This window comes from Bacteroides cellulolyticus, assembly GCF_025567135.1.
In the GTDB taxonomy this organism is placed as follows: Bacteria; Bacteroidota; Bacteroidia; order Bacteroidales; family Bacteroidaceae; genus Phocaeicola; species Phocaeicola cellulolyticus.
In genome coordinates, this window is the sequence record NZ_JAOQJJ010000017.1 from 1 (window position 1) to 57671 (window position 57671).

Sequence of the window (57671 nt, forward strand, 5' to 3'; positions counted from 1 at the left end):
TTTTCTCTTATATACAAAGTTAACTATAATGGTATAGCTTTTTTAGTGCTATCTTATGTTATCCGTCACTTCCGATTTTAAACATAGGAACTATTTATAAACAAATAAAATTCGGAATGATTGTATTATGCTTTCAATTGAAATCTGGAACATCTATTATCTCTTCACCCCATTCGCTTACTTTGTAATCAAGACTCAAATTGTTTTCAGAAATCGTAACATATATATCCAATATTGTGTTCCTCTGAATACCAGTTATCAGTTTTCCCTCACTATTCAGTATCGGTTTTTCAGGGAAATTACCTAAAGTACTTTCAAACCCTAATGTATAAGGTTCTTTTGTTACGGTAGAGAATGACGGATATACATATATTGTCAAAGTTCTTGTTTGTGTCTTTCCGGGCAGAGAAATAGGGAATCCGGTACTTCCAAATTCCGTTCCATACTCAATGCGTGAATATTTAGCATCTGAGGGTACATCCGGAATGCTTTCACCTGTTTTTTTGAACATATATATACAATCACTCATAAACGGACCGAAAGAAACATTTGTCAGTTGTATTTCTTTATCGTACGAATGCTTTACATACATATTAATCTTTGCGACATTACGCACCAGATTAATATTAACAGTCTGTGGTTCTTCCGAGGTTTGAGGTACAACTTCCACAACTCCTCCCCAAGTCATTGGGAGGCCTTTTTTTGTTTTCTCATTAGAATTTTCGGTGTCAAATTCCGATCCTCTTTTTGGAAAATATTTACGTTCAGTATCATTCACCCTAAGTTTCTTTACACCGTTCACATCATCAACCGTCCAACCACCTTCGTCATAATTCATTCCAACACTTGCCTCATTTGCAATTACCCAAAACTGCACAGAACCTACAGGTACTTTTTCTATAATCAGATTAGATAACTGATCTTTATTATAAAGTACATTGTGCAAAGGTTTATTGTCCTTATCCACTATCAACACTCTAAGGGTATAAATTTCGTTTTCCAGTTCTGTACCATCAACATCAGCTCGTGTAGCAGTTTCAAGCATAGGAATATTAAGGCGCAAATCTGTAGTGGTTACATTTTCAAAACCATCCGTATTTTTACATCCTCCTATAAGCGACAAAAAAAACATTGCCGATAAAAGAGAGCAAATTTTATTGAATTTCTTAATCATAACACCGATATTTTACAAGTTTATTACCACTCTACATTAGCATTATCAACTTTATCCCAAGGCAATACACGAACATCTAACTTCAATTCCTCTGTAAGCCTTGGAATAGTTATAGTGTATTTATAATTACCTCCTTTATCCCATGATGTCACTGTTGCTGTATTTAAACTTATTTCCTTAGGACCGGAATCATAAGATTGTTCATTGTATAAATAGCTGTATTCTATCTTTATCATACTGTCAAAGTCTGTTCTGCTTAATGGAAGGAGCAGCATGTCACCAAATACGTTCACTTCAGTTCCATCAGGATTTAATGGGATATCAGATTTGGAGAAAGTGGCAGGAACACCCTCTGTTGATTTCGATGTTATACTCCACGTATCACTACTAAAATTTCCCAAATAACCTGCATTTATCAAAGAAATACTTTTTATTATTATATCTGAGCCTTCAGATTTTACAATAATATTCACTTTTGACAATTCATGGGAAAATTTTAAATCTATCTTCTGAGGAATATTCATATTTTGTCTTGCAGCAATCATTAAATCTACAGCATTTTCTCCTATAACCGAACAATTGAAATTATTAATAGTAATATTGCCCAAATTATCAATATTAACATCATCGTATACTGGGTGTACAGCATAAAAATCATAAAACTCACCTTTATTCCAATAACGAATACCTCCTTCATAATTCCAACCGGAATCTTTTGTAACTTTTTCTCCATCAAAAACAGAAAAATATTCTGTAGCATCATTACTGACTCTACGCCAACCCCATACTCTAAAGTCTGACAAATCTGTTCCGTCATTGACCACTGCACGTGTTACCGTCTGTGGAACACTAAAACTTATAGGTACTTTTTCTAATTTATCACTTTCATCAAAAACTGTTGAAGTACAAGATACCAGCAATAAAGGGATACATGAAAACACAAACGATATTTTTTTTATTGGGTTCAGCATATCTATTATTTTTAGGTTTTAGTAAAAAAGAGATTAGTCTGCACTCTGCCACATGATATTTGGGCTATCACAATAACAAAGAGAAGATAAAAAACAGCTATTCTCTATTAGTTCCCATGCAGGCGGCCAAGCCTACATGGGTATATTTTCATTATTACTTCTCTGATGGAGTCAATTCTGGTACAGTAACATCATTCCATTCTTCTACTGTTGGTTCAAATTCAATCTTAATAAGATCTTCAGGTTTATCTACTATATCTTCTATATCAACTTTTGCAGTGTAGTTATAGCAGAAACCTGGTTTCCATACATTACCATCAACATGGTTATATGTAAGAATTGCTTCAAAGTTCTTTTCATAATTAGTTTGTCCACTTGGCTTTTCACCAGCTATAGTGGCTTTAAAAGTAACTTTCAATCCGTCATTAGACTGTGGCAAAACAAGTTTTACATCTGAGGTAGGTACGTCTTTTGATATTACACCTTCATTAGCCATAGTATACGAATAACCTTTACTTGAACTATACGAAGCAACATTCCAACTTGCACCAGCAGCAGTATATGTTCCGTCACCTTGATTGATTGCATCAATATTTAATTCACTGATAGTTAATTTATAAACTGCAGCAGCATCTGTACTGATAGTGAATTTTACCTGACTCAACATATGTTTGAATGTAAGTTGAACTTTATCGTGAGAATAATTTCCAGTACTTCCTGTCAAATTGCCAGACTCATCTCCAGAAACAGCTGCAACCAAGTCTTTTGAATCATTTGGAGTATAACCTTCAAATTTTAAAGTTGAAGTACTTGCATCAAATTTTGCATTATCGATTTTTCCATTAGAACCATCTGCATAAGCACCGAAACGGTAAGTATGTCCTGGCTGCCAATAATACAATGTTGAAGCCGGCTCATTTTTAAAAGCTTCTTTAGGAGAAGTCCAATCTGGACTTTCTGTGTGATAGCCTATCACATAGAAATCTGTATTTAAATCTGCTACAGTAGTCACCGCTCTTGTATTCTTATTTACAAAAGCATTGAAATTAATAGCTCTGCTATCGTTCACTTCAAGAACCTCGCTCTGAGTACAGCTTGCAAGTGCCAAAGCTGCCACTCCACAAATAACTAAACTTTTCTTCATAATCGTAATAAAATTAAATGTTAGACTAATATTTTAATTATCAAATTCTTTAGTTTATTGGCAACGGAACTTCTATTTCATCACCCCAGTCTTCTACATCAGGATCGAATCCTCCGGAACCTTCCTGTCCGTCTTCATCAGAAATCTCAATATTATCGAACAGCAATACTCCTCCACGAGGTTGAAGACGCATTCCTCTGCTGACATCACGATCAAAAGTCAGTCTCTTGCCGTTCTTAAGAAGGACCTCAAGTGTCAGCACAAAATTCAGACTTTCTGAATCAACAGTATATTCGTTGGTCTTGTATTCAAAATTAGGTACGCCGAAACATGTTACACTGGCTGTACAACCCTGATCATCTACTTTGCAGTCAAAAAGCAAAGTTGCTGCCGAAGAATCTGTATGACCATCTTGCAGATAGACTTTTTCTGCCATTCCGGCAAGAGCTCCCTTTGCCTGTGATACATATTGCAGACCGGAAGTTATACGGTAACGCACAAGGTAAGTATATGTACGCGGGAACATGGTTACAGGCAGTCCGTCAGGCGTAAGTGATTTTTCTGCTGTATAATCAGGAACAAACGAAGCATACAGATTATCAGGAGTAGTTATGGTACGTTCGTCTTCGTGTAGCTCAGGAGCTGAATATCCGGCACGGGTACGCGTACGAGTGCTGGCTGTAGCCATGGCAGAATTGTCAGTACTGTCGAAAATTATATACTCGGTATCGTTGTTGTAAAACAAGATAGAATGTTGTCCCTCGCTCATGGATATTATACCACCATCGCTATCCAAATTGCTGATAGTATGGTTCTCGTCATCATTATATACTATAGAACGTATGCCATCGGCTACATCAGGACGGAATTCATCATAAGAACGCGGCCATCCTTGCTCCTCCCAGATAGTTTCCCAATCCAATTGTATTTCACCTCCAAGATATGGATTTTCCCATTCCTGCATCCAGTCCGGCTGAACTTCAGTCCTAACCTTCAGAGCATGCTCGTCGTGATTATAACAAAGATCCTTTCGGCATCCTACCAGTATCAGTGCCGACATTAATAACAATGAAGTCTTATTTATAAGTTTCATTTCATACCTCCTTTCTTGAAGTATCTGTTAAGGTCGAACACCAGAGCGAACTTCAAACGCAAAGGGCCGAAGAAATTTGTTTTAGTAGTCTGCTGATAAGCAAAGTGGCCATCCAGAGGCAAATACTCCTCGTATTTTGCACTCATAAAGCCAAGTCCTGCACCTGCTTCAAACCCAAGCAATTTATTGATAGGGAAAGAATATGAATAGCTTAGTCCTGCCATCCAAAGTTCACCCTGATAACCGGTTTTCTTATACTCCAAGTCGTACCAACCGGCTCCGCCAAACAGGCCTATGCTATGATAATGTCCTTGTTTGCGGGCATCAATGCGATAGCGTACCTCAGGAATGAGAGTAGCAATCTGATAGAATCATGGTTTATTATTGTTATGCCACCATGCTATAGTGGTTTCCACTCCTGCCGACCAACGGTCGTTGATAACATATTCTATCTCCAAAGACGGAGCGAGCATGGCATCGTAAACAAGATTTGATTTCAAAATCAGTGGAAGGAAGAAGTTTTTATCATTGCCATATTCTGTCTGTACCGGCTGAGATGGTATAACAGCCTTCGAAGGGGTCAAATCAGACAAGAATGCAGAAGAAGACACAGAGCTTTGCGACTGTAAAGGCTCAAACTCAGGTGACTTGCGCTCCGGGCCATAGCCTGGAAGATATTCCACTCCTACCACGGCTACGATATCTTTCTGTCCGCGATAAGCCTCTACATGGTTGCGAGTCTTATAATAATCCTCCTTCATCCAATAGTTGGTAATAAAATATGACTTAACCTGATTGCTACGATTTTTTGCAGCAGATCTATTGGCATCGTATGTAGGAAAGGAGGTACTATAACCATGTATCACTACCACTGCCTTACCTGCCTCGATGTCGTCTTTATGGCTGTTGATCAAATCAAGCGCACGAAAAAGTGATTCTTTGAAGCCAAGCTTATTTGAATCGTAAAACATTAGATCTTTAGGAATAAATCTGAAAATTATAACGGAGTCTGATGATGCAGAAAAATCATCCACTTTCTCAGCACAAACACTCCTTGAGAAGAATGTTAATGCTAATACCCCAAAAAGCAAATATCGAAAAACAGGTTTCACAGCAATGTTTATTTTTATTAATACCTTTATATAAAACGAATCAATTTATAAAAACGATGCCTAATTTAGGCATTGTATATTATTCTATTTTTTATACAAAGATACTAAGGATAAGAATTGCTAACCTAAACAGTAAATTCCCAATTAATCATCTTATATTTTTAATTTGTCATTTGATTAAATGGCACTCACAAATATCACATTCACAATTCTCTTTTGTTTATTTGAAATAAAAAATATACAATTTGGGAAAGTTATTTCAACTGTTCTCTGAAGACTTTGGGACTTATATCATACTTTTCCTTGAACAGTCGGTAGAAAGTAGTGGAACTTGGCAACGCACTTGCCTCTCCAATTTCCTGTATAGACATCTCCGGATGATTTTTCAGTAAAAATATAGAATACTCCAAACGCATATCATTAAGATAAGAATTCAGATTTCCCCCTCCTGTGTATTCCTTAATAATAGATGCAAACCTGCTTCTATCTACTCCCATCAAGCGTGCAAAATCATCTCTTTGCATCTGATAGTTCAAATAAAGTTTTTCATTGCGCACTTTTTCATCAAATTGCAGGAATAACCTGTTATCCTGCGGAATACTGTCAATATTCTCCATCTGATACTGTTCGGTTTCTTCCTTCGCCTCACGCAATTCCAAAAGAAGAGATGTTATCTTCTTGTTTCTGGAATTAAGACGCTTATGGTCATACGAAACCCAAGCGAACAAGACAAGCAGCAAAACAGTGACAATAACAAAGAAGATAAGAAGATTATGACGCTTTGACAGATCGTTTTCCACTTTCTCCAAATCCTGCTTATAGCGCAATATCTCTGCCGTATCATATCTGTCAAGAACAAACTGACGGTCAATAGTCAGACGATGTCTTTCCTTTATTTCGGAAAGTTTCTCAAGAGCTGTATAAGCCCATTTATAATTGCCTGTACCTTCATAGGCAACAGCACTTTGCCTCAAAGCTCTCTGGTAAATCACAGAAACGACATCATCCATATCAACATCTAGGAAGAAAAATTTATTATTATCTATAACCTCCTGATAATTACCCAGTTCCAAAAGATAGTCATTTATATTCAACAGACCAAGCTTGTTTTTGGAGAAATCGGTTTTCAGAAACTTATGATAATATTCATTTGCCAAAACATATCTCCCCTGCTTATGCGAAAGATATGCCAACCTGCTGTATAAATAAGCTTCCTGCCTGTCAACAAGCGTCAGACTCTCGCCTTTACTACGTAAATCCCGAAGCAACACTTCTCTTTTTCTGGCTTCCTTCCAAGCTTCATCATACTTATTATCATACACATAAACATCACAAAGCACTCCACGTATCTGGGATATTCTAAGCAGAGTACCTATTTCCGGTCTCTTACCTAAAATTTCAATTGCCCGGTTGAGATACTCATAACTCTTGTCAAGACTGTTTATCTTCCTATACAGCAGACCTTCCATGAAAAGCATATTGCCTGTCAGTACTTCATTTCCATTCTCTTCGGCATAAAGGAGTACATTTGTCACAATATTGCACGCCTCTTCTATTCTATAAGAGTAAATGGCATTTTCTGCCAGCAAGATAATAGCTCGGTTATATAACGTTTCATCCTCTTTCACTCTTTCATCCTTAAGAGTTGATAAGGCATATTCATATGCAATGCTATATCTTGAGATTGAGTAATAAGCATAACTGCGGAGAAAATCTATTTTATAAGTCGGCTGAAAACCGCTCTTTTCCAAACTGTCCAGTCTATTCAACAAACATTCAGGGGTCTCATATATCTCACGCAATTTAAATGATCCTGATATATCACCCAAGGCCCAAGAGGGTGAAACATTGAACACCAATAGTAACAATATGACAAACCACATGTTATATATCTAGAGTTTATTGGTTCTACAAAATAATTCAGACACTAAAACATAATATCTTTCTTCGATAAAAATATAAAAAGCTTATTTACCCCCCCCCATTAACTATTATTAACTTTTCAAGCTTAAGTTTAACACCAATATATTTCTAGTTGTAAAAAAGCTATTTTCTTGGGGAAATATTTCGTGACGATTGAACATATAAAAATAAAAAAAGGGGACAACGCCTTGTCCCCGTACCTTGTTAACCTTAAATCTAATACTATGAAAAAAATCACGTTGCAAATGTACAACATACACGCATTATTTGCAAATATTTCTCTGACAAAAGTTATTCATTTAAAAATATTTCACATTAAAAGATATACTTACCATATTATTACAATCCGGAAGCAAAGTATATATAGCAAAGTCAGCACAAAATGTCAATCGAGTAGGAGGAAAACGAAGTAGTTTTCTTCCTACTTTCGTTTTCTGACCTCTCACACCACCACGCATGCGGTTCCGCACGTGGCGGTTCTTTACTATGGATGCCTTTCGAATACTTCGAAAGACACTTCCACGACATCATCTTCAACCATCCATTTGTAGGTCTGCGCTCCTTTATACACTTCGGATTCCGTCCTATCTCTTTAAAGGCAGCCCAATACTTCTGTCTTGGTTTTATGCATTCATTCTAACAAACGGTAGTTTTCAGTTCTGTCGTTTAAATAAAGTTCGGTCCTTCCCTATAGGCATACATGCCTTGGGTACTACGACCTCTGCTGACTTCTCACGGCAAGCTTTACTCCATCATGGTACTTCGAATGATTCATCTTCACCATATGTCCGTGAGACCTCCTCGGATAAGGGTATTAACTTTCCATCTTATGTCTGCTCCATTTACACCAACCGTTCCGAATAGCTACAGGGCTTTGGTTTGTTTGGCAACCTTACCCACGGTCATATGCCTTATATGAAGTTTCTGTTCGTCAGACCAGATGTTTGCCGCCGGCTTCTTTCAGATTCCAACTCGCGATGGACACCCTTGCTTTTGGCTGTATGATTCCCGCTATTAGGGCTCATTAGGGACTTGCACCCGTTAGCTAATACTCATGCCGAGCATACCAAAAAAATCCGGCTTCAAACCAATGAAACCGGATTTTGATATTTGTCTATATGACTGATATTAGTCTTTCAGTTTTGCCTTGATGAAGTCGCGGTTCAAGCGGGCAATGTTGCTGATAGAAACACATTTTGGACATTCAGCCTCACAAGCACGAGTGTTTGTACAGTTACCGAAACCAAGTTCGTCCATCTTAGACAACATTGCCTTAGCACGACGCAAAGCTTCCGGCTTACCCTGAGGAAGAAGGTTCAACTGACTGACTTTAGCAGAAACGAAAAGCATAGCAGAACCGTTCTTACATGCGGCTACACAAGCACCACAACCGATACAAGTAGCAGAGTCCATAGCTTCGTCTGCTATTGTTTTAGGGATAAGGATTGCGTTAGCATCCTGAGGAGCGCCAGTATTTACGCTTACGAAACCACCAGCCTGCATAATCTTATCGTATGCAGAACGGTCAACCATCAAGTCCTTGATTACAGGGAAACCTGCAGAACGCCATGGTTCAACTGTGATAGTATCGCCGTCTTTGAAACGACGCATGTAAATCTGGCAAGTAGTAGCACCTGTTGCAGGTCCGTGTGGATGTCCGTTGATGTACAATGAACACATACCGCAGATACCTTCACGACAGTCGTGGTCGAATACTATAGGTTCTTTACCTTCTTCAATCAACATTTCATTCAAGATATCGAGCATTTCGAGGAATGAAGTATCACCCGGAATGTCTTTCATCTGGAATGTATCGAAATGACCTTTGTCCTTAGGTCCGTTCTGACGCCATACTTTCAGCGTAAATGATATATTTTTATCCATTTTACTTCTTTTCTTTAAATTGTTTTACTTCGTCTCAGATTAGCTCAATTAGCTCTTGTAGTTACGAGTCTGTACTTTGATTGCTTCGTAAACCAATGGTTCCTTATAAAGTACAGGAGCCTTGTCGTCGCTTCCCTGGTATTCCCAGCAAGCTACATAGAAGAAGTTTTCGTCATCACGCTTAGCTTCACCTTCTTCAGTCTGGTGTTCTTCACGGAAATGACCACCACAAGATTCTTCACGGTTCAAAGCATCGTAAGCGATAAGCTGACCCATAGTGATGAAGTCGTCAAGACGGAATGCCTTGTCAAGTTCGATGTTCATACCTTCTTTAGCTCCAGGGATAAACAGTTCTGTTTCGAATTCCTTACGGATTTCTTTCAGACGAGCCAAACCTGTCTTCAAGCCTTCTGCAGTACGTCCCATACCTACATATTCCCACATTACGCGGCCCAATTCCTTGTGGATTGAGTCAACTGACTTCTTACCCTTGATGTTCATCAGGTGGTCAATCTTAGCCTGAACAGCCTTTTCAGCTTCAGCGAATTCAGGAAGATCTGTAGAGAAGCGAGGAACTGTAATCTGGTCTGACAAGTAGTTCTGGATAGTGTAAGGCAATACGAAGTAACCGTCAGCAAGACCCTGCATCAATGCAGATGCACCAAGACGGTTAGCACCGTGGTCAGAGAAGTTACATTCACCGATTGCGAACAGACCCTTGATAGTTGTCTGAAGTTCATAGTCAACCCAAATACCACCCATTGTATAGTGGATAGCAGGATAAATCATCATTGGGTTGTAGTATTTGCGTCCGTTGATTTCTTTTGCAAGTTCACCCGGATTAACGTCTGTGATTTCTTCATACATATCGAAGAGGTTACCGTAACGCTGACGAACAACATCAAGACCAAGACGTTCGATACTTTCAGAGAAGTCAAGGAATACGGCAAGACCTGTGTTGTTTACACCGTAACCGTGGTCGCAACGTTCCTTAGCTGCACGTGAAGCAACGTCACGTGGAACAAGGTTACCGAATGCAGGATAACGGCGTTCCAAATAGTAGTCGCGTTCTTCTTCAGGGATATCACTACCCTTCTTAGTTCCTGCCTGAAGTGCTTTAGCGTCTTCAATATTCTTAGGAACCCAGATACGACCGTCGTTACGGAGTGATTCTGACATCAATGTAAGCTTAGACTGCTTGTCACCGTGAACAGGAATACATGTTGGGTGAATCTGAACGTAAGCTGGGTTAGCGAACATAGCTCCCTTACGGTAGCAAGACATGGCAGCTGTTACGTTACATGCCATAGCGTTAGTAGAAAGGAAGTAAGTGTTACCGTATCCACCTGTAGCGATAACTACTGCGTGGGCAGCGAAACGTTCAAGTTTACCTGTTACGAGGTTCTTTGCGATGATACCGCGTGCACGACCTTCGACCAAAACCACGTCGAGCATTTCGTAACGAGTGAACAATTTAACTGTTCCGGCACCTACCTGGCGGCTCAATGCAGAGTATGCGCCAAGAAGCAACTGCTGTCCGGTCTGACCTTTAGCGTAGAAAGTACGTGACACCTGAGCACCACCGAAAGAACGGTTTGCAAGTGTACCACCGTATTCGCGAGCGAAAGGAACACCCTGTGCAACGCACTGGTCGATAATATTGTTAGAAACTTCGGCAAGACGGTAAACGTTAGCTTCACGAGCACGATAGTCACCACCTTTCACTGTATCGTAGAATAGACGATATACAGAGTCACCGTCGTTCTGATAATTTTTAGCAGCATTGATACCACCCTGTGCAGCGATAGAGTGTGCACGACGTGGAGAGTCCTGGATACAGAAGTTGAATACACGGAATCCCATTTCACCAAGTGAAGCGGCAGCAGAAGCACCTGCCAAACCTGTACCTACAACGATGATATCCAAGCGGCGTTTGTTAGCCGGGTTCACCAATTTCTGGTGAGCTTTATAGTTAGTCCATTTCTCAGCTATTGGGCCTTCAGGAATCTTAGAATCTAAAACTTTAGTCATAATGTTTTTCAATTTTAGTTTGTGAGTTTAAGAGTTTATGAGTTTGTAATATGAGTTTATTAGTTTGTGAGTTTGTGAAATCAGCAAACTTAAAAACTAAAGAACTCAAAAACTCAAAAACTTATTACAAGTTTTTTACGAAGAATACGATTGCTACAAGAGCAAATCCCAACACGATGATTGTTGAATAGATGTTAGAGATGCATTTCCAACGGTTGATCCAAGTCTTGTTGTTCCAACCCAAAGACTGCATAGAGCTCCAGAATCCGTGAGTAAGATGGAACCAAAGAGCAGCCAACCAAACCAGGTACAATACAAAGAATACAGGGTTTGAGAATGTCTGCATAATGTAACCATAGCCGTCAGTTGCATGAAGACCGCCCATCATAGGGTCGCCGATGATTTCAGCGAACTGCATTTTGTACCAGAAATTGGCAAAGTGAAGAGCCAATCCCAAAATCACGATAATACCAAGAACAAGCATGTTCTGTGAAGCCCATTCTACGTTCTTTGGCTTAACTGTTACTGCGTAACGTTCGTTACCACGTGCAGCACGGTTCTGGATAGTCAACCAGAAAGCATAGATGATGTGAATTACAAACAAGGCAGCCAAAGCCAAAGTTGCAACCAATGCGTACCAGTTAGCACCCAGGAACTCGCAAACCATGTTGTATGCCTCACCTGAGAACAATGCAACAAGGTTCATCGCCATGTGAAATGTCAGAAACAGGACAAGGGCGATACCGGTAACGCTCATCACCACTTTCCTACCAATAGATGAATTACTTAACCACATAAATGATTGATTTTAAATTATTTAATAATTAAAACTAAAATAGTCTTTATTAATGGTTCTTAGACTTGGCAAAGTTAGGCTATTTCCATCATTATTACAAACAATTAAGGAAATAATTCTTTAATTTGAGGGGACAAGATTTCAGGTATTAGTTGACAAGGCTTCAGTTACAAGTTGACGAGGTTCTCCATCCGGATGGTAGCCTTGTCAACTCGTCAACTTGTCAACTCGTAACTAATCTTCTACCAACTCAAGTCCTTTCTGCACCGTTTCGTTCATCGAGTTTATAACCTGGAAATACTCGTTCATATCCCATAGGTCGCGGGCAATAAGGGCTTTAAGCTGAGTTTTTATAAGAGGAAGTGCAGTCTTGTATTCGTCCTCCTTATATTCCACACCCAGAGTCTTGCCAAGGGCTATCAGATCGGCTAGCATCTTGTCAGTAACTTCAAAACGCTTGTTGAAACGGTCGAATGTCTTGTATTTTTCTTTCCATTCGCTGCGGTTTGCGTCTATCAGTTTCAGGTTTTGCTGCACGATGGCTCCCTTGTCGCGCAATGCCAGATAATAGTCGGTATAATAAGTAGTGTCGATAGGTACAAAGTAGTCAGGCATTATACCTCCACCGCCATATACTATGCGTCCTTTTTTCAATGTCTTGGTTTTCAGAGAGTCAGGGAAGTGGATGCTGTCGGCACTCTGCATCTCGCCGCGGTTATATCTCTCTATAAGGTCTCTGTTATACTGTTCTATGCTTTCGTATGGTTTCTGTATGCATCTGCCCGAAGGAGTGTAATAGCGTGCCACGGTGAGACGTATCATAGAGCCGTCAGGAAGATCGATAGGTCTCTGTACGAGTCCTTTACCGAATGTGCGTCTGCCCACTACAGTTCCTCTGTCCCAGTCCTGAATGGCTCCCGTAACGATTTCACTTGCCGAAGCGGAGAACTCATCTACCAGAACTACGAGCTTGCCATTGCGGAAATCGCCGTTTCCACGGGCCTTGAACTCTGTACGCGGATTACGCTTTCCTTCGGTATAGACTATCAGTTCGCCCTTCTCCAACACATGGTTGGCTATTTCGATGGCAGCATTCAGATAGCCGCCTCCGTTTCCCTGAAGGTCGAGGATAAGGTTGCGCATACCTTTTTCCTGAAGCTTATGCAATGCTTCTTCAAACTCATCGGCAGTAGTGGCTGCAAAGCGGCTTATACGTATGTAGCCTGTAGTCTTGGTCATCATATACGAAGCATCAAGGCTGTAAACAGGTATCTTGTCGCGCTTAACGGTGAAAGGCAACAGTTCCTTCACTCCGCGACGCATAATTTTCAGATTGACTTTTGTTCCTTTAGGGCCACGAAGACGACGCATTATTTCCTCTGTGCTCATCTTCACTCCGGCTATTACAGTATCATTGACTTCTATGATACGGTCGCCTGCCAGAATACCGACTTTCTCAGAGGGACCTCCAGACACCGGTTGGATTACGAAAAGTGTATCTGTAGCCATATTGAACTGAACTCCGATACCGTCGAAATTACCTACCAGCGGCTCGTTCAGCTTCTTGACTTCTTCAGGATCGGAATAAGTGGAATGCGGATCCAGTTCCTCGAGCATCTTTATTATGGCATCTTCCACCAACTTGTCTTCATCTACATCGTCAACATATAGATTGGCAATGGCGAACTCTGCCAGCTGTAGTTTTCTGGCAGGAGAATTCAATAATTTATTCTGAGCCTCAACCATAAAAGTTGCTCCCAATAACAAGGATAATGTAAAAAACAAATTCAGTTTCATATCTTATTTTTTTTAGACGATGAGGTCAAAATGACATCATCCAAATGCGAAAAAACAGGCGCCTGAATCAGGGCCTCAAGAGACTCCCAAAAACGCTCTGTCGTTTTAGTCAAAACGTGCGTCCGTTTCAGTTTAAACGGGCGTCCGTTTTAATCAAAGCGTGCGTCCATTTTATATTGAATATCTGCAGCATCTTTAACATACCTGAAAATCAGCAGATTAAGTATAACTCCTTTTTACTGTATTCCCAGGTAGATAAAGTAAGATTAAAGTTTCATACTTTCCGGCAAGAAAGGACTTACATCCTTGCCGAACTGGAGAAGTTCGCGCACGATAGTAGAGCTTACCGAAGTCAGTTCCGGCTCGGTAAACAGCAGAATAGTTTCTATGCCTGCCATCTTGCGGTTAATGTCGGCAATGGTTTCCTCGTATTCAAAATCGCGCACTGTACGTATGCCGCGCACTATAAACTGCGCGCCACACTCGCGGGCAAAGTCTATTGTCAGACCGGAATATGCAGCTACCTTTATTCTAGGTTCGTCTGCATAGAGCTTGCTTATCATCTCCACACGTTTCTCTGTAGGAAACCATGTGCGCTTGCTGTCGTTTATACCGATACCTATCACCACCTCGTCCATAAAGGTAAGAGCACGTTTCACTACCGAGAAGTGTCCGATAGTAAACGGGTCGAAAGTACCGGGGAATATTGCTTTTTTCATTTAATCTATAAATTTACGTCTTCCTCTACCACCAGATTTTCAATGATGAAGTTCTGTCTCTCCATGGTGTTCTTTCCCATATAGAATTCCAGGAGTTCCTTCACGGCATCAGTCTTTCTCAGGGTTACCTGCTCCAGACGCATATCCTCGCCGATAAAGTTGCGGAACTCATCAGGAGATATTTCTCCCAGACCTTTGAATCGGGTTATTTCCGGATTAGGTCCTAGTTCATCAATAGCGGCAAGTCGTTCCTCGTCGGTGTAACAGTATCGTGTAACGTATGTACCTTTCTTCCTGTTTCTCACACGGAACAAAGGAGTCTGAAGTATATACACGTGACCTTTCTTTATCAGATCGGGGAAGAACTGCAGGAAGAATGTTATCATAAGCAGGCGTATGTGCATACCATCGACATCGGCATCGGTAGCCACAATCACCTTATTATATCTAAGTCCGTCCAGACCGTCCTCGATGTTGAGTGCAGCCTGAAGGAGATTGAATTCCTCGTTTTCATAAACCACCTTCTTGGTTAGTCCGAAAGAATTGAGCGGTTTACCACGCAAACTGAAGACAGCCTGTGTATTCACATCGCGGCTCTTTGTTATTGAGCCACTGGCAGAGTCACCCTCGGTGATAAATATGGCACTGTCCAGACGCGGGTCTTTTTCTTCATCCTTCTTGCCGGACTTCACATCATTCAGATGTATGCGGCAGTCGCGCAGCTTACGGTTATGCAGATTTGCCTTCTTTGCCCTTTCGCGTGCTATCTTTGTCACTCCGGCAATGGCTTTTCTTTCTTTCTCCGATTCCTGTATCTTCTGCAGCAATATTTCTGCCACATCAGGATGCTTGTGGAGATAGTTATCTACATTTTCCTTTATGAAATCGCCAACAAACTTATTCACACTCACTCCCGAAAGCGGATAAGGATTGCCGTCAGAATCTTTCTCAGGAGCCATAGTAAGCGAACCGAGCTTGATTTTTGTCTGGCTTTCGAATGTAGGTTCTATCACGTTTATCGCGATGGCAGCCACCAGACCGTTACGTATGTCCTGAAATTCAAGGTTTTTGCCATAGAATTCCTTTATGGTGCGTGCTATATGTTCCTTGAACGCGCTCTGATGCGTACCTCCCTGAGTGGTGTGCTGTCCGTTGACGAAAGAATAATACTCCTCGCCATATTGAGGGCTGTGAGTGAATGCTATTTCGATGTCCTCGCCTGTGATATGCACTATAGGATATATACCTTGTGCAGTCATATTGTCGTTCAGCAAATCCTCAAGTCCGTTACGGCTGACGATACGTCGTCCGTTGTAATAGATAGACAGTCCCGTATTGAGGTAAGTATAGTTGCGGAGCATCGTTTCGATAAACTCCGGACGGAAATGATAGTTCAGGAACAGTGTATTGTCCGGTTCGAAGAAGATAAACGTACCGTTCTCCTCGTCAGTAGTCGAAGTGGTATCACTCACCAGTTCCCCCCTTTCGAAAATTGCCTCGCGCATCTGTCCGTCGCGTACGCTTCGTGCAATGAATTTCACACTCAGTGCATTCACTGCCTTAGCACCCACACCGTTAAGTCCGACACTCTTCTTGAAAGCCTTAGTATCGTATTTACCTCCGGTATTCAACATGGACACTGCATCCACAAGGCTTCCCAAAGGGATACCACGGCCATAGTCGCGCACTGACACTCTGAGATTATCTTCCAGAGTGATGTCGATACGCTTTCCTACCCCCATCTTGAATTCGTCAATACTGTTGTCCACCACTTCCTTGAGCAACACATATATACCGTCTTCCGCCTGCGAGCCGTCGCCCAGACGTCCGATGTACATACCCGGACGGGTACGCACATGTTCCATGTCGCTCAAGTGACGGATGTTCTCTTCCGTATATGACACCTGAGGTTCCGAAGCATTAATATTCTGATTCAGTTCATCCATTGTATTTTTATTTTAGTTACTAGTTGACGAGTTACCAGTTGACCAGGTTCCCCTAGTATCTAGTACCTAGTCAACTTGTCAACTGTATCAATTTATTTTTCTCTTATAAGCGCGACGACGCTTGTGCTGTACAGGTTCGAATGCACTCCACTGCGACTGTACTTTCTTATTGTCTTCCAGTTCAGGATTACTTTCTCCGTATTCGAATCCCATTTCCTTATATACCGGTACAAGATCGTAGAACAGCAGCGCGTTCACACCCTTGCTCTGATATTCCTGCTTCACTCCTACGAGCAGCAAATCAAGTATCTTAGGTTTCTTGATAAACAAGGCTTTAAGCAAGTGCCACCATCCGAAAGGCAGCATCTTTCCCTTAGCTTTCTGAAGAGCTACAGACAATGAAGGCATTGATATACCTACTGCCACCAGCTCACCTTGAGCATCTTCCACAAGCGATACCATACGCAGGTCTATCACAGGCAGATACATCTTTATGTACTGGTCTATCTGTCCCTGAGTCATCTTTGAGAAGCCATAAAGCGGAGCATAAGCCTCGTTGATAAGATCGAATATTCTCTGACCGTAATTTTTCTCATTCAGTTCCTTACGTGTGAGCTTCTTGATCTTGAGATTATATTTCTGAAGAATTATTTCTGATATACGTACAAACTTTTCAGGAAGTTTTTCAGGCACCTTAAGCTTGAATTCCACCCAGTCTGCTTCCTTTTCGAAACCAAGTTTCTCAATATGGACAGGATAATATGGGTAATTATATATAGTTGCCATGGTACTCAGCTGGTCGAATCCCTCTATAAGCATTCCTTCAGGATCCATATCTGTAAATCCAAGCGGACCTACCATATATTCCATACCTCTTTCCTTGCCCCATTTTTCCACTTCATCGATAAGAGCTTTCGACACCTCCGCGTCGTCGATAAAGTCAATCCAACCGAAACGTACCTCTTTCTTGTTCCATGTCTCGTTGGCACGGTTATTGATAATGGCTGCTACACGACCCACCGGTTTGTCATCCTTAAATGCAAGGAAATATTCAGCCTCACAGAACTCGAATGCGGCATTCTTGTCCTTGCTTAGAGTGTTCACCATGTCGTCGTACAAATCAGGTACGGAATAAGGATTGTTTTTGTATAATTCATAATTGAGACGAATGAAAGTGCGAAAATCTTTCTTCGTCCTGACTTTCTTAATGATAATGGCCATTTTTGTTAAATTGAAATTTCGGCGTAAAGTTAATATTTTTTGTGCTTATTTCATGACTGTTACGGTAAAAATAAGGGATTTACCCGAAATAAGAAATTAGCAATATGGTTCGTCTATATAATTACAAGTTATATTTATAGATAAAATAAAAATGAATTTTATCGGTTTGTGAAATAAACAAATAGACTATATTTGCCATATAGACTTTAATTAAAGCGAATAGCACATGAATACAAATCCGGAACTCGAACTCGCCAATACACTGATAGCACAGACAGGTACAAACATATTCCTGACAGGAAAAGCCGGTACAGGTAAAACCACATTCCTGAGGACACTGGTAAAAGAATCTCCCAAGAGAATGATTATCCTTGCACCTACCGGTATAGCCGCAATCAATGCAGGAGGAATGACTATACACTCTTTCTTCCAACTTCCTTTTGCACCGTACATTCCGGGAACTGCTTTCGGAGGTGATGCCAAATACCGTTTCCGCTTCGGAAAGGAGAAGCTGAATATCATGCGAAGTATCGACCTGCTTGTGATAGACGAGATAAGTATGGTTCGTGCCGACCTTCTGGATGCCATAGACGATGTGCTCCGACGCTTCAGACGAAACAGCAAGCCGTTCGGAGGAGTGCAACTTCTCCTGATTGGAGACATACAGCAGCTTCCACCCGTAGCCAAGAACGACGAGTGGCAGATGCTTTCGGAATACTACGACTCGCCGTATTTCTTCTCAAGCCATGCGCTCAGAGAAACTTCATTCTGCACCATAGAACTAAAGAAAGTATATCGACAAAGTGATGCCCACTTCCTCTCTTTGCTGAATGCCATAAGGGAAAACCGCTGTACGGCCAATGACATAAAAGAGCTGAACAGCAGATATATACCCGGCTTCAATCCTAATAATGACGATGGATATATCCGCCTCACTACACATAATGTGCAGGCACAGCAGATAAACCAAAGAAAGCTGGACGAACTGCCTACACGCAGCTATAAGTTCAAAGCTACCATAGAGGGAAATTTTCCGGACTATTCATACCCCACCGAACTTGAACTGGAGTTGAAGAAAGGTGCACAGGTGATGTTCGTGAAGAACGACATATCGGGTATGCACCGTTATGCCAACGGAACTATAGGCCTCATTACAAATATTTCGAATGAAGGAATAGAAGTGACTGTAAACGAAACCGGAACCAAGGTCAATCTTGAAGAAGCCGAATGGGCGAATGCAAAATACACACTGGATGAAGAGACAAAAGAGATAGTGGAAGAGGTGGAAGGCACATTCAAACAGTATCCTCTGAAACTGGCATGGGCGATAACAGTCCACAAGAGTCAGGGACTTACATTCGACAAGGCCATAATAGATGTTTCATCATCCTTTGCACACGGTCAGGCATATGTCGCACTGAGCCGATGCCGTACTCTTGAAGGTCTGGTACTCAGCTCGCCAATCTCTGCCGGAGCCGTAATAAGCGACAGGGTGATAGATTCGTTTACCGACGAACAACGCAAAACCACTCCTACCATGGAGCAATGTTCTGCCATGCAAAGAGCGTATTTCACTGACCTGCTGAAACAGCTATTCGGATTCAGACAGATGGAAATATCACTCAACCATTATATCAGGCTTATAGACGAACATCTGTACAGGACATACCCAAAACAGCTTGAAATGTATAAGAATGAAGCCGAGCGTTTCAAACAGTCTATAACGGAAGTTAGTTCCAAATTCGAAAACCAATACACGCGTATGACCGCACTGGCCTCCGACTGCGAGACGGACAAAGCGCTTCAGGACCGCATATACAGCGCATCACAATATTTTGCCGAGATGCTCAGGCCACTTCAGGACTTGCTGGACAGTACGGACATAACATCGGACAACAAGGAAATTAGGAAAAGAATAGAAACGGCATTCGAAGAACTGACGGATGCAGTAAGAATAAAGTGTGCCCTTATGGAGCATGTACACGACAAAGGTTTCCACGTACAGGATTTTCTTCGCAAACGTGCCATACTAAGTATGGAAGAGACAAAAGCCACAGCAAGCAAAAAACGTGAAAAAACAGAAAAGAAAATTCCGTTTGAAAGCAGCGACATCGGAAATATGGAACTGTATCGTGCACTGGTGGAATGGCGCAGAAAAGAGGCTGCCGACCAAGGACTGCCGGCATATACAGTGCTCCAGCAAAAAGCCATTATCGGCCTGTCCAACCTAATGCCAAAGAATGAGCGCGAACTTCTCCGCGTCAAATGTATCGGCAAGAAGACTGTGGAGAAATATGGCAAGGATATTATGGAGATATTGGAGAAATACAGATAACAGGGAAAACGCACCAAAAACAGATGTTTTTTTTGGAGAAAACGCACCTTCATATCAAAAAAAATCCTGTCACCACTATATTTGATTGACAGGATCTTTTTCTAAGTTATATTATGAAAAAAAATTATTTAGCCTGCATAGGACACTTGTCACAGTCAGGACGATTCATACATCCAGGTTTATCACCATGCTTCATCATTTTATGATCTCTCATACCAGGTTTCATCTTTCCATCCATACATGGCTGCTGAAACACTTTCTGCAATTGTTTTGCATTTAGCACTTCCTTGAACTTCTTGAAATACTTTTTCTGCACATCCAATGCTTTCTGTCTTGCATCGAATCTGTCCTGAATAGCTTTTTCTATTTCGGCATCTGTCATTTCCGCTTTTTTTACATCCTTGTTCACAACTGGACGACAATCCTTCATGGCCTGAAGATATTCCTTGTAGAGCGGAGTGAACTTTGCAGCAGTTGCATCATCCATAACAAGTTTCTTCTCCATCATCTTTACATGTCGGTCCATCATCTGCTCTGGTGTAGGTTTCTGTTTTACACGTCTTTGTGCAGGTACATCTTGAGCGTTCTGTGCCATTACACTAAAGCTGCTTATTGAAACAGCCATCATTACTACCAATGTCATTAATCTTGTTTTCATAATCGTATAAAATTAGATGTTCAACTTTCAATTGTCTGATACAAAATTAATGATTATATATTGATGAAAAACAGATACTACTACGAATGATGGCAAACGGTATGAATATAGTGGTAAACTGCAAATATGTTAACTTTTCATATAAGCCTTAGGGGACATTCCGGTTCTCTTTTTGAAATATTTTCCGAAAAAAGACTGATTGGCAAAATTCAGCATATCACATACCTGCTGCACAGTATATTTATTACTTTTCAACAATGCTTTAGCCTCAAGTATCACATAGTCTCTTATCCACTCACCGGCAAGCCTTCCGGTAACATTCTTTATTACCTGTGAAAGGTATTTCGGAGAGATACATAATAAATCGGCATAATATGTTATACTGCGCTCCTGCATATAATTCTTCTGCACAGCTTGCATAAAGCGTTTGTAAATCTCCTGATTTCTATTGTACTCTGAAGAGTCTTCCACGTTATTTTTCATTTTAGTGAAATAATTATAGGAGTTATACATCAATACCTGGGTGTAGCCGTGCAAAGCACCTTCACGAAATAAATTATCGGTCTCAGCCAGTTTCGATTTCATCCTTTTGTATATATCCAAAGCCTCATCAATGAATCCTCTGTCAAGATGCAACACCGGATTGGTATAAATATGCTGCTGTATGGAAAGTGCCGTGTCAATATTTTTCACCACATTGAAAAAATCATCGGAAAAAGCTATTACAGCCATGCGTGTATCCGGTAGCATACTACAGAATTCGCCTATATTTCCTTTAAAGACCGTAATGGCATCACCCTCACGCGCTTCAAAATCCTCGAGATTGATTTTGACATTGATACCTCCCGACACTATGAGAATAGCTATTGTAAAAGATAATTTCATAGGATAGTTTACGAAAGACAATCCTCTAACATGTTTCTCATTTTCCGAATAATCAAAATTATCTATCAGTATCAGTTTGTTGTCAATGTGCTGTGCTCCGGGCTGTTTCGACAGATCACTCAAATTCAGGTTCAAAATAACGTTCTCTTCTTTCATTATAAATCATATTATACCTTTGGAAGAACAAATATATATAAAATAAACAGTTATACATATTATATCAATCCTTTAGACCAATTTGCTATTCTTTTTGATAATACAATAATATAAATAAATACTCAATTTTGCATTATAAAAGAGCATATTATAAACATAAAAAGCATATTGAGAATGAAAAGGAAAAAATTACTATGTCTGCCGGCATTACTGCTATGTCTGCTTTGCTCATGCGGTGAACATAAAAAAACATCTTTACCTGTTCATAGCGTGGAGGTGACAAGTCCTACACCATCGTGTAAAACCATTACAAAAAGTTATTCAGGAATAGTACGTGAAGCACACGAAATCAGCCTTGGATTCAAGACAGCAGGACAAATAAAACGCATTCACGTAGAAGAAGGTAAGTACGTAAAAAAAGGAGAGTTGCTAGCCGAACTTGATGACGAGGATTATAAACTCGGGGTAGAGGCACTGCAGATACAATATAATCAGCTGAAAGACGAAGTAGCAAGAACCAGAAAGCTGTTTGAACAGAAAAGTGTTTCTGCAAATGATTATGAAAAGGCATCTGCCGGACTCAGACAGCTTGGAGTGCAGCTGCAGGTAAACAAAAACAAGCTGGAATATACCAGACTGTATGCACCGGCAGACGGATATATACAGTCGGTAAATTTCTCACCGGCAGAAATGGTCGATGCCGGTACAGCGATGTTTACTTTCCTCGACGTTTCGCATTTGGAAGTAAAAACGGATTTGCCGTCAAGTATATACAAAGTTATAAATAATGTAACAGGTTATGACTGTACGGTTTCATCGGGAAAAGAATCTCAAACATATCCCATGGACTTTTTAAGCCTGTCACCGAAAGCCGACGGAAACCAGTTATATCAGTTAATTCTGAAATTCAGAGAGAAACCGGAAAAACAGATTACTCCCGGAATGAACATTGAGGTACGTCTGACTATAAATAAAGGGAATGACAGTAAGGATGGATTTAATATTCCTGCCTGTTCGATATTCAAGAGCAGTGACAACTCATGTGTATGGGTACTGAAAGAGGATTCCACAATAGAGAAAAGAATTATAACCATTGATAATAACTTTTCAGGAGAACAGGTTGCAGTAACAAAAGGCCTTGACGGAACAGAAAAGATTGTACGTGCAGGTGTAAACTCACTACAGGAAGGAGAGAAAGTAACAGTCATAGAACAACCTGAAAAAAGTAATGTCGGAGGACTGATATGATAAGAATTACAGAATACTTTATGAAACGGCCAATGCAATTCTGGTCGTTCGTAACAGCTATAATAATTGCCGGAATACTTTCTTTCATTCAGATGCCAAAACTTGAAGACCCGGCAGTCTCAGCAAAACAGGCTATGGTTATAGTACCATATCCTGGAGCGAGCGCACACGAAACGGAGCTTAAAGTGGCTCTGATGATGGAAGAGGAATTGCGGGCACTGCCTGATGTAAACAAGATAAAGACCGAATGCAGAAACGGAATGGCAATGTTTACGGTGGAATTCCAAATGACCGTCCTTACCAAAAATCTGGAACAGCATTTCGACCTGCTGCGCCGCAAGGTGAACGATGCATCCTCCAGACTTCCACAGGGATGTTATGACCCTATAGTGATAGACGACATGATGGACGTTTACGGTATCTTCTACGCATTTACCGCCGACGGATATGATTATCCTGAAATGTACAAATATGCCCAAATGATAAAGCGTGAACTGTCCGGCGTAAAAGGCGTGAAGCGAATAAATATTGTAGGAAACCGTGACGAGGTAATAAATATCACTCTTTCAAAGGAACAGATTTCAAGAAACGGAGTTATACCTACACAAATCATGTCCACTTTGCAGGGAGCTTTCAAGACAGTAAATGCCGGAAAATATCAGAGTGGAAACGAACTTATTCCTATTTATGTGGATTCCGAAAGCAAGGATGAAAACGACATCAAGAATCTTCTGATACAGACCACAGACGGTAAAACTTTAAGATTAGGAGATATAGCCAAAATAGAAAGGACATACTCCGAGCCTCAAAGGAACGGTTTCTTCGTCAACGGCAAACCGGCGCTCGCAATCTGTATAGCAATGGAATCGTCGGCCATAGTACCTGACGTAGGAAAGGCTGTCGATAAGCGTCTTGATGAAGTAATGAAGAATATCCCGGCGGGAATGAACACTGAGAAGATATTTTTCCAGCCTGATAAAGTGGAGGATGCCATTTCTTCATTTATGTGGAATCTGGTAGAATCAGTAGCCATAGTAATACTGGTACTGATATTCACTATGGGATTCCGTAGTGGTCTTATTATCGGATTTGGTCTGATACTTACGGTTGCCGTATCTTTCCCTATACTGTTGGTATGCGGAACCACGCTGCAACGAATATCATTGGGAGCATTCATCGTGGCTATGGGTATGCTTGTGGACAATGCCGTGGTTATAATGGACGGTATCCTTATAGATAAGAAACGCGGATTTGCGCCAAAGAACTACCTCTACAGAATAGGGCAGAACACTGCTATGCCGCTGCTTGGTGCCACAATTATTGCTGCATCCACATTCCTTTGTGTCTATCTGTCGCCCGACTCGGCAGGAGAGTATTCAGGCGATCTGTTCCTGGTATTATGTGTAAGTCTTCTGGCAAGCTGGATACTGGCTCTTGTGCAGGTTCCGGTATGTGCAAAGACATGGTTGCCGATAAGGGGAAAAAACTCAGGAAACAACAATGAAACGGTAATGAACTCACCGGTACACAAGTTCGTACGTAACACCATATCACGGCTTATTAACTATAAAAAAACGGCCATAGGAGTTGCATTCGCAATACTTATATTGTGTTTTGCAGGAATGAGCAAAGTCAAGAATCTGTTTTTCCCTGATTTCGACTATAAACAGTATGTAGTGGAATGCTTTTTCCCTTCTGCCACCAATCCGGATGTGGTACGGAACAAACTTCTGGAGATGAGCAATCTATTGTCCGAACGCAAGGATATAGAAAGAATTGCTGTCAGTCAGGGAAGCGCACCTGCACATTATTGTCTTGTCAGACCGATGACCTCTGGAGGCGACTGCTACGGCGAGCTTATTATCGACTGCAAAGACTATAATACAGTAGTAAAACAGATACCCGAAGTAAGACGTGAATTGAGAGAAAAATATCCTGACGCATACATACGCTGCAGGAAGTATAATTTCTCAATCTCTACGTCACACACTGTAGAGGTGGAATTTGCCGGTCCGGACCCTGCCGTACTGAAAGAATTGAGCTGCAAGGCAGAGGATATAATGAGAAAATGCGAGTATGTTGACCCGTATTCCGTACAAAACAACTGGAAGCCATACGGCAAATCGTACATCACAAAATATTTACAACAGGATGCGCTGCGTTCAGGAGTAGGAAGAAGTGATATTGCCAATGCCCTTATGGCTGCCACAGACGGAATGCCGGTAGGAGCAATAAATGATAAAGACAAGACTATCGTGGTAAACATGCTTGTAAGAAACGAAGACGGAAGCCGTATATACGATTTGAACGATATTCCTGTATGGAGCATGATGAACCTTCATATGTCTAACGACGAACTTAACTCTGCCATTGCTGGAGGAAAAGGGATGAGCGAGCTGCAAGATAAGATATTCCGCGCCACACCTCTAAGCCGTGTCGCTGAAGGAATAACAATGGAATGGGATGAAGATATCGTTATGCGCCTAAACGGACAAAGGGTTATTGAGGCAGAATGTGACCCAAACTCAGAAATTGACGAAGCCACACCGGCAAAAGTAGTGGAATCAATAAAAGAGGAGATTGAAGGCATTGACTTACCGGCAGGATACAGCATGAGATGGGTAGGCGAAGGAGAAGTACAGGGAGAAGCCATCAACAACCTAATGAAATATGTACCTATTACTATCTTCATAATCCTTGCCATACTTCTGTTGCTGTTCAACAGCTGGAAAAAGGTTATACTCATTCTGATATGTTTCCCGTTCGTATTTTGCGGTATCGTTCCTTCATTATTGATAACAAACCAGCCTATGACATTTATGGCAATTATAGGTATGATGGGGCTGATAGGTATGATGGTCAAGAATGCGATTGTACTTGTGGACGAAATTAACAGACTGCAGACAGAAGAAAAGAAAATACCATATACAGCAGTAATCGAAGCTACCGTCTCCAGAGTCCGCCCGGTATTGATGGCATCACTTACCACAATAGTAGGCATGATACCTCTCATTACCGACCCGATGTACAGCTCTATGGCTATCACCATAATGGGAGGACTGGCAGTAGGTACACTTATCACATTGATATTGTTGCCTATCTTCTATACGGTACTTTTCAATATCAGAAAAATATAGGTAACAAGGTCTTATAGCAGGTAACAAGGCTTCAGTTACAAGTTGACAAGATTCTATATCCGGATGGCAACCTCGTTGACTTGTCAACTCGTCAACTTGTAACTAATAAACTTTCAAACTCAAAAACTCACACATATATGAGATACAGGTTTTTTCAAATATTATTTACAACAACTGCTTTTATGTTTATCCAGAATATAAACGTAAAAGCACAGGAAACAATAAAGCTAAGCCTGGTTTCATGCCGGGAAATGGCTTTATCACAAAGCGAATCCCTGCAACAGGCAGAACATAAATACCAGCAGTCGCAACTGGACAATAAAATAGCAACTTCGGTTTTCCTTCCGAAAATCGAGGCTTCAGGCACCGGAACATACGTATTTCCGGATATGGACATGATGGGTATGGATCTCAGAATGCGGGGAATGTATATGGCAGGAATAACCCTTACTCAACCACTATACGCAGGAGGAAAGATAATGACAGGAAAGAAACTCTCAAAACTGGGAGAGTCTATAGCAGCCGAACAGAAAAGGATGACAATGATGGACGTGCTGGTAGAAGCCGACAATGCTTACTGGACACTGATTGCCGTCAGACAAAAGGTAAAAATGCTGGACAGTTATAAAGAACAGATGGATTCGCTGTATTCTCAAGTGAAAACCGCTGTTGGGGCAGGGCTAAGCACAGAGAATGAGCTTCTGAGGATAGAGGCAAGCAGGAGTGACATTTTATACCAGATACAGAAGGCAAAGAACGGAGAGGACTTATGCCGCATGTCGCTATGCAGAATTACCGGCATTGACTCAAATGCAGAACTTGAGCTTACTGACACGACGATACACGTTAATGAGCCTGGACTTCTGACAGCGGATATTAACGGACGACCGGAGCTCAATCTGCTCAAACATCAGATGGATGCCACTCAAAAGCAGATACAGATGTCGCGCGCAAACATGCTGCCAACAATAGGACTTGTAGCAGGATATACATATTACGGCAATATCAAGCTTAACAGTATGGTTGACGCAGGCAACGGAACCATGGTGCCGTACTCACAGGAATTCCGCGATGGGTTAGGGGCTGTAATGCTGTCAGTGAAAATTCCGATATTCGAGTGGGGCGCTAATCTGAAGAAAGTAAAAAAGGCAAAGCTTGATTTCAAGAATGCAGAACTGGAATTAAGCAGGAACTCACGGCTTATGACTTTGGAAGCTCAAAGCGCTCTGAAAAATGTTTACGACGGTTACCAACTTATCAGGACGGCAGAAGTTGGACTTAAACAGGCGGAGGAGAATTTGAGAGTAACCAATAACAAATACAATGTTTCGATGGCACTGCTTACAGACTTGCTAGATGCACAGTCACAGTGGAAACAGGCAAAAAGCAATCTCATCGAAGCACAAACACAGTATAAAATTTATGAAACCGAGTATTTAAGGGCAACCGGAAGGCTAAATCAGAATTTCTCTCCGGATTATCAATAATTATTTTCAAATAAATAATATCAAAAAGACAGCCACACACAAACAATCTTTATACTTATGTTACACATAGTGCTGTATTACGAATATTTTATTAACAGAATGCTATAAAATAGTATATAATACAGTTATTGACAGGCTTGCGAGAATTAAAAAATCAGAGTCATCACGTACAGATACCCGATTTTTTCAATTCTCAGCAAGCATTTTTATACCTTCATCGGGCAACGACAACAAAAGACCGATAACCTCGGCATAATTTTTCTGTCCGGACGAAATTCTGTTACCCTTCAGATAGATTTCATACATTGCCGACTGAATTTCGCCAAGCAACGGACTATAGAGAGAGGACCAATGCATGCGCTTCTCCTTATACTGTTTTATCACTTCCGGCCGGACACCGGAAATCCAGTTTTTATAATCCTCTTCATTCAACAGACCTCGCGCATTCATCAGCACATATGGAAAGAGACCGAAATAACCACTGTACTTAATCTCAGCATCGGAAGAAAGAAGACAAGTCTGATACGCCCAAAGATTTGCTTCCGCCTCGCTGCTTATTCCCAAAAGATGGGAAAGTTCGTGAGCGTATGTAAATGGATACTCCAACGGAGTAATCTGCATATTGATATGCGACTCGGCAAAGAACGGTCCCATAAATCCGAGAACACCGGAACCGGAATAAAGGGAATTGAAAAGTAGTGCCTTTGGATGCTGAAACGAACGGGGAGTGGTGAGCCCATAGACATCAGATACTTTTTTGTAAGATAATTTTATCTCTTCATGAACATGCTCCGCAGATACAGTATCAATATTGCAACAGTAACTGTTCAGACTGTCGGTATATGAATACAGAAAATCTTTAAAACGCTGTTCATCGTATTTAGCAGGAGAGACACCGGCCCTTGTGAAAAAACTTTCACGATAATAGTTTATTCCCCAACCGATATAAAACCACACGTATATCCATAAAAGTATTTCTGCCTCACGCAATAGAACCGTTTTCCATTTCAGTTTTCTGCGTATCCGCCATACAAACGGAAATACTACGACTGACATTATCACCAGTAAGACGCCTATCTCATCAAGAGAAAACGGCACAACGGATGATAATGCAGAAAGCACATATGACAATGACGGATAAATACTACGTGAATAAAACTCTGCGACACCTACATTCAGCGACGAGAGAATTACAAACAGAAAGAGCAGCATGAGCAGGGTCCAACGTAAATATTTAAACTTGAACATATATTTTTGAGTTTTTAGGTTACAAGTTGACGAGTTGACAAGTTAACGAGGTTGCCATCCGGATATAGAACCTTGTCAACTTGTAACTGAAGCCTTGTCAACTTTTTAATTATTAAGTTTAAGTGACGGCAAAATTATCTTTTTCTGATTAAAATACTTATTTTTGTAAAAGATTTTTCTAACTGATTTATAATCCAAAAAAACGATAAACGATTTATGGTATTGAACTACATCTGGATAGCATTTTTCCTTATCGCATTCGTAGTGGCAGCAGTAAGACTGGTCTTTATGGGCGACACAGGCGTTTTTCCGGCTATCATCAATTCGACTTTTGACTCAGCTAAGACAGCGTTCGACATCTCACTGGGACTGACAGGGGTGTTGTCTTTATGGCTTGGAATTATGAAAATAGGGGAACTGGGGGGAGTAATTAATATGTTCTCAAGAGTACTGAGTCCGCTGTTCACAAAGCTGTTTCCCGATATACCGAAAGGACATCCTGTGACAGGAAGTATATTCATGAACCTTGCAGCCAATATGCTGGGACTGGACAATGCCGCCACTCCGTTAGGACTGAAAGCTATGGAAGGACTTCAGGAACTGAACACAAAAAAGGATACTGCCAGCAATCCGATGATAATGTTCCTTGTACTGAATACCTCCGGACTTACCATTATTCCAATAAGCATAATGGTTTACAGAGCGCAACTTGGAGCCGCACAGCCTACAGATGTATTCGTACCGATACTGCTTGCTACGTTCTTTTCAACCTTGGCAGGAATTATCGCTGTAAGCGTTTATCAGAAAATAAATCTTCTGAACAGAACTATACTGCTGTTCTTAGGTGGAGCCAGCCTGTTCATAGCAGGTATAATATACTTCTTCACCACGCTTTCAAGAGAGATGATTGACATATATTCCACCACGACTGCAAATGTATTCCTGTTCCTGATTATTATCGGCTTTATACTTGCCGGGATACGCAAGAAGGTCAATGTTTACGATGCATTTGTTGACGGTGCGAAAGAAGGATTCACCACAGCTGTAAGAATCATACCATATCTGGTAGCGATACTTGTAGCGATAGGGGTGTTCCGCGCTTCGGGAAGCATGGATTATATCATCAACGGAGTAGCCACATTGGTTGGCTGGTGCGGAATAGACAGCGAGTTTGTGGCGGCACTGCCTACAGCAATTATGAAGCCACTGAGCGGAAGCGGGGCACGCGGACTGATGGTTGATGCAATGACAACATACGGTGCAGATTCATTCGTAGGACGTATGGCTTGTATCTTCCAAGGCTCTACAGATACCACTTTCTATATCCTCGCCGTTTACTTCGGAAGTGTAGGAATAAGCAAGACAAGACATGCTGTTCCTTGCGGACTATTGGCTGACTTGGCAGGAATAATTTCAGCCATATTTATATGCTATCTTTTCTTCGGATAAAAAACTAAAACTTATATAACGTATGATTACTTATCAGACAGACGGGGTTGAAATGCCCGACATCAAAAAGAGAGAAACTACAGAATGGATAAAAGCCGTAGCCGCCTCGTACGGTTTGCGCGTGGGAGAGATTGCCTACATCTTCTGCTCGGACGAGAAAATCCTGGAAGTGAACAGACAGTATCTGCAACATGATTATTACACTGACATCATCACATTCGACTATTGTGAAGGCAAGCGAATATCAGGCGACCTGTTCATAAGCCTTGACACTGTAAGAACGAATGCCGAACAGTTCGGAGCGGAATACGATACGGAATTGCACCGAGTGATTATCCACGGAATCCTGCACCTATGCGGAATAAACGACAAGGGACCGGGAGAAAGAGAGATAATGGAAGCGGCAGAGAACAAGGCACTGGATATGCTTAAGGAAATGAAATAATTAGAACAAAAGTAGTGGGGCGGGAATTTCTCGCCCTACTTTGTTAAATGATATTTGCAAGGGGGAAAAACAACGATAATTTTCACTAATTTTGCAACCAGTAATAAACATCATAATTCAATGGAATTTAAGTACGACGTTATTGTAATCGGTGCCGGTCATGCAGGTTGTGAAGCTGCTGCGGCAGCAGCCAATCTTGGATCCAAGACATGTCTGATAACAATGGACATGAACAAGATTGCACAGATGAGTTGCAACCCTGCGGTAGGTGGTATTGCAAAGGGACAGATAGTAAGAGAAATTGACGCATTGGGAGGATACATGGGGTTGGTGACAGACAAGACTGCCATACAGTTCCGAATGCTGAACCGTTCAAAAGGTCCTGCCATGTGGAGCCCTCGCGCGCAGTGCGACAGAGGCAAATTTATCTGGGCATGGAGAGAGATTCTTGAGAACATTCCTAACCTGCATATATGGCAGGACACAGTGGAAGAACTTATAATAGAGAACGGGGAAGTAACTGGTCTGACCACTTGCTGGGGCGTGACATTCTATGCGAAATGTATTGTTCTCACTGCAGGTACATTCCTCAACGGACTTATGCACATAGGACGCAAGATGCTCGCCGGAGGACGTTGCGCAGAACCTGCTTCTTATCATCTTACTGAGTCTATAACCAGACATGGCATCACTGCCGGAAGAATGAAAACGGGTACTCCGGTGAGAATAGACGCAAGAAGCGTACACTTCGATCTCATGGAGCCTCAGGACGGCGAGAATGATTTCCATAGATTCTCATTCATCAGCAAACCAAGAGAGCTTAAACAACTTCAGTGCTGGACTTGTTTTACTAACGAAGAGGTTCATGCCACACTGAGGAACGGACTGGCGGACTCCCCTCTTTACAACGGACAAATCCAGAGTATCGGTCCGCGCTACTGCCCAAGTATAGAAACGAAAATCGTAACTTTCCCGGACAAACCGCAGCACCAGCTTTTTCTGGAACCGGAAGGAGAAACTACACAGGAACTTTACCTCAACGGGTTCTCCTCTTCCCTACCTATGGACATCCAGCTTGAGGCTTTGAAGAAGATTCCTTGCTTTAAGGATGTGGTGCTTTACCGCTCGGGATATGCCATAGAATACGACTACTTCGACCCTACCCAACTCAAGCATACACTCGAATCGAAGATTGTCAAGAACCTGTTCTTTGCAGGTCAGGTGAACGGTACTACAGGTTACGAGGAAGCAGGCGGTCAGGGTATCATTGCAGGTATAAACGCTCATATCAACTGTCATGGCGGAGAGCCTTTCGTATTGGGAAGAGACGAAGCTTATATCGGCGTTCTGATAGACGACCTTGTGACAAAAGGTGTGGACGAACCTTACCGTATGTTTACTTCAAGAGCAGAATACAGAATCTTGCTGAGACAGGATGATGCCGACTTCAGACTTACAGAAAAAGCATACAAGCTAGGGCTTGCAAAACAGGACAGATACGACATCCTCTGCAAGAAGCGTGAAGAAATAGAGAAGATAGTGGAATTCACCAAGACCTACTCTATCAAGGCCGACAAGATAAACGATGGTCTGGAAGCATTAGGAACTGCAAGACTGGTTCACGGATGTAAGCTAATAGACCTGATAAGCCGTCCGCAAATTACGATAGAAAACATAGCTCCTCTTGTTCCGGCATTCAAGGCTGTTCTCGACAGAATAGAAGACCGCAAGGAAGAAATTATAGAGGCGGCCGAAGTACAGATTAAGTACAAAGGATACATAGACCGTGAGAAAATGATAGCCGACAAGATACACCGTCTGGAGTCAATCAAGATAAAAGGCAAGTTCGACTATGATACCCTCCAGTCACTGTCAACCGAGGCAAGACAGAAGCTAAAGAAGATAGACCCTGAAACACTGGCACAGGCAAGCCGAATACCTGGTATATCTCCTAGCGACATCAATGTGCTACTTGTTCTCATGGGACGATAAAACGATGTTTCACGTGAAACAATTTGTTTAAGGATTACCCGTAAATCACTGTAAATAAAGGAAAACGCATTAAAGTTTAAAGTATGGTTAACGTAAAACTTTAAGGCTTGAACAAATAAAATCAAAACCAATGAACAAAGAAACTTTAAGAAAGAACCTCCGTGAGATTCCAGACTTCCCAAAGCCGGGAATTCTGTTCTATGACGTCACTACCCTATTCAAAAACAGCGAGTGTCTTAGCGGTCTGATAGACGAGCTGTATGAAATGTATAAGGACAAAGGCATCACTAAAATAGTAGGAATCGAGTCAAGAGGATTCATCCTTGGCGGTGCTCTGGCTGCAAGACTTGGAGCCGGTTTTATCATGGCCCGCAAGCCGGGAAAACTTCCGGCAGAAGTAATTGAAGAGACTTACGAAAAGGAATACGGAACTGACACTATCCAACTTCATAAGGATGCCATCAGCGAAGACGATGTGGTATTACTTCACGACGATCTTCTTGCCACAGGCGGAACTATGGCAGCTACACACAGACTGGTTAAGAAAGCCGGAGCAAAAGAAACATATATCAACTTCGTTATAGAGTTGAAAGACCTTAACGGAAGAAAGGCTTTCCCTTCCGATGTTGATGTCACAACGATACTTGAACTCTAAATATTTTTTCAGCAATAATGGATTCGAAAGAGGAACTTAAAACCAGCGATTATCTTAAGGGAATTGTCTTGAACCTTCCGGACAGTCCGGGGATTTATCAATACCTGAACACCGAAGGTACTATCATCTATGTGGGCAAGGCAAAGAACTTGAAAAGACGCGTATATTCGTATTTTGCAAAGGAGCACCAATCGGCAAAGACAAGGATTCTGGTAAGCAAGATTGCGGATATAAAATACATCGTGGTAAACTCAGAGGAGGATGCATTATTGCTGGAAAATAACCTGATCAAAAAATATAAGCCACGATACAACGTCCTGCTTAAAGACGACAAGAGCTACCCTTCTATCTGCATCAGCAACGAGTATTTTCCACGTGTTTTCAAGACACGGAAGATAATCAGAAAAGAAGGTACATACTTCGGTCCTTACAGCCATGTTCCTTCAATGATGGCAGTATTGGAGCTTATAAAGAAACTCTATAATCTGCGCACCTGTCATCTGGCACTTACACCGGAAAATATATCGCAAGGGAAATTCAAGGTTTGCCTGGAATATCATATCAAGAACTGCAAAGGGCCATGTATAGGACTTCAAAGCCACGAAGAATACATGAAGCAGATAGCCGAAATAAAAGAGATTCTGAAAGGCAATACACGAATCATAAGCGACATGCTGATGGACGAGATGCAGAAGCTGGCAAGCGAACTTAAGTTTGAAGAAGCGCATAAGATAAAGCTGAAATACGACCTGGTGGAAAGCTACAGATCAAAGAGCGAGGTGGTAAGTTCAGTACTTCACAACATCGATGTATTCTCTATAGAAACTGACGAGGGAGTGGCATATATCAACTATCTGCACATCACGAACGGATGCATAAACCAGGCTTTCACATTCGAATATAAAGTGCGGATGAACGAGACGAAAGAGGAACTGCTCCAGTTGGGTATTGTGGAGATGCGCGAAAGATACCAAAGCCAATCGAAAGAGATAATAGTTCCCTTTGAACTGGATATGGAAATGAACGGAGTAACATTTACAGTGCCGCAAAGAGGCGACAAAAAACATCTTTTGGAACTGTCTATCCTGAACGTAAAACAGTATAAAGTAGATCGCCTGAAGCAGGCAGAAAAGCTTAATCCGGAGCAGAGGAGTGTAAGACTGATGAAGGAGATTCAGGAACAGCTTCACCTGGAGAAAATGCCTGTACATATAGAATGTTTCGACAACTCCAACATTCAGGGCTCTGACGCCGTAGCAGCTTGCGTAGTTTTCAAGAAAGCGAAACCAAGCAAAAAAGACTATAGAAAATATATAATAAAAACAGTAGAAGGTCCGGACGATTATGCTTCGATGCAGGAAGTGGTGAGACGAAGATATACACGTATTTTGGACGAGCAGGGCGAACTGCCGGACGTTATTCTGACAGATGGTGGAAAAGGACAGATGGAAGTTGTAAGACAGGTAATAGAAGATGAGCTTCACCTCAACATCCCAATCGTGGGACTGGCAAAAGACAACCGCCACAGGACATCGGAAGTGCTTGCCGGATTTCCACCGCAAACCATAGGAATAAAACAGGGAACTCCCCTATTCCATCTGCTTGAAAACATTCAGGACGAAGTGCACAGATTTGCCATCACCTTCCATCGCGATAAGAGAAGCAAGAGTCAGATAGCATCGGCACTGGACAACATCAAGGGTATCGGAGAGAAAAAGAAAACGGCGCTTCTGAAGGCTTTTAAGAGCGTCAGACGAATAAAGGAAGCCAGCATAGAGGAATTATCCAAAGTTGTAGGAGAAGCCTCTGCAAAGGCCGTAAAAGAGGAATTAAACAAGGAATAATTTTATCAGAATATGAGACTAGTTATACAGAGAGTAAGCCATGCATCGGTAACCATAAACGGCGTGTGCAAATCGGCAATAAAGGAAGGTTTCATGTTACTTGTAGGTATAGAGGAAGCCGACACTAAAGAGGATGCCGACTGGCTGTGCAAAAAGGTTATCGGACTGAGAGTGTTCGACGATGAAAACGGAGTGATGAACAAATCTATCATGGACATAAACGGTGAGATTCTAATCGTAAGCCAATTCACTCTTATGGCTTCTACAAAGAAAGGAAACAGACCGTCGTACATCAGAGCTGCCGGACATGAGACCGCTATCCCACTCTATGAATACTTCTGCAGCGAAGTAAGCAAGGCATTGGGTAAAGAAGTTGGCACAGGTGAATTCGGAGCAGACATGAAAGTAGAGCTGCTTAACAACGGTCCTGTTACTATTTTAATCGACTCTAAAAATAAGGAATGAATTTTAGTTAACAAGGCTACAGTTACAAGGCTTCAGTTACAAGTTGACAAGGCTCTTCATCCGGATGGTAACCTCGTCAACTTGTCAACTAGTCAACTAGTAACTCAAAAACTCAAGAACCAAAAAACTCAAAAAATATGACACTTGATGAAGCCCAGAAAACAGTTGACAACTGGATAAAGGAATACGGAGTAAGATACTTCAGCGAACTTACCAATATGGCAGTTCTTACCGAAGAGGTTGGAGAACTGGCCAGAGTGATGTCAAGAAAATACGGCGACCAGTCGTTCAAAGAAGGCGAAAACCAGGATCCGGCAGACGAAATGGCCGATGTATTATGGGTACTGCTCTGCCTGGCAAACCAGACAGGCGTGAACCTTACGGAAGCATTCAAGAAGAACATCGAAAAGAAAACTTCAAGAGATAAAGACAGACATAAAAACAATCCAAAACTATAATGCTTATGAGTTACAACGAAGAAAACATCTACGATTTTGAACAGGAACATGACCACGAGCATGAACATGAGATGCCTACAAGTGATAAATACACAGAGGCACTGAGCAAGTATAACACCGCCATAAAGGACGATGAAATAACTTATGCAACGGATAATATTCTGAATAAATATCTTCATGAGAACAATACAAAAGATGTAAAGAAATTTTTATTCAATTGCATAGACCTTACAAGTCTGAAATGTACAGACAGCGAAGAAAGCATACTTAAATTCACAGAGAAGGTTAATGAGTTTGTTGACAAATATCCTGACCTGAAAAACGTTGCCGCAATCTGTGTTTACCCTAATATGGCAGAAATTGTGAACGACGCTCTGGAAGCGGACGACGTCAAGATAGCATGCGTTTCAGGAGGCTTCCCGTCATCACAGACATTCACCGAAGTCAAAGTAGCCGAAACAGCCATGGCTTTACACGCAGGCGCCGACGAGATAGATATCGTTATGCCGGTAGGCAAATTCCTTAGCGGAGATTACGAGGGAATGTGCGACGAAATAGAGGAGCTGAAAGCTGTTTGTGGAGAAAAGCCACTGAAAGTAATACTTGAGACAGGAGTACTTGGAAGCGCTTCAAACATAAAGAAAGCTTCTATCCTGGCGATGTATGCAGGCGCTGACTTCATCAAGACTTCTACCGGAAAGGAAAGCATAGGAGCAACTCCAGAGGCTGCTTTTATAATGTGTAAGGCAATAAAGGAATATTTCCTTGAAACAGGAATCAAGATTGGTTTTAAAGCTGCCGGAGGTATCAATACAGTGGAAGATGCCTTGAAATATTATACAATAGCCAAAGAAGTACTTGGAGAAGAATGGCTGTACGAGGGACTATTCCGCCTCGGAACAAGTCGTCTTGCAAACCTTTTACTTTCGGACATAACAGGTGAAGACATCAAGTTCTTCTAAATCTACATAAAACGAAAAAGGACGGTTTCCCGTCCTTTTTTTATTTCTTTCTGTCAATTACATAATCAATATAAGCAGTCAATGCAAGCCTTATATCCTGTGGTATATATTCAGGCAATAAGTCTAGCGCCTTGTTTCTATAGTCACGCATAACCTTATCGGCATACTCTATCCCACCCTCTTTTTTAACCGTCTCAACAAACGACAGGATTTCGTCTTTGGTGGCATTCATTCCTCTTATACGCAAGGCTAAAGCATTCAAGGCTTCATCATTCATCTTATTCAGGACATATATTGCAGGCAGGGTAAGTTTACCTTCAACCATATCGTTTCCGGTAGGCTTTCCTATGTTTTCATCTTCAAAATAATCAAAGATATCATCCTTTATCTGAAATGCAATACCAAGCATCTCTCCAAATGATGCTGCACTTTTAACCTCTTTTTCCGATGCTCCTACAGCAACTGCTCCACACTCTGCAGCAGCAGCAAACAACGCTGCAGTTTTTCTGCGTATTACATTGAAATAATCTTCTTCTGAGAATTCCTTGTTCGAAAGATTGGCCAACTGTATCACCTCACCCAAAGAAAGATCCTGACCAAGATCGGACACCAGTTCAACCAGCTTTATGTTTTTGGTCAATGAGGCATGTTTCAAACAAGTAGCCAGGATATAATCGCCAACCAGAACCGAAAGTTTGTTATTATAAACAGCATTTACAGACTGCTGTCCCCTACGTTCACTACTCTCATCCACCACATCATCATGAACAAGACTTGCCGTATGAAGCAATTCAAGCGACAGAGCTACATGCCTTACCGAATCATCTATAACGCCATAAGCTTTGGCAACAAGCATAACCAATATCGGTCTCATCATCTTGCCACTCCTATTCTTTATATATGCAAGTACATTGTCAAGAAGCGGATTATCACTCTTTAATGACGAAACGAATAGCTCTCTGAAAGCCTCCAACTCATTTGTAATAGGTTGTTTTATTATATCTACTGTGTTCATCGGGAATAAATTAGCGTACAAAAGTAATAATAAAACGGGGAATACGGTATTTTTTTGTACTTTTACATGAAATTTCATTATTAATTCACACTATATGGATAAACTTTTTCTACTCGATGCCTACGCATTAATCTACCGTGCATATTACGCATTAATCAAAAGTCCCAGAATAAACTCGAAAGGTTTCAACACATCGGCTATCCTGGGTTTTGTAAATACACTTGAAGATGTATTGAAAAAAGAATCGCCTACCCATATCGGTGTAGCTTTCGACCCATCAGGTCCGACATTCAGACACGAAGCATACAAGGAATACAAAGCACAGAGAGAAGAAACTCCTGAAGCAATACGATTGTCAGTTCCTATTATAAAGGATATAATCAGAGCTTACAAGATTCCTATACTGGAAGTTCCGGGATACGAAGCTGACGACGTTATCGGCACACTTGCCACCGAGGCCGGCAAAAGAGGTATCACAACTTATATGATGACTCCCGACAAAGACTACGGTCAGCTGGTAAGCGAGAACGTATTCATGTACAGACCTAAGTATGGCGACAAGGAATTCGACATAATGGGTATCGAAGAAGTAAAAGCAAAATTCAATATAGAATCTACCAGTCAGGTAATCGATATGCTTGGACTTATGGGTGACTCGTCAGACAATATACCGGGTTGTCCTGGCGTTGGCGAGAAAACCGCCCAGAAACTTATCTCGGAATTCGGAAGCATAGAAAACCTGCTTGAACATACAGACCAGTTGAAAGGGGCAATAAAGACAAAGGTAGAATCGAATGTCGAAAAGATAAAATTCTCTAAGTTCCTCGCCACTATAAAAACTGACGTTCCTATCGAACTTGACATGGATTCGCTGAAACGTGAAACTCCGGATGAGGAAAAACTCAGAAGCATTTTCGAGGAGCTGGAATTCCGTACCCTATTGGAAAGGGTATTCAAATCCGACAAAAAGCCGGCAGCAAAACAGGCACCCGAAAAACAGGCACTCCAAGGCGATCTCTTTGGATTTTTTGCCGACGACAATACGGAAGAACAGAAAAATTCAAGTCTCAAAAGGCTTGAAGACACCGATTATGACTATCAACTCATTGATACAGAGGATAAAATAAACGATTTTTTAAGAATAATCCTTACAAAGGAAATTATCAGTCTAGATACAGAGACTACAGGCACCAACGCAATGAGCGCAGAACTGGTAGGAATGAGCTTCAGTTACAAAGAAAACCAGGCTTTTTATGTTCCTGTTCCGCAAGACAGGGAAGAAGCTCAAAAAATAGTCGATAAGTTCAAACCTGTATTCGAAAATGAAAAATCCATAAAGGTAGGACAGAACATAAAATATGATATGATTGTCCTTGGCAACTATGGAGTCAGCATTAAAGGACAGATGTTCGACACAATGATTGCTCATTACGTGTTGCAGCCGGAACTGCATCATGGCATGGACTACCTGGCTGAAGTATATCTTAAATATGACACCATAAAGATAGAAGAGCTGATAGGTGCAAAAGGAAAGAACCAACGGAACATGCGCGACCTCTCCCCTACCGATATATATAAATATGCATGCGAGGATGCAGACGTAACGCTCAAACTTAAAAACATTCTTGAAAAGGAACTTGAGACTAACGGTGTGAAAGAACTGTTTGAAGAAATAGAGATGCCACTTGTTCCTGTGCTTGCATACATCGAAAGAAACGGAGTGAGAATTGATACCGAAGCCCTGAAAGAAACTTCCAGACATTTCACCATAAGAATGCGCGAAATAGAAGAAGAAATCTACAAGCTAGCAGGAATGGAATTCAATGTATCTTCCCCTAAACAGGTAGGCGAAGTTCTTTTCGACAGACTTAAGATTGTAGAAAAAGCCAAGAAAACCAAGACAGGACAATACGTAACATCGGAAGAGGTTCTGGAAAGCCTGAAAGGCAAACATCAGATAGTAGAAAAAATTCTTGACTACAGAGGATTGAAAAAACTGCTCAGTACATATATAGATGCACTGCCTGAACTTATCAACCCGAAGACAGGAAGGATACATACATCTTTCAACCAAACAGTAACTGCTACAGGCCGATTAAGCTCAAGCAATCCTAACCTGCAGAACATTCCTGTCAGAGACGATGACGGAAAAGAAATCAGAAAAGCATTTATCCCAGATGACGGATGCGAATTCTTTTCTGCCGACTATTCTCAGATAGAGCTTAGAATAATGGCACACCTGAGTGAAGACGACAATATGATTGAAGCATTCAGAGAGGAGCAGGATATTCATGCGGCAACCGCAGCCAAAATATATAAGATAAATATAGACGAAGTGACCAGAGAGCAAAGAAGCAAGGCTAAGACTGCGAACTTCGGAATTATATACGGTATTTCTGTCTTCGGGCTTGCGGAACGTCTGAATGTAGATCGCAAAGAAGCCAAGGAACTTATTGACGGATATTTCGAAAACTATCCGAAAGTAAAAGCCTATATGGACGAAAGCATACGTTCTGCAAGGGACAAAGGTTACATTGAGACAATTTTCAAGCGCAAAAGATATCTTCCTGACATAAACTCAAGAAATGCCGTTGTTAGAGGGTATGCCGAACGAAATGCAATTAACGCCCCTATTCAGGGTAGTGCAGCCGATATTATCAAAGTAGCCATGATAAGAATATACAAACGCTTCATGGACGAAGGCATCAAGTCTAAAATGATACTACAGGTACACGACGAACTCAATTTCAGCGTGTTGAGAGAAGAAAAGGAAAAAGTGCAGCAAATTGTGATATCCGAAATGGAGGCTGCTTACAAAATGAAAGTACCTTTGCTTGCAGACTGTGGTTGGGGTCAAAATTGGCTCGAAGCGCACTAATTCATCTAAATTGTAAACAGAAGTTAAATAACTAACATTTTGCTAATTTATAGCTATTTTTTAGGGATAAACTATACAACATATCAAAATAACATCTATATTTGCACCGCAATCAAGAACAAAATGTAAGTTAAACCTAAAACAATAAAAATATGAAAGCTATGAATTTTATCAAAACCTTGTTAGTAATTGTAACAGTTTTTATCGCTAATGCTACTATTTCAGCTGCGAAGTTGAATAACAACCTGATTTACAACGCAGAAGAAGTTGACGGAGTGAAAGTTGCAGAAACAGTCTATAAGATGGATAACAATCTGCTAACTAAATACATGAAGTACAACTATAAATATGATGAAAATAACCAGATGACTGAAAATTTGTCACAGAAATGGAATGCTGAAAGCAACAGTTGGGTAAACGACTTGAAAATCTGTTATACTTATGACAACAAGAGCGTTACAACAGAATACTACAAATGGAACAGCAAGAAGGGTACATTCATCCTTATTCCTGAAATGACAGTTACAATGGATAAATAAAAAACAAGCAGATAAAATCAGTAAACATAAATCTCTCTAAATTTTAGGAGGTATCTTTGGAAGATACCTCCTTTTTTTGCTATATGACTACCATTCTTTGGTTATATTATTAGAAATAAGTACCTTTGCGGAGTTTTAGATCTAAAAATAAAAAACTTAAATATATTTATGGCTCTACAATGTGGTATTGTCGGCCTACCTAACGTAGGCAAATCGACACTTTTCAATTGCTTATCTAATGCAAAGGCTCAGGCAGCCAATTTCCCATTCTGTACAATCGAACCTAACGTAGGTGTAATCACTGTACCTGACGAACGTCTTAACAAACTGGCAGAACTTATAAATCCTAACCGAATCGTTCCTACAACAGTAGAAATCGTCGATATCGCCGGTCTGGTGAAAGGAGCGAGCAAGGGCGAAGGTCTTGGTAACAAATTCCTTGCAAATATCCGCGAAACAGATGCAATCATCCACGTTTTGCGTTGCTTCGACGATGATAACGTCACTCACGTTGACGGAAGCGTTGACCCTGTACGCGACAAGGAGATTATCGATACCGAACTTCAGTTGAAAGACCTTGAAACTATTGAAAGCCGCATACAGAAAGTGCAGAAACAGGCACAGACAGGTGGCGACAAGGTTGCAAAACAGACATACGAGGTACTTGTACAGTACAAGGAAGCCCTTGAACAGGGAAAATCGGCACGTACAGTACAGTTCGAGACAAAAGACGAACAGAAGATAGCAAGAGAACTGTTCCTCATCACCAGCAAACCTGTACTTTATGTATGCAATGTGGATGAAGCAAGTGCTGTAAACGGAAACAAATACGTTGAACAGGTTCGCGAAGCCGTAAAAGACGAAAATGCTGAAATCCTTATCGTTGCAGCCAAGACAGAAGCAGACATTGCCGAACTTGAAACATACGAAGACCGCCAGATGTTCCTTCAGGAAGTAGGTCTGGAAGAATCAGGCGTTACACGACTCATCAAGGCTGCCTACAAGCTGCTTGACCTTGAGACATTCATAACAGCCGGAGTACAGGAAGTAAGAGCATGGACATACCGCAAAGGCTGGAAGGCTCCACAATGTGCCGGTGTTATCCACACTGACTTCGAAAAAGGCTTTATCCGTGCCGAAGTAATCAAATACGACGATTACATCAAATACGGTTCTGAAGCAGCTGTAAAAGAAGCAGGCAAGATGAATGTCGAAGGAAAGGACTATATAGTTCAGGACGGCGACATCATGCACTTCAGATTCAATGTATAATCTCAATTATATATGCAAAAGAAATATCTAATCATAGGAACCGGCGGCGTTGGGGGCAGCATCGCCGGTTTTTTGGCATTAAACGGTGAGGACGTCACCTGCATAGCACGCGGCGCACACATAGAGGCAATCCGAAGCAAAGGACTGCACCTGAAATCCGATCTTAAAGGAGAACACTTTCTGAACGTAAAGGCCTGTACATCCGAAGAATACAACGACAAGGCCGACGTTATTTTCGTATGCGTGAAAGGATATTCCATCGATTCCATAAAAGATGTACTCGAGCGCGCTTCCACACCCGACACACTGGTTATTCCGATACTTAACGTCTATGGCACAGGCCCTAGAATAGGCCGTCTCGCACCATCAGTGAAAGTACTCGACGGATGTATCTACATAGTAGGTTTCGTATCCGGCGAAGGCGAAATAACCCAGATGGGAACAATTTTTCGCCTAGTATTCGGCGCACGTCCGGAGCAGGGTGTTTCCCATGAAAGACTGGAAGAAATAGCCGATACGCTGCGCAAATGCGGTATTAAGGTAGATGTGTCCGACGATATAAACCGTGATACATTCATCAAATGGGCATTCATTTCTGCCATGGCCTGTACAGGAGCATATCACGATGTGCCGATGGGCGAAGTGCAGCACGAAGGCGAAGTGCGCGACACCTTTAAAGGCCTGTCAACCGAAAGTGCTGAGATAGGCCGTCGCCTGGGAATAGTATTCCCTGAAGACCCTGTAGAATATAATCTGAAGGTTATAGACAAGCTCGATCCTCACAGCACGGCATCAATGCAGAAAGATATAGCACGCGGACACCAATCCGAAATACAGGGAATGCTATTCGATATGATAGACCTAGGCGAAAAGCTTGGAGTAAACCTCGATACATATCATAAGGTTGCAAAAAAGTTCATAAAATAAGTATAGGTAGCTCCTATCTTATGAACATCATCGCCACACCTGCTGTTATTTAATACAAAACGACACTAAGAATGAAAGACAGAGAAAAGAGAGTACTGGTAGGCATGAGCGGCGGAATAGACAGTTCTGCCACATGCATCATGCTTCAGGAAAAAGGATATGAAGTAGTGGGCGTAACCATGCGCACATGGGACATAGCGTCGCAGTTCACCACCCCCGGTCAGGAAGAGCCTAACTTTGTGCTCGAAGCAAAAGCACTGGCAGAAAGACTGGGTATAGAACACCATGTGGCAGACGTGCGCGAGGAATTCAGGCAGGTGATAGTGAAGTATTTCATCGATGAATACATGCGTGGGCGCACCCCTAACCCATGCGTTATGTGCAACCCGCTTTTCAAGGAAAGGATATTGTGCGAATGGGCTGACAAGACCGATTGTGCCTACATAGCAACAGGTCATTACTGCCGTATGGAGGAAAGAAACGGCAACAAATATATACTCACAGGCGATGACAGTACAAAAGACCAGTCATATTTCCTTTGGAAACTCCCTCAGGAGATACTCCGCAGAATGATTTTCCCGCTAGGTGGAATGACTAAGGTAGAGGTAAGGGAATACCTTGCATCGAAAGGCTTCGAAGCCAAGGCCAAGGGAGGGGAAAGCATGGAAATATGCTTTATCGACAAGGACTACAGAGACTTCCTGAAAGAGCATTGTCCCGACATTGACGAGAAGATAGGTCCGGGATGGTTTGTTGACAGCAAGGGTCTGAAATTAGGTCAGCACAAGGGTTTTGCCTATTACACAATAGGACAGCGCAAAGGCCTAGAAATAGCACTGGGAAAACCTGCCTACGTACTGAAAATAAACCCTGCAAAGAATACTGTAATGCTGGGCGACGCAGAGCAGCTAAAGACTGAATACATGCTGGTGGAAGACATCAATGCTGCCGATATAAATGAGATTCTTACGTGCACCGAACTATCGGTAAGAATACGCTACAGAAGCAAGCCTATTCCATGCACCGCTACCCTATTGGACGACGGACGCATGATGGTGCATTTCAGCGTCGAGGCATCGGCCATCACACCGGGACAGTCTGCCGTGTTCTACGACGGCAACCGCGTTCTGGGAGGCGGTTTCATTGCCTTCCAGAACGAAGTGAAGAAGATTGTCAGCGGTATGACGCAGCAAACTCTTTAGAAACAGAATTATGTACACTGCGGCACACTTCAGCGCTGAAGTCAATGCCGCAGCGTATTATCTTGTCCCAATCGCTTTCAGAAAGACCGGACAAATCATCTTTCCCGATATTGTTCTTTATAAGCCCATATACCACTCCGGCATTGAAGTTATCGCCAGCACCTACGGTACTCACAGTTTCAACAGGTTCAATTCCGTATGCCTTCCTGAAATTACCAGTATAAAGATGTATATCCTTGTCGGCATCAGTACAGATAAAGTTCCTGCAATAGAAACCAACGTTATTCTTATAAACCTTATCCGGATCATTTATTTTGAACAAGTTCTGGAAGTCCTCAGTAGAGCCGCGCAGAATATCCGCATACTCAAAGTTCTCAAGCACTGTAGGCATAAGCTTAATAGCCTCCGACAGATGATTGCTTCTGAAATTCACGTCATAATATATTATGGCGCCATTATCCTTGGCCTTGTCCATTACTTCCTTAATCTTGTCACGAAGCAAAGGCGATATAGCATAATACGAACCTATCATCAGTATATCGTCCTTACCTATTTCCGGCATCGTTACATCCAGCCTCAACTTAGGATAATCCTTATAGAAAATATATTCCGCATCGTTCCTTTCATTCAGGAAAGCCAGAGATACGGGCGATTTCCCGTCTGGAAAAACATTCACACTGTCAGTTTTCACACCGTTTTCACGCATATTCTCAAGGATAATCTGTCCTACCCTGTCGTTACCTGTCTCGCTGATGAACGTTACGTCCATGCCCATTCTTCCCAACGACACAATACCGTTATACACCGAACCTCCCGGCACAGCTGCCTGTGGCTGTCCGTCTCTGAAAAGTATATCTAGTATCGTCTCTCCTATACCTATAATCTTTCGCATCTTTTTTAGTTTACAAGTTAAATAGTTACTAGTTGACTAGAGACTAGTTGACGAAGTCCCCTAGTATCTTATTTTATCAATTCCACAAGTTCTTCGAACGAATTTGCCACCTTATAAAAGTTCTTCAGCGGCGAGTGCGCAAAGTGCCGCCTCTCCAGTCCGTCAAGGAATGCAATGACTCCGTCCCAGAATCCGTTTATATTGTAGAAAATCACTTGCTTTCTGTGGTATCCTATAGTAGCCGATGCCATTACGCTGAACACCTCGTCCAATGTTCCAACTCCTCCGGGCAATGCTATCGATACTTCCGATTCGCGCAACATCACGTCTTTCCTTTCACTCAGATTGTCAGTACGGAAAACCACGTCGCAAAGGTCACTGGTCTTCCCGCGTTCCTCCACTATAGTAGGCACCACTCCCATCACCATAGCTCCGTGTGCCTTGGCTTCGGCGGCAATCTCCTCCATCAGTCCCGAACTTGTACCGCCATAAACCAGAGTCTTGCCGTTATCACCCATCCAGGCACCAAGCTCGCGTGCCTTTTCGGCATAGATATTATCAATGTCCTGCGATGCAGAACAGAATACTGCTATATGTTCCATTTCAGATGAATTTTATTTACAAATATGGAGATAAAAAACGACACTTTTCGCATGCCCGATACATTTTTTTTAAACGTGCGTCCATTTCACCTTAAACGTGCGTCCATTTTACCTTAAACGTGCGTCCATTTTACCTTAAACGTGCCCACGTTTTTTTATAACAAAAACCTTTCTTAAATTTGCACCATACAATAACTTAAAAATGAACACAATATCTACATATACACTTGCTAACGGACTTAGGATAATACACTGTCCTAGCCCAACCGACGTAGTCTATTGCGGATACGCCATAAACGCCGGCACACGCGATGAAAAAGACAACGAACAGGGAATAGCTCACTTTGTGGAACATCTCCTGTTCAAGGGCACCACACACCGCCGCGCATGGCACATACTCAACCGTATGGAAAACGTAGGGGGCGACCTCAATGCCTACACCAACAAAGAAGAGACAGTTGTCTATAGTGCCTTCCTGCGACAACATTTCTTGCGTGCAGCCGAACTACTGACCGACATCGTATTCCACAGCACATTTCCTGAGAACCAGATAGAGAAAGAAGTGGAAGTCATAATAGACGAAATACAGAGTTACGAAGACAGCCCTGCAGAACTTATATTCGACGATTTCGAGGAACTGATATTTCCCGACCATCCGCTAGGAAGAAATATCCTCGGAAAACCGGAGCTCCTCAGAGGATTCGGGCCGGAAGACGCACTACGCTTTACCGGCAACAGATACAAGACCGGCAACATGGTATTTTTCATCTTGGGAAATATCCCGTTCAGGAAAGTTACAGATACAATAGGGAAGCTTACCCGCGACATCACACCATATACATCTCCCGTAGGCGGACGTACCTCTCCCCTGCATTACGTTCCACGCGACCTCATTCTGAGCCGAGACACCCATCAATCGCACGTCATGATAGGCACAAGAGCCTACGATGCACATAACAACAGGCGGACAGGCCTCTATCTGCTTAACAATATACTTGGCGGTCCGGGCATGAACAGCCGTCTGAATGTAGTACTCAGGGAGAAAAACGCCCTTGTATATAACGTAGAATCGAACCTCACATCATACACCGACACCGGAGTGTTCAGCATATACTTCGGCTGCGATCAGGAAGACAGAGACCGCTGTATAGAGCTGACAAGGAAGGAACTCAAAAAAATGAGAGACAATCTGATGAAAGAGAGCCAACTCTCGACCGCCAAGAAGCAGATTATAGGACAGCTGGGAGTGGCATCAGACAATTTTGAGAACTGTGCCCTCGACATGGGAAAATGCTTCCTTCACTATAACCGCTACGAAGAAAAAGAAGAAGTCTATAAGCGAATAGAAAGTATCACTTCGAAGGAACTTCTCGAAATATCCAATGAAATATTCAGCGAAGAACGCCTATCTACGCTGATTTATGAATAAAAAATATCACTTTAAATTACAAACCACCCAAAATCACGGTTTTCGGTGGTTTTTTCTTGTTAATAAATCATTAATTTTCGCACCGGAAAAACACACACCAAAAAAGTTTTTACCACATAGTCGCAAATTTTTACACAATAGTACACAGATACGACCGGATAGTAACAAATCGTCAAAAGTGCGTTTGTAAAAGAGTAAAGTAAAAACTAATTTTGGAGTAATTTAACAAAGGGAAAACAAAGCGAAATCAAAGATTTATGGGTGAGGTTAACAAAGTACGCAAGGCGAAAGATTCGGAAAAAATAAAGAATCTTGTAGATCAATGGGTCAGAAATAAAGAATACCTTATGCACGACATAGGAGTAGAGAAACTGGGTAAAGTATTGGGGATAAACCGTACTTATATATCAAACTATATCAACGATACTTATCAGACAAACTTCAATACATGGATTCACAAGATGAGGATTGCCGAAGCACAACGACTTATCATGGAAAATCCTCAAACAGCACTCGGACAGATAGCTTCAATGACAGGCTATACTGATCAGGCACACTTCTGTAAGCAATTCAGAGTCGTTACTGGTACATCTCCTACAAAATGGAGAAAGGAAAACGCTGACAATTAGACTATTTTAATATTATAAAACAATGAAAACAAGAAGTTCCAGGCCCACGGATGCAATAAAATGCCTCGTGGGATATGCTGCATGTCTCATTTTACCGTCATGTATATTACTTTCATCATGCAAGAAAGACAACGGAACACCTGAAATCCCTGCCACAGAAGTGAGTGGACTGCAGGAAATCACCGTAAGCCTGCCCGACGAAGATATAAGCCGTACCTCATACATAGAAAACGGAGACCGCATCAGAATGTCGTGGGAAGCTACGGACTATATATACCTTATTCCAAAGCATGCCACAGGCGCATCGGATGAGAACATTTATAAATACGTTTATGACGACACTCCCGGATTCATCGTTGGCAAATTCAAACTTGCTCCTGAAGAGAACGGAAAGGGATTGCCAGAAGGAGAATTCTATGCATTCTACGGCGTGGAAGACTTCTCATTCGACAACGGACTGCTCTATACACTGAAAGCCACAGACGGTCTAACACAGGAAAGCGGAAAAGATTACAGCTACCTGTCAACGGCCAATGCCATGAAAACAGAATCGTACTGCGACGGAACAGAAACTGACGGAATAGGCTTCAACACCATTATGGCAATGCTTACACTTGACCTGAACGCACCAGTCAAGATAGACAACGTACGCCTAAGTTCTATGGGCGGAAACGACATCATCGTGTCGCAGACTTATCGTGCCGACGGTTCGGTAGTTGAAGGCTCTGCAGTAAAAGCAGAATCCATAGAACTTAATCAGGGCGAAGAATCTGGTACAACAGTAGTGGCACGTTTCCTACTTCCGCCACAGAATCTCACCAACACCCATCTTCAGATTTGCATAAACGATATATATAAGAGTGATCCAATATCCGGACTGGATTTCACAAACGGCAACAACTATTACAAGCTCGAAACCATAGATGACGCCTTCCAGGGTGACGGATCGGAAAACAATCCGTGGATTATCACTACCCCACAGGAACTGAAAGCTCTGTCGGATATGGGTGAGGCACAAACCCATAGCAAACATATCGCCTTAGGAAGTGATATAGACATGTCCGGAATTGATTTCAACCCTATTGAGACATACGACATAGTATTAGACGGCAAGGGACATACCATCTCAAATCTCACCATCGACAAGACCGGCGAAAAGACACCTGCAGGTCTGTTCGGCGAGATTTCCAACAGTACGATAAAGAATCTTACACTGGAAAACTTCGTCATCCGCAGTGCAGCACGGAGCGGATGCCTGGCAGGCAGTATGATAAAAATGGTAGAAGTGTCCGGCATTACGATAAAAGGCACGAACGAAGTGACTGTAAGTACCGTAGGAGGCATTGAATCATACGATGTAGAAGCAGGAGGTATGGCAGGCTATGCAGACAGCTACATTATCGTGGAAGACATCACCGTTGAGCCAGGCACCACAGTAACCTCAGTAGGCGACTTTTATAACGAACGATACATGGCAGGTGGTGTAATCGGATATTTCGTTGGCGGAAACTTCTCCGGCAATATATCATCCGGTGCCGCAGTAAACGGCTGTGGAGCCGGTGGAATATCAGGTAGCGTAAATATCGGAACAGGAAATCGTCTTTATGACGAAGGAACAGTATTCACCAACTCAGGCGACATCACAGGCTACGAAGCAGGAGGACTGTTTTCGAGATATTATCTTGGAGACAACGAAAATCCTACGTGTACATTCAACAACAGCGGAAACGTGACAGGTGAAATAGTTGCCGGCGGATATATCGGACGAGGAATAATAGAACTTTCCACATTCATTTCAGGAACTTGCACCGGAAATGTCATAGCTACTACCGAAACCTCCGAAGTGGTGTCAGTAGGATGGAAATTCGGTTCAATAGAAGGTTCTTTTGAAGAAACTCAGGAAGCCAACAAGGGATATACCGGTACACCCGTAGTGGAAGGCAACAGCAACGGCGGTAAAGTATATGTAAACGGATTCCTCAAAAACGGAGCACACACAGGAGGCTACGACAAAGTGGAATGGAAATAAATCTGTAAAACCGACATAAAATGAAAGCAAGAATATCAGTATCTATATATTCCGCACTTGCAATGTGCGGAATACTCTTTACACAGTCATGCACAAAGGACGAGGTAAAGAATGAAACAGCCGGAGTTAAAAGCGGACTACAGGAAATCATGGTGTCAATGCCTCAGGAAGGAGCTGAATCAAGAATTTCCTTAAACGATGATGGGACCAAAATTACAGCGTCATGGAATGAAAAGGACATTATATACCTTGTTCCTAAATCCGCAACCAGTGCAGATGCAGAAAACATCTACGAATACGTCTGCAACGAAGGCAATACAAATACTGCCCTATTCACACTGTCCGAAAGCGAAAACGGTATAGGACTTCCAGAAGGTGAATTCTACGCTTTCTACGGAGTAAAAGAAATTGGCTACGATAATGGTATTACATATACTCTGGAAAGTCCGATGGAGACAACATCAACAGGCAACAACGACATATCTTCGCTGAATGAGCATCATGCTATGATGGCAGAATCGGAATATCACAACAATACACTCTCAAGCATCGTATTCAAATCATTGATGACAATCATACAGGTCAAAGCTGATGTATCGGAATATACCATCCCAACAACCATGACTCTTACCTCAGACATACCTCTTGGATTTAACTCCAAACAGACATTCGAAGCCTCAACAGGATATGCTGTAGGTGGAACAGATACTTCCAAAGAGCTCAAAGTAAACTTTACACAAGCACCTAGCGGTACAATCACATACGGATATTTCATGCTAATGCCTCAGGACCTGACAAACAGAACACTGCAGGTTACCCTTAATGGCATATATAAATCGGAGCCATTACAAGGCACAAACTTCCGCCAAGGAATTGCGTATTCCAAAGAGTTATCACTTCAATATGCATTCGGAAGTGAAGGGACAGAGCAAGATCCATGGATAATCAATACTCCGGAAGAATTCCTTGCTCTCAGCAATATGTCAATATACGAGATTAAAGGCAAACATATTAATCTTGATTCTGATATAGATATGAGCGGTATAGAAAATTTTCGACCCATTGGCGCCAATATATTCAATGATTATCTTGAAATATATTTCGACGGCAAAGAACATACTATATCAAACCTTAATATCAATAATCTCAACACAGATAATACAGGACTTTTTGATAATCTGTATGTGGGAAACATCAAAAACCTCACTCTGCAAAGTATAAACATAAACAGTAATTCAAGATATGTAGGTCTGTTAGTAGGTCAAACAGTTAAAGGTGGTGAGATTAGCAATATCAAAATACAAAACGGACATATTAATGTAGATTTTAATACCAACAATCCTTTCAACGATGAAAGCAATATAGGTGGTATAGCCGGCATGGCTGACTGTATTATTAAAGACATAACTATTGATGGTAACTCAAAATTTACATTAATCCCGGGAGAATTTCACGGACAAATGGGAGGAATTATTGGAATAGGAAATAATGCAACACTTGAAGGAAATATAACAAACAACGCAACACTTGAAGGTTTATCAGTGGGCGGTATAGTAGGTTATATTCAATCAGAATGCAGTTCAAGTACTTCTACAGTACTTACCAATAGAGGTAATATAACAGCACAAGAATACGCAGGAGGTATAATAGCCATGTGGGGAAGTGACCAGGGAAAATTCAATGCAACTATGCACAATTATGGCAATATAACAGTTAATCAAACAAATAACTATTCTAATATACGTGCAGGAGGACTTATTGGTTTTTCAGACATAAATCTTAACAATATAAATATGAATGGGACTTCCAGCGGTAATATCACAGTTAACGCAACTGGCAATAATACGGTCTATGCAGGATGGAAAGTGGGATACTCATACATGCCGTCAACCATAGACGCCAATACCGGATACACAGGCTCACCTACCATATCAGCCACATCCAACGGTGGTGAATGCTACATTAACGGCCATCTGCAAAACGGTGCAACCTCCGACGGATACGATAAAGAAGAATGGAATTAATATTTATTATTTTACAAAATATAAAATCAGCAATTATAGAAAATACCTTTTAACTATATATATACATTTCCAAGCATCAAAAAGCATCGTATATATAACGTAAAATTTACACTTTAACACCATAAAACCTAAAATTATTATTTATTGCAACAAAAACATGTTATGAAACATCAACCAATAAATATTTACATTTAGACAAACAATTTGTATTATAATTTAATAATTTTGGGAAACACGATGATAAAAAGCGAGAAAGACCAAAAACAATAAAAAAATTAATTTAAGATACAAAGTTCCCCCGCGACTTTGCCTATTATTAGAAACGAACTTAAAGATAAAACTTTAAACTAATAACCTTATTAATTAACCTAAAAAAGGAAACAGTATGAGAAAATGGACTTATCTCGTGGCTGCTCTACTCATGAGCGGAACAGCTGCAACTTTCACAAGCTGTATTGACAACGAAGAACCTGCGGGCATCGAAGCTATGCGTACGGCTAAGGCGGATTTTTATTCAGCACAAGCAAGATTAAAAGCTGCTGAAGCTGCATGGAAAGAATATGATGCTTTGATCCAAGAGCAAAAAGTAAAGCAGGAAGAAATTGCCACTAAGATGGCTGAACTTAACCTTGCTAAAGCTGAAGCACAGAATGCAAGTGATATTGAAGCAATTAACATGAAACTGGATGAATTAAAAGCCAGCCATGATGTTCTTATGCAAGAATATCAAACTTCTTTAAAAAATGCTCAGGCAGAATACCAGACAGCCTTACGTGACTTTAACCTGATTGTGGCTCGTCTAAATAGTGATTATACAAAAGAATACGCACGTATTCTTGGTAATATCACGGCAAACCGTACTCAGTATAATAAACTTGCCGCAGATTTAATTGATGCACAATATCTGCTCAATCAGTATTCCGAAAGGACTTTGGATACTACCGCAGTAGAAGCTGCTTTACAGCGCAATAAAGAAGATGCGCAAAAGACATTAGATAATCTGTTAAACCAGAAAAAATGGCTTGAAGAGATTAATGGAGCAGATAATAGCGCAAGAGTTGAACTTGCAAACAATCTTAATCAGGAAATACGTAAAGAGGTAGAAGAATACAATAAAAACGTAAAAGAGCGTCAGTTGCAGAAAGATAAACTTGCTGAAGCACAACAGGCGACATTGGATAAACAAAATGCTTTACTTGCAGACTTCTTACCTAAATTCCGTGAAACAAAATCAGAAACATATGCTATAAATGCAATTATCCAAAATGAATTTATTAGTAGCAAAAGATTAGAGAATGAAAGTTTCGTAAAGAAAACGGAATTAACATCATACCTAAATGGAAATGTAGAAGATTATTATACTTTAGCAAATGGTAATTATGAACTGAAAGTTGAAGATACTGATGTTACTACAACACCTCCAAATGCAAATAATAACACTGCATCAACTATGGTTACTGAAACTGCAACATTAATGACTATTGCACAAAGTAAATTTACTTCTATCAATACACCACAATTGGAGGCTAATGCTGATGCACAATTACCGGGAAAACAGGCTTATATGAATGAGCTTGCTAGTACTTACACTACAAAACTCGGTGAATATAATACTGCAAAAGCTACTTACCTCACTGCACGCACAAACTTTATGATTGATGCAACTGCCAATTGGTATGATAAGGCAGATAAAGCCATTGATGACTATAATGCATTGCAAACAGATGAAAAAACTGATGCTGTGAAAGAAGCTTTGGTTACTACACTGAAGACATACGCTCCTATACGTAAAGCATACGATGGATTTGTTTACACTACAGGTACTGGTACTACAGCAGTTGAGGTTTACACTACATTGACAAAAGATAACGTGGAAGCAAATATGTCATTAGTATTGGGTAATGACCCAAGTGCCTTCACAGCTACAGAGAACTCTGCAAAAGGCGCATTCGAAAAGATCAGCACCGATTTGTTTGGTATGGTTACATTGGTAGCTCCTGTAAGCGTAGAAACAGAGTATCAATATGATTCATCTGCAAGTCATAGCGGCTTGTTCGGAGATTATTTCGATGCTTATGCAGAAGTTCAGGAAATTCTTGAAGCTAAAGCTTGGAAGGCATTATACGAAGAAATCAGACAGGACAATGTGGCTTATACAGCTGAAGCAGTAACTTATAGTATGTCTGGAACTACTGTACTAGAAAATGCTGAATATGTCGCACTGAAAAAGGCAGAAATGGATATTGAAAATGAAATTGCAAAATTGGAAGATTTGGTAGGCAATAATCCAGGTGTAGTTACTGTAGAGGTAGCAAATGATGATAATCTTTTATCAACAATCAATTTGAAGGTTGAAGGCGCCCCAACTAACAGCATAGGAGGATCATTAGGAACTTATATCCACTCATTAAATGCTTACTATGGTGAAGTTGCAGCAAACAATAATGACTTTACCGATGAACTGGATGCTTTGAAAAATGCCATTGAATTAGCTGAAGCAGATCTATTTACAGCTAAGAACGAATGGGATGAATATAAAGCAGGTGCTTGGGAAATGTCAACTGCATCAGGTAGCATAACAATAGGTAATGAAGCTTCTATATATGCGACAGTTACTGTAACAGATAATACTAACCCCAATAGCATAGAATATACTATTACATATTATTATCCAGACGGAACAATATGGTACACCAATACTATTTATTCAGACGATCCAGACTTTGATACAAACTTCAATGATTTTATTCAAGATGGTGCTTCTATAACAGTAACTAGCACTAATTATTTGAAAGTCGCTATTGAAGCCTACAAAGCAAAAGTAGAAAACATCAATGCACAAATGGCTGATTTGGATGCTCAGCTTCTAATCTTGCAGAAAGAACTTGCTGCATTTGTTGAAGTTCTTAACGAAGTTTACCCGGAAGCAGTAACCGAATAACTAACTAAAAACTTAAAAGAATGATTAAGAAACTATGCATATTATTTTTATCTGCTCTTGCTATTGTGCCTTCTATGGCACAATACGGGAACAGTAAAGATGATGCGTCGTTCAGGCCTAAGAAAGGGGATTGGCAGGTAAACCTCAATATGGGGGCAGGACAGTTCTTCAACGAACTTAACGGAATGAATTACTTGCTGCCAACATACCTTAACGGATCCCCCTATAATACAAATGTACCAGATTTGGGATTATCAGGTGGTAATACCGTTAATCAATCGAAAGATTTAGGTATCGCCCTCGACTTAGGAGCCGCATTCAATGATAATAGCATCGTAAATATTGCAAGCATACAGGGTGCATATTTCCTTACAGACAGAATTCAGCTTAACGCTTTCTTCTCTTTGGACATGAACGTCACTCCAAAGAAAGACTATATGGAAAGTGCATACTATGAAAAGAATGACCCTCTTAATCTTCCTGGATATAAATACATGGAAGGAAGAGTGTCAAGCAAATGGATGCTTGGTGTAGGCGGTAACTATTATTTCCCTACAAGGAATGAACGCATCAATCTTTATGCCGGCGGTATGGTTGGCTTCCAGATGGGAAGAGTGGAAACAGTTACACCATACTCAGGTGAGATGATTGAAGATAACGTGACTGACGACGAAGGTCAGGAAGACGGTGAACAGTTAGAAGGTGAATCAGGCAAAGAACCTATAGAGCTTTTCAGGCCTACCAACAAGGCTGGTACTGTATGGGCTATCAGAGGAGCACTGGTGACAGGTATCGAATACAGCATCATGAAAGGTATGATACTAGGTTTCGAAGTGCAGCCTGCAGCTTACAACTACACCGTACTGAGAATCCAGCCGCAAGGCATGGCTTCGTACAACGCCGCTCATCACAATATCAGAGTATTAGCTTGTCCTTCATTGAAAATTGGTTTCAGATTCTAAGAACCTGTAGATAAGGATATAAATCAGAAGAGGGTGTCCTTAACATGAAAAGGTACACCCTCTTTTTTAACTAAAAAGATGAAACGTATGAGGAAATTGATATACACCTTCGGAATGATTGTCGCAATGGCAATGACCGCATGCAGTAACCCCAGGGAAGCTGTAATAGACGGAGAAATGACTGCCGAAGGATGGAACGGAAAAAACATCGAGCTGATAAACAGCGTGACAAATGAAGTAATTTCACAAACCAGAATAGAAGACAACGAATTCGAGTTCAGACTCGTTCCTGACACTCCGTTCATAGCTACACTGAAAATACAGTCGGAAGACATGGATATCCCGTACATATTGCCCGTAGCTGTAGAAATGGGAAGAATAACCGTCAAGGCCGGAATGGAAACCCTCACGACAGGAACTCCGCTAAATACAAGGCTGCAGCAGTTCATGGTCAGGAAAAGCGATTTGGCTCTGCCCGATACTCTTTCGCTTGAAGAATACAAAAAAGAATTCAGGGCTTTCATCGAACAGGAAATAGAAAATAACAAGGACTGTCCGGCACTGGTCGGATTTATAAAAAAGGCATATCTCAGGTAGTGTTACTCCGGATATAAGCCCTTAAATATAACCGGAATAAGACATGAATATTCTTATTGAATAATGCCGAGAAAAGTCCAAACTCACTCTCCGAATTAAGAGGATGCGTAAAATACGTGTCCTCTTTTTTCGTTACCAGATATATAACAAGTCAAAACCTAAGAATATACACATCAAGATCTTTAAAAGCGTTGCATTGTTCCAGATAGTTACGCGTTGTATCGAAGTCATCCCCCTGAATATTGGTACCGAATTGTCTTGCAGATTGGAATAAAAACATCCTAAAGTTGTTCTTAATCCAAGAAAAAGTGTACTTTGCGAGTGTAATAATCTTGAATATGTGAAATATTAACAATACAATAAAGACGAATACGTGAATTATGAAAAGGAAGATATACGATAAACTGTTGGAATGGAAGAAGAAGCATAAGGGTAATACTGCCCTTTTGATAGAGGGAGCCAGACGTATAGGGAAAAGCTATATCGTTGAAGAGTTCG

At 41.3% G+C, this 57671-nt stretch carries 44 protein-coding genes and 2 pseudogenes (1 of these 46 running past the window's edge); 26 read left to right on the forward strand and 20 right to left on the reverse strand.

What is annotated here, in order from left to right; translation table 11 throughout:
* Window positions 1-133: 133 nt before the first annotated feature.
* The 7 genes from OCV82_RS12575 to OCV82_RS12600 all read right to left on the reverse strand — a co-directional run bounded on the left by OCV82_RS12575 (window position 134) and on the right by OCV82_RS12600 (window position 7377).
* Window positions 134-1174, reverse strand: coding sequence for a FimB/Mfa2 family fimbrial subunit (locus tag OCV82_RS12575; RefSeq protein WP_154044711.1), 1041 nt, complete (start codon window positions 1172-1174; stop codon window positions 134-136).
* A gap of 23 nt (window positions 1175-1197) precedes the next feature.
* Complete coding sequence (locus tag OCV82_RS12580) at window positions 1198-2145, reverse strand: fimbrillin family protein (RefSeq protein WP_154044712.1); 948 nt, start codon at window positions 2143-2145, stop codon at window positions 1198-1200.
* A 154-nt stretch (window positions 2146-2299) separates the two neighbouring features.
* A complete protein-coding gene (locus tag OCV82_RS12585; protein WP_154044713.1) occupies window positions 2300-3289 on the reverse strand; it encodes a fimbrillin family protein in 990 nt (329 codons plus the stop codon).
* Between the two features lie 49 nt (window positions 3290-3338).
* On the reverse strand, window positions 3339-4382 hold the full coding sequence (locus tag OCV82_RS12590; RefSeq protein ID WP_154044714.1) for a DUF5119 domain-containing protein: 1044 nt from the start codon (window positions 4380-4382) through the stop codon (window positions 3339-3341).
* Entirely contained in the window at window positions 4379-4744 is a 366-nt protein-coding gene (locus tag OCV82_RS15210) for a DUF3575 domain-containing protein (protein ID WP_154044715.1), read from the reverse strand. Before OCV82_RS15210 ends, OCV82_RS12590 begins: the two co-directional genes overlap by 4 nt.
* A gap of 9 nt (window positions 4745-4753) precedes the next feature.
* A complete protein-coding gene (locus tag OCV82_RS15215; protein ID WP_154044716.1) occupies window positions 4754-5494 on the reverse strand; it encodes a DUF3575 domain-containing protein in 741 nt (246 codons plus the stop codon).
* A 254-nt stretch (window positions 5495-5748) separates the two neighbouring features.
* Window positions 5749-7377: a helix-turn-helix domain-containing protein gene (locus OCV82_RS12600; protein WP_154044717.1), complete on the reverse strand. Its 1629-nt coding sequence runs from the start codon at window positions 7375-7377 to the stop codon at window positions 5749-5751.
* A gap of 403 nt (window positions 7378-7780) precedes the next feature.
* Here OCV82_RS12600 and OCV82_RS12605 point away from each other — a divergent pair.
* A pseudogene (locus OCV82_RS12605) lies at window positions 7781-8281 on the forward strand (hypothetical protein).
* Window positions 8282-8545: 264 nt separating this feature from the next.
* On the opposite strand, the gene OCV82_RS12610 reads toward OCV82_RS12605, so the two are convergent.
* The 7 genes from OCV82_RS12610 to OCV82_RS12640 form a co-directional block, all read right to left on the reverse strand.
* Complete coding sequence (locus OCV82_RS12610) at window positions 8546-9301, reverse strand: succinate dehydrogenase/fumarate reductase iron-sulfur subunit (RefSeq protein WP_154044718.1); 756 nt, start codon at window positions 9299-9301, stop codon at window positions 8546-8548.
* Window positions 9302-9349: 48 nt separating this feature from the next.
* Window positions 9350-11332 carry a fumarate reductase/succinate dehydrogenase flavoprotein subunit gene (locus OCV82_RS12615; RefSeq protein WP_154044719.1) on the reverse strand — a complete coding sequence of 661 codons (1983 nt, stop codon included), beginning with the start codon at window positions 11330-11332 and terminating at the stop codon, window positions 9350-9352.
* Between the two features lie 124 nt (window positions 11333-11456).
* A complete protein-coding gene (locus OCV82_RS12620; RefSeq protein ID WP_154044720.1) occupies window positions 11457-12128 on the reverse strand; it encodes a succinate dehydrogenase/fumarate reductase cytochrome b subunit in 672 nt (223 codons plus the stop codon).
* A 234-nt stretch (window positions 12129-12362) separates the two neighbouring features.
* A complete protein-coding gene (locus OCV82_RS12625; protein WP_154044721.1) occupies window positions 12363-13925 on the reverse strand; it encodes a S41 family peptidase in 1563 nt (520 codons plus the stop codon).
* Between the two features lie 266 nt (window positions 13926-14191).
* Window positions 14192-14644 (reverse strand): pantetheine-phosphate adenylyltransferase, encoded by a 453-nt coding sequence (gene coaD / locus OCV82_RS12630; RefSeq protein ID WP_154044722.1) that lies wholly within the window; start codon window positions 14642-14644, stop codon window positions 14192-14194.
* 5 nt (window positions 14645-14649) lie between these two features.
* On the reverse strand, window positions 14650-16590 hold the full coding sequence (locus tag OCV82_RS12635) for a DNA topoisomerase IV subunit B (protein WP_154044723.1): 1941 nt from the start codon (window positions 16588-16590) through the stop codon (window positions 14650-14652).
* Window positions 16591-16677: 87 nt separating this feature from the next.
* Window positions 16678-17811: an N-acetyltransferase gene (locus tag OCV82_RS12640; protein WP_154044724.1), complete on the reverse strand. Its 1134-nt coding sequence runs from the start codon at window positions 17809-17811 to the stop codon at window positions 16678-16680.
* A 226-nt stretch (window positions 17812-18037) separates the two neighbouring features.
* On the opposite strand from OCV82_RS12640, the gene OCV82_RS12645 reads away from it, so the two are divergent.
* Complete coding sequence (locus OCV82_RS12645; RefSeq protein WP_154044725.1) at window positions 18038-20146, forward strand: HRDC domain-containing protein; 2109 nt, start codon at window positions 18038-18040, stop codon at window positions 20144-20146.
* A 124-nt stretch (window positions 20147-20270) separates the two neighbouring features.
* Here the strand turns inward: OCV82_RS12645 and OCV82_RS12650 are convergent, their stop codons facing one another.
* Together OCV82_RS12650 and OCV82_RS12655 are read right to left on the reverse strand one after the other, a co-directional pair.
* Window positions 20271-20804, reverse strand: a complete 534-nt coding sequence (locus OCV82_RS12650) for a hypothetical protein (RefSeq protein WP_154044726.1) — start codon at window positions 20802-20804, stop codon at window positions 20271-20273.
* Between the two features lie 129 nt (window positions 20805-20933).
* A complete protein-coding gene (locus OCV82_RS12655) occupies window positions 20934-21845 on the reverse strand; it encodes a helix-turn-helix domain-containing protein (RefSeq protein WP_154044727.1) in 912 nt (303 codons plus the stop codon).
* Between the two features lie 174 nt (window positions 21846-22019).
* Between OCV82_RS12655 and OCV82_RS12660 the strand changes: the two genes are divergently transcribed.
* The 3 genes from OCV82_RS12660 (at window position 22020) to OCV82_RS12670 (ending at window position 27717) form a co-directional block, all read left to right on the forward strand.
* Complete coding sequence (locus OCV82_RS12660; RefSeq protein ID WP_154044728.1) at window positions 22020-23093, forward strand: efflux RND transporter periplasmic adaptor subunit; 1074 nt, start codon at window positions 22020-22022, stop codon at window positions 23091-23093.
* A gap of 20 nt (window positions 23094-23113) precedes the next feature.
* The gene (locus tag OCV82_RS12665) at window positions 23114-26230 is read left to right on the forward strand and encodes an efflux RND transporter permease subunit (RefSeq protein WP_262543670.1); all 3117 of its coding nucleotides are present in this window, start codon (window positions 23114-23116) and stop codon (window positions 26228-26230) included.
* 137 nt (window positions 26231-26367) lie between these two features.
* The gene (locus OCV82_RS12670) at window positions 26368-27717 is read left to right on the forward strand and encodes a TolC family protein (protein WP_262543672.1); all 1350 of its coding nucleotides are present in this window, start codon (window positions 26368-26370) and stop codon (window positions 27715-27717) included.
* Between the two features lie 186 nt (window positions 27718-27903).
* On the opposite strand, the gene OCV82_RS12675 is transcribed toward OCV82_RS12670, so the two are convergent.
* Window positions 27904-28965, reverse strand: a complete 1062-nt coding sequence (locus OCV82_RS12675) for a DUF3810 domain-containing protein (RefSeq protein WP_154044729.1) — start codon at window positions 28963-28965, stop codon at window positions 27904-27906.
* Window positions 28966-29181: 216 nt separating this feature from the next.
* On the opposite strand from OCV82_RS12675, the gene OCV82_RS12680 reads away from it, so the two are divergent.
* The 8 genes from OCV82_RS12680 (at window position 29182) to deoC (ending at window position 37235) form a co-directional block, all read left to right on the forward strand.
* Window positions 29182-30414 carry a nucleoside recognition domain-containing protein gene (locus tag OCV82_RS12680; RefSeq protein WP_154044730.1) on the forward strand — a complete coding sequence of 411 codons (1233 nt, stop codon included), beginning with the start codon at window positions 29182-29184 and terminating at the stop codon, window positions 30412-30414.
* A 22-nt stretch (window positions 30415-30436) separates the two neighbouring features.
* The gene (gene ybeY, locus OCV82_RS12685) at window positions 30437-30859 is read left to right on the forward strand and encodes an rRNA maturation RNase YbeY (RefSeq protein ID WP_154044731.1); all 423 of its coding nucleotides are present in this window, start codon (window positions 30437-30439) and stop codon (window positions 30857-30859) included.
* A gap of 120 nt (window positions 30860-30979) precedes the next feature.
* Complete coding sequence (gene mnmG, locus OCV82_RS12690; protein WP_154044732.1) at window positions 30980-32851, forward strand: tRNA uridine-5-carboxymethylaminomethyl(34) synthesis enzyme MnmG; 1872 nt, start codon at window positions 30980-30982, stop codon at window positions 32849-32851.
* A gap of 130 nt (window positions 32852-32981) precedes the next feature.
* Complete coding sequence (locus OCV82_RS12695; RefSeq protein ID WP_154044733.1) at window positions 32982-33506, forward strand: adenine phosphoribosyltransferase; 525 nt, start codon at window positions 32982-32984, stop codon at window positions 33504-33506.
* A gap of 17 nt (window positions 33507-33523) precedes the next feature.
* The gene (gene uvrC / locus OCV82_RS12700) at window positions 33524-35350 is read left to right on the forward strand and encodes an excinuclease ABC subunit UvrC (RefSeq protein WP_154044734.1); all 1827 of its coding nucleotides are present in this window, start codon (window positions 33524-33526) and stop codon (window positions 35348-35350) included.
* A gap of 12 nt (window positions 35351-35362) precedes the next feature.
* A complete protein-coding gene (gene dtd, locus OCV82_RS12705) occupies window positions 35363-35815 on the forward strand; it encodes a D-aminoacyl-tRNA deacylase (RefSeq protein ID WP_154044735.1) in 453 nt (150 codons plus the stop codon).
* A 137-nt stretch (window positions 35816-35952) separates the two neighbouring features.
* On the forward strand, window positions 35953-36273 hold the full coding sequence (locus tag OCV82_RS12710) for a nucleotide pyrophosphohydrolase (protein WP_154044736.1): 321 nt from the start codon (window positions 35953-35955) through the stop codon (window positions 36271-36273).
* A gap of 71 nt (window positions 36274-36344) precedes the next feature.
* Window positions 36345-37235 carry a deoxyribose-phosphate aldolase gene (gene deoC, locus OCV82_RS12715; protein WP_262543687.1) on the forward strand — a complete coding sequence of 297 codons (891 nt, stop codon included), beginning with the start codon at window positions 36345-36347 and terminating at the stop codon, window positions 37233-37235.
* Window positions 37236-37275: 40 nt separating this feature from the next.
* Here the strand turns inward: deoC and OCV82_RS12720 are convergent, their stop codons facing one another.
* Window positions 37276-38250 (reverse strand): polyprenyl synthetase family protein, encoded by a 975-nt coding sequence (locus tag OCV82_RS12720; RefSeq protein ID WP_154044738.1) that lies wholly within the window; start codon window positions 38248-38250, stop codon window positions 37276-37278.
* Between the two features lie 94 nt (window positions 38251-38344).
* On the opposite strand from OCV82_RS12720, the gene polA reads away from it, so the two are divergent.
* The 5 genes from polA to mnmA all read left to right on the forward strand — a co-directional run bounded on the left by polA (window position 38345) and on the right by mnmA (window position 45068).
* Window positions 38345-41128 (forward strand): DNA polymerase I, encoded by a 2784-nt coding sequence (gene polA / locus OCV82_RS12725; protein WP_154044739.1) that lies wholly within the window; start codon window positions 38345-38347, stop codon window positions 41126-41128.
* Between the two features lie 152 nt (window positions 41129-41280).
* Window positions 41281-41667, forward strand: coding sequence for a DUF3836 domain-containing protein (locus tag OCV82_RS12730; protein ID WP_154044740.1), 387 nt, complete (start codon window positions 41281-41283; stop codon window positions 41665-41667).
* A 168-nt stretch (window positions 41668-41835) separates the two neighbouring features.
* Window positions 41836-42939 carry a redox-regulated ATPase YchF gene (gene ychF, locus OCV82_RS12735; protein ID WP_154044741.1) on the forward strand — a complete coding sequence of 368 codons (1104 nt, stop codon included), beginning with the start codon at window positions 41836-41838 and terminating at the stop codon, window positions 42937-42939.
* A gap of 12 nt (window positions 42940-42951) precedes the next feature.
* Window positions 42952-43866 (forward strand): ketopantoate reductase family protein, encoded by a 915-nt coding sequence (locus OCV82_RS12740; RefSeq protein WP_154044742.1) that lies wholly within the window; start codon window positions 42952-42954, stop codon window positions 43864-43866.
* A 71-nt stretch (window positions 43867-43937) separates the two neighbouring features.
* Complete coding sequence (gene mnmA, locus OCV82_RS12745; RefSeq protein ID WP_154044743.1) at window positions 43938-45068, forward strand: tRNA 2-thiouridine(34) synthase MnmA; 1131 nt, start codon at window positions 43938-43940, stop codon at window positions 45066-45068.
* Here the strand turns inward: mnmA and OCV82_RS12750 are convergent.
* Together OCV82_RS12750 and OCV82_RS12755 are read right to left on the reverse strand one after the other, a co-directional pair.
* Window positions 45040-45960, reverse strand: a complete 921-nt coding sequence (locus OCV82_RS12750; protein WP_154044744.1) for a carbohydrate kinase family protein — start codon at window positions 45958-45960, stop codon at window positions 45040-45042. The two genes, mnmA and OCV82_RS12750, sit on opposite strands and share 29 nt — an antisense overlap.
* A gap of 68 nt (window positions 45961-46028) precedes the next feature.
* Complete coding sequence (locus OCV82_RS12755) at window positions 46029-46562, reverse strand: LOG family protein (protein ID WP_154044745.1); 534 nt, start codon at window positions 46560-46562, stop codon at window positions 46029-46031.
* A gap of 202 nt (window positions 46563-46764) precedes the next feature.
* Between OCV82_RS12755 and OCV82_RS12760 the strand changes: the two genes are divergently transcribed.
* The 8 genes and pseudogenes from OCV82_RS12760 to OCV82_RS12795 all read left to right on the forward strand — a co-directional run.
* Complete coding sequence (locus tag OCV82_RS12760; RefSeq protein ID WP_154044746.1) at window positions 46765-47991, forward strand: M16 family metallopeptidase; 1227 nt, start codon at window positions 46765-46767, stop codon at window positions 47989-47991.
* A gap of 257 nt (window positions 47992-48248) precedes the next feature.
* Window positions 48249-48620 (forward strand): helix-turn-helix domain-containing protein, encoded by a 372-nt coding sequence (locus OCV82_RS12765; RefSeq protein ID WP_154044747.1) that lies wholly within the window; start codon window positions 48249-48251, stop codon window positions 48618-48620.
* Between the two features lie 22 nt (window positions 48621-48642).
* The gene (locus OCV82_RS12770; RefSeq protein ID WP_154044748.1) at window positions 48643-50649 is read left to right on the forward strand and encodes a M26 family metallopeptidase; all 2007 of its coding nucleotides are present in this window, start codon (window positions 48643-48645) and stop codon (window positions 50647-50649) included.
* A 20-nt stretch (window positions 50650-50669) separates the two neighbouring features.
* Entirely contained in the window at window positions 50670-52673 is a 2004-nt protein-coding gene (locus tag OCV82_RS12775; protein WP_154044749.1) for a fimbrillin family protein, read from the forward strand.
* Window positions 52674-53079: 406 nt separating this feature from the next.
* On the forward strand, window positions 53080-55614 hold the full coding sequence (locus OCV82_RS12780) for a coiled-coil domain-containing protein (protein WP_154044750.1): 2535 nt from the start codon (window positions 53080-53082) through the stop codon (window positions 55612-55614).
* 20 nt (window positions 55615-55634) lie between these two features.
* Window positions 55635-56576, forward strand: a complete 942-nt coding sequence (locus OCV82_RS12785) for a BT1926 family outer membrane beta-barrel protein (protein WP_154044751.1) — start codon at window positions 55635-55637, stop codon at window positions 56574-56576.
* 87 nt (window positions 56577-56663) lie between these two features.
* Complete coding sequence (locus OCV82_RS12790) at window positions 56664-57173, forward strand: DUF4369 domain-containing protein (protein WP_154044752.1); 510 nt, start codon at window positions 56664-56666, stop codon at window positions 57171-57173.
* A gap of 380 nt (window positions 57174-57553) precedes the next feature.
* A pseudogene (locus OCV82_RS12795) lies at window positions 57554-57671 on the forward strand (ATP-binding protein); its annotated part runs 38 nt beyond the window's last position; the annotation flags it as partial.

Excerpts from the sequence above, each read along its gene's own strand:
- OCV82_RS12575 (WP_154044711.1), bottom strand. The coding sequence starts at position 1,174 with ATGATTAAGAAATTCAATAAAATTTGCTCTCTTTTATCGGCAATGTTT.
- OCV82_RS12580 (WP_154044712.1), bottom strand. The coding sequence starts at position 2,145 with ATGCTGAACCCAATAAAAAAAATATCGTTTGTGTTTTCATGTATCCCT.
- OCV82_RS12585 (WP_154044713.1), bottom strand. The coding sequence starts at position 3,289 with ATGAAGAAAAGTTTAGTTATTTGTGGAGTGGCAGCTTTGGCACTTGCA.
- OCV82_RS12590 (WP_154044714.1), bottom strand. The coding sequence starts at position 4,382 with ATGAAACTTATAAATAAGACTTCATTGTTATTAATGTCGGCACTGATA.
- OCV82_RS12600 (WP_154044717.1), bottom strand. The coding sequence starts at position 7,377 with ATGTGGTTTGTCATATTGTTACTATTGGTGTTCAATGTTTCACCCTCT.
- OCV82_RS12610 (WP_154044718.1), bottom strand. The coding sequence starts at position 9,301 with ATGGATAAAAATATATCATTTACGCTGAAAGTATGGCGTCAGAACGGA.
- OCV82_RS12615 (WP_154044719.1), bottom strand. The coding sequence starts at position 11,332 with ATGACTAAAGTTTTAGATTCTAAGATTCCTGAAGGCCCAATAGCTGAG.
- OCV82_RS12620 (WP_154044720.1), bottom strand. The coding sequence starts at position 12,128 with ATGTGGTTAAGTAATTCATCTATTGGTAGGAAAGTGGTGATGAGCGTT.
- OCV82_RS12625 (WP_154044721.1), bottom strand. The coding sequence starts at position 13,925 with ATGAAACTGAATTTGTTTTTTACATTATCCTTGTTATTGGGAGCAACT.
- coaD (WP_154044722.1), bottom strand. The coding sequence starts at position 14,644 with ATGAAAAAAGCAATATTCCCCGGTACTTTCGACCCGTTTACTATCGGA.
- OCV82_RS12635 (WP_154044723.1), bottom strand. The coding sequence starts at position 16,590 with ATGGATGAACTGAATCAGAATATTAATGCTTCGGAACCTCAGGTGTCA.
- OCV82_RS12640 (WP_154044724.1), bottom strand. The coding sequence starts at position 17,811 with ATGGCCATTATCATTAAGAAAGTCAGGACGAAGAAAGATTTTCGCACT.
- OCV82_RS12645 (WP_154044725.1), top strand. The coding sequence starts at position 18,038 with ATGAATACAAATCCGGAACTCGAACTCGCCAATACACTGATAGCACAG.
- OCV82_RS12650 (WP_154044726.1), bottom strand. The coding sequence starts at position 20,804 with ATGAAAACAAGATTAATGACATTGGTAGTAATGATGGCTGTTTCAATA.
- OCV82_RS12655 (WP_154044727.1), bottom strand. The coding sequence starts at position 21,845 with ATGAAAGAAGAGAACGTTATTTTGAACCTGAATTTGAGTGATCTGTCG.
- OCV82_RS12660 (WP_154044728.1), top strand. The coding sequence starts at position 22,020 with ATGAAAAGGAAAAAATTACTATGTCTGCCGGCATTACTGCTATGTCTG.
- OCV82_RS12665 (WP_262543670.1), top strand. The coding sequence starts at position 23,114 with ATGAAACGGCCAATGCAATTCTGGTCGTTCGTAACAGCTATAATAATT.
- OCV82_RS12670 (WP_262543672.1), top strand. The coding sequence starts at position 26,368 with ATGAGATACAGGTTTTTTCAAATATTATTTACAACAACTGCTTTTATG.
- OCV82_RS12675 (WP_154044729.1), bottom strand. The coding sequence starts at position 28,965 with ATGTTCAAGTTTAAATATTTACGTTGGACCCTGCTCATGCTGCTCTTT.
- OCV82_RS12680 (WP_154044730.1), top strand. The coding sequence starts at position 29,182 with ATGGTATTGAACTACATCTGGATAGCATTTTTCCTTATCGCATTCGTA.
- ybeY (WP_154044731.1), top strand. The coding sequence starts at position 30,437 with ATGATTACTTATCAGACAGACGGGGTTGAAATGCCCGACATCAAAAAG.
- mnmG (WP_154044732.1), top strand. The coding sequence starts at position 30,980 with ATGGAATTTAAGTACGACGTTATTGTAATCGGTGCCGGTCATGCAGGT.
- OCV82_RS12695 (WP_154044733.1), top strand. The coding sequence starts at position 32,982 with ATGAACAAAGAAACTTTAAGAAAGAACCTCCGTGAGATTCCAGACTTC.
- uvrC (WP_154044734.1), top strand. The coding sequence starts at position 33,524 with ATGGATTCGAAAGAGGAACTTAAAACCAGCGATTATCTTAAGGGAATT.
- dtd (WP_154044735.1), top strand. The coding sequence starts at position 35,363 with ATGAGACTAGTTATACAGAGAGTAAGCCATGCATCGGTAACCATAAAC.
- OCV82_RS12710 (WP_154044736.1), top strand. The coding sequence starts at position 35,953 with ATGACACTTGATGAAGCCCAGAAAACAGTTGACAACTGGATAAAGGAA.
- deoC (WP_262543687.1), top strand. The coding sequence starts at position 36,345 with ATGCCTACAAGTGATAAATACACAGAGGCACTGAGCAAGTATAACACC.
- OCV82_RS12720 (WP_154044738.1), bottom strand. The coding sequence starts at position 38,250 with ATGAACACAGTAGATATAATAAAACAACCTATTACAAATGAGTTGGAG.
- polA (WP_154044739.1), top strand. The coding sequence starts at position 38,345 with ATGGATAAACTTTTTCTACTCGATGCCTACGCATTAATCTACCGTGCA.
- OCV82_RS12730 (WP_154044740.1), top strand. The coding sequence starts at position 41,281 with ATGAAAGCTATGAATTTTATCAAAACCTTGTTAGTAATTGTAACAGTT.
- ychF (WP_154044741.1), top strand. The coding sequence starts at position 41,836 with ATGGCTCTACAATGTGGTATTGTCGGCCTACCTAACGTAGGCAAATCG.
- OCV82_RS12740 (WP_154044742.1), top strand. The coding sequence starts at position 42,952 with ATGCAAAAGAAATATCTAATCATAGGAACCGGCGGCGTTGGGGGCAGC.
- mnmA (WP_154044743.1), top strand. The coding sequence starts at position 43,938 with ATGAAAGACAGAGAAAAGAGAGTACTGGTAGGCATGAGCGGCGGAATA.
- OCV82_RS12750 (WP_154044744.1), bottom strand. The coding sequence starts at position 45,960 with ATGCGAAAGATTATAGGTATAGGAGAGACGATACTAGATATACTTTTC.
- OCV82_RS12755 (WP_154044745.1), bottom strand. The coding sequence starts at position 46,562 with ATGGAACATATAGCAGTATTCTGTTCTGCATCGCAGGACATTGATAAT.
- OCV82_RS12760 (WP_154044746.1), top strand. The coding sequence starts at position 46,765 with ATGAACACAATATCTACATATACACTTGCTAACGGACTTAGGATAATA.
- OCV82_RS12765 (WP_154044747.1), top strand. The coding sequence starts at position 48,249 with ATGGGTGAGGTTAACAAAGTACGCAAGGCGAAAGATTCGGAAAAAATA.
- OCV82_RS12770 (WP_154044748.1), top strand. The coding sequence starts at position 48,643 with ATGAAAACAAGAAGTTCCAGGCCCACGGATGCAATAAAATGCCTCGTG.
- OCV82_RS12775 (WP_154044749.1), top strand. The coding sequence starts at position 50,670 with ATGAAAGCAAGAATATCAGTATCTATATATTCCGCACTTGCAATGTGC.
- OCV82_RS12785 (WP_154044751.1), top strand. The coding sequence starts at position 55,635 with ATGATTAAGAAACTATGCATATTATTTTTATCTGCTCTTGCTATTGTG.
- OCV82_RS12790 (WP_154044752.1), top strand. The coding sequence starts at position 56,664 with ATGAGGAAATTGATATACACCTTCGGAATGATTGTCGCAATGGCAATG.